This is a genomic window from Arthrobacter subterraneus (genome assembly GCF_900099735.1).
Classification (GTDB): domain Bacteria; phylum Actinomycetota; class Actinomycetes; order Actinomycetales; family Micrococcaceae; genus Arthrobacter_D; species Arthrobacter_D subterraneus.
In genome coordinates this window covers 1-44143 of the sequence record NZ_FNDT01000019.1, presented here as the reverse complement: position 1 = coordinate 44143, position 44143 = coordinate 1, and the positions used below count along the sequence as shown (strand labels likewise).

The following is a 44143-nucleotide window of genomic DNA, read 5'->3' as shown; positions in this document are numbered from 1 at the left end:
AATCACGGAAAGACGGGCTAGGAACGCTTTCGCAGGTCAAGCACAGAAAGACTCGGCAAACACGACCCGAAACTTAAGATAACCGCGGCCGCCGACCTGGATGGCAGGGAGGTCTCCGCAACTGATCAGTGCCCGGATCTGCGAATGGCTGGTTGCTAGTTCGGTGGCGACGTCCTTGATGGTCAGGAAGCGTGGCTGTTCCTGGCTGGCCATGCGGAGGGCACTCCTTCTTCTCGTCTGTTTGGTGGATGAGCTTATGGGTGGGGCCGGGTGCTGCACCACACAGCTCCCGGCCCCTGGGGGATTTCCTCTGCGAAAAGGAAAATCTATTCGGTTCGGTGTTTCTCTTCATCGAGGCTGCGCCTGCCGGTGCGCAGCGCACCCGGTGGGGCCGGGTCGAACGGTTTGCCGCCGTTGTGCTTGCGCTGTAGCCGGCGGACTTCCTTCAGCACCGCTTTTTCGATCAAGTCTGACACGGACGCATACCCTTCGGCGGCGCCTGTGGACAGGAACGCGGCCCGGACCCTGCCCGCGTCTTCCTGCGTGAAATACGGGGTGAAAGAGGCCGGTTTCCGCTTACTCATGCCCCTCTCCCCTTCCTTCCCTCATCCCTGCGCATCAGGTTACTCACCACTGCAGCGGCAGCGACACGGCCGGGGGGATTTATCGGCGAGTTTTCGTTGTGTCCTCCGGTGTGATCCGTTCGAGCAGGGCGTCGTGGGTTTGCTGCAGGGTCTCGGCGCGGGCCCGCGCGGCGGCGAGGTCGGCGGCGAGGGTGCCGGTTTCCGTCCGCGCGGCGGCGGCGGCCTCCTCTGCCTGTGCTGCGCGGGCTTCGGCCGCGGCCGCCCCTTCGGTGACGGCGGTGAGTTCGGCCTGCAGTGCCGAGGTTGCGGTGGCGTGTTCGGAGGAGATCCGATCCAGGTCCGCAACGAGTTCGGCCAGCTCGGTGTCCTTGTCCTGGCTTTCCTGCCTCCAGCGGGCTTCCACGGCGGCGTGCTGTTCCGCAGCCAGGGCCACCGCGTCGGCCCACACGGAGCCGGCGAGCCGTGCGGCCTGCTCCAGGAGCGGCTGCGGTGTGGCGGCGATGTGCGAGCCCGCGGCCGCTTTCTCCTCACGCCAGGCCTTCAAGTACCGGGTCGCGTCGGCGTTGCTGACTCCGGCGGCTTCCCGGACGCTGGAGACCGTCGGGTTGCGCTCGGCGCTGATCTTCTCCGCCGCGGCGTAGACGCGCTCCTTCGGCGAGGTCACCGACGCGGCAGCGGCTGTCTGGGGCGGTGGGGCGATGGAAGCGGGCGCGTTACCCATTCGGAACTCCTTCAGTAGTAGGAATAGTAGTAATACTATTCCTACTACGGCACTAGGAGCGCTTTTAGAAGGGCGGTTCGGCCGCTTCGGCTGCGCTGCCCCAGTCGCTGGTGCCGGCGTGTGCTGGCGATCCCCAGGGGTCGTTCTGCCCGCCTCGCTGCTGCTGGGCTCCCCTGCCCTGCTCGTCGCTGCTGGGGCGTTGGGTTCGGTTGATGATGGCGGAGGCGTAGCGGAGGCTGGGCCCGATCTCGTCGACGTCGAGTTCGGTGACGGTACGCTTTTCGCCTTCCTTGGTGTTCGTAGGAGCGGGACTTCAGCCGGCCCTGGGCGATGACGCGGGTTCCCTTGGTGAGGGACTCGGCGACGTTCTCAGCGGATTCACGCCACAGGCTGCAGCGCAGGAAGAGGGTCTCGCCGTCTTTCCATTCGTTGGTTTGCCGGTCGAAGGTCCGTGGTGTGGATGCGATGGTGAAGTTCGCGACCGCTGAACCGGAGGGGGTGAAGCGCAGCTCGGGGTCTGCGGTGAGGTTCCCGATGACGGTGATGGTGGTTTCGCCTGCCATGATGATCAACTTGCCTTTCGTGGTGGTTGTGGTGTTGTCGTTGAATAACCGGTGGATGCTCGGTCTAGCTGGTGTGGAGTTCGATGACGTGGCTGATCTTGGTGGGATTCAGTCCTGACCAGTGGTCTTCGCTGCCGTCCTTGTCGTACATGACGACGGGGGCCTGGGAGTAGCCGAGTTCTTCGGTGATGTACTCAAGGGCTGCCGGTGTGGTGGAGACGTCCACGATCTGGGGTGAGAGTCCGGCGTCCTGGAACTTCTCGATGGTCTTCCGGCAGGGGAAGCAGCCGGGCTTGGTGTAGATGGTGAGAGTCATAGTATTCAGTCCTTGGTTACGTATCGGTTTTAGTGAGAGTCAACTGCTGTACTACTGCTCCAATTCTAGCGTTTTTCATCTGAAAAAGGAGGGTCTCTCGGGCTTATTCGCGCTCTTCTTGGTTGGTGGTTTCGTTCCTCTCCCCCGACGCTTCTATGTCTGTCAAGCCGCTGGAAGCGGGTGCGGACGCGGACCAAGTTGCTTGCCGGTAAGTGGGGCGGCTTAGTTGACCGGCCAGCGTCCCCTCTCCCCGTTGTTTTGGCTGCTGGCGAGGCTTGAGATGCTTGCACTATGACCACCGATAACAAGGCCATGCTCGATCGCGTCATTACCGAGGTGTTCAATGAAGACTTCGTCACTATGCGCGTCAGCTCTGATGAAGCCCACGGGGAGCATAGCGTCCAGGTGAGCAGCCGTTTTCGCGAGGACCGCACCGCGATCATTCGAGCCGGACACGTTTGGATGGAGGCCTTCATTCCTGAACTGAATGTTCAAACGAGCATTCTGGTGGATGACGGCGAAGAAGACGACGATCCCGAGGACGTGATTGAGGCCTACAAAGAGGGAGAGTTGAGGAAGATTTGCCGCGTCATGCATGCCTACCTCGAAGGAGGAGGGCGTGTCAGCGAACGTCGCAGCCTCTTGGGCCGTGGCGTTATCCGCAAATTGCTCATCGAGTCAGACGGCTTCGAGTGGAGCTTAGGTCGGAACTCTTGGAGCGGGCCGAAGCCGGTATGACCCGCTGAGGGATCCCTCAACGCGCGGTTCTCGGCGGCAGCACCACGACCGATAGAGAAGTTGGAGATCCGTTGAGCTACGGTTCACCTGTGGATGATGAGAGCGAAGCGAAAGCTCGCGTGGTCTTCTGGGTGACCTTTTTGGGACCGGTCGCTTTTGGGGTTGTGGCCGGCCTGGTACGGCTTGTGTTGCCCGGCTTGTCTCCGGAGGGCGCCACTACTCCGGCAGCCGAACGTTTCTCATCCCCTGTTGTCGCCGGGATAATCGTGGCGATCATTCTGCAGATCGGTCGTTGGTGGCTGTACGGCAAAACCGGCGATCGGCAATTGGAGCGCGTAAGGACGCTGTGTGCTGTGACCTCTCTTGTTGTCGCTGCAGCCATAGGGTTCGCCGCTCTGGTCCAACCGCTGGCACTGGTGCTGTTCCTCCCTCTGGCTCTCTTCGCGATTGTTCTTTCGTTATGGCCGCGGAGGAAAGTCATACTCCCGGAGAACAAGAATCTCGGCATCTACTGCATCTGTATCCTGTGCCTCTTGGTTTCAGTCGCCTCCGTATCAATGTCACTGACAGCGACGTAGATCCAGATCGCTCTCGCGAGAATGAAGGTAAGTGGATCCTTTACCGGACACCACCTGAACCGTAAATCAAACCGAAGCCCGGCATGCTCAATCGGTGCTCCTATTCCGGGTAAGGGTCTACCCCGGCAACGTGGGATCGGGCCAGTTCCGCGGTGGCGTAAAGGGAGTTGAGTTGGCGGTAGAGAATTCGGGCGATGTAGCGCTTGAGGGATCTGCGGATTTCGCGGTAGCTACGACCTTCTTGGGTGCGTTTGGCGACGTAGTCCCGTGTTCTGGGGTCGTGGACCATCCGGGTCATGGTGATGGTGTGCAAGGCTCGGTTGAGGCGCCTATCACCACCCCGGTTGAGCCTGTGCCGGACAGTGTTACCGCTTGAAGCTGGCAAAGGGTTCACTCCTGCCAGTGAGGCGAAGGCAGCTTCGCTGCGAACCCTTCCTGGATGCGACCAAGCTGTCAGGACGGTGGCGACTGTGACAGCCCCCGCGCCGACCATCTCCAACAGCGGCGCAGCGGGGCTTTGCTGTATCAGCTCGGTCAAGCGCTTCTGGTTCGCAGTCAACTGAGCGGTTACTTCGAGAACGCGGCGTGCCAACCGAACTGCTTCCTCGCGCGCGATCGATAGTTCGATCTGCTCCTGTCGTTCCCGCCATCTGGTGATCGTGGTGTACTGGGCGGGAACCAGCGGTTTACGAGCGTCGATTCCCAGATCGTGTGCCCGGAGTAAAGCGATGAGTGCATTGACATTTACTGTGCGTTCGCGGGTTAACTGATCCCGGGCTGCGCTCAGGACCCTGAGTCCGGCACGGGTTCCTTCATCCCGACGCGGAGCTCGGAGGTGGGACTCCTCTAAGCCGATGACAGCGTTTCCGATGGCGGCCGCGTCCAGCGGGTCAGATTTGCCGATCGCCCGGCGCCCTCGGGCGTTCATCCGTGGAGCTTCGGCGACATCGTAGCCGGCATCGGCTACTGCCCTGGCCAGACATGCCCCATAAGAGCCGATACCCTCGACGGCCCATAGACAGGCCATATCGCCGTCTGTCCGTCGACCTACCCAGGCAAGTGCGCGGGAAATCCCTGCCGAGGTGGTCGGGAACTGCTCGCACGCGACCTGTCGCTTGGTACTGGCCTCGATGACGGCGTAAGTGTGTGTGCGGGCGTGACAATCCACGCCAATTACGAACGGGCGGGTCTGCGCAACGATAGTCAACGCGGCCACCCTCCTTCCTTTCGAACGGGCAAGACTGGTCGCCACGACCGGCACTGGACCTGGGAAGAGTCACTTCGAGGCAATACTGTGATGAGCCACAACCGCAGGGGCTGGGCAAGCTTCTAATCAAGCCACCGTCGTGGGACAGGTCAACGCCGGCCGCTCCACCCAGCGCGGACAAGTCGGGGGAAATGCACCCGCAAGGGGGCCATTTGTTTTTCGAGTCACGCGCCAGGCAGAACGACCGGCATCAACACTGCCAGCTAGTCCCAGACCAGCCACGGTAAGACTCACAGTTGTTTTTGCCTGCTGGCAAGCTTGCTTGCTTGTCCCCGACGCAGCAGTGCTCAGCCCGCAGGGCAGCACCCGTCACTGGAATGTGAGAGGAAATAAGCGACCCTGGGAGCGCCGAACACATTGCTGGGCGGTGCCGCCGGCCGCAGGCCGGTTGACGCTGCGGAGCGGGGACGCATAATCCGGAGGACAGCAGCAAAAACCGGTTTCAGAGTCTCAGCCCGAGCGCAGCGAGGCCCGCGTGTTCCAGCCTGGGATGGTTTGGTCGAGGGTTTCGCGTCTTATGGGTGTGAGTTTCCCGGCGCGGGCTTTGGCGCGTTGGGTTTGGATCCAGACATCGAGGGTGGCTTCCAGTGCTGTGGCGTCAGGTGTTTCGCGGTGTGGCATGCGCCCGGTGTCGGCGATGAATTCCAGTAGTTGTGCGTGGATGGTGCGCCAGTGGGTTTCGCGGTCACCGAGGGTGGCGCCTTGCCAGTTCCCGAGCCGGTCCAGCCGGGCGGTCTGATCTTCGGTGAGGCGCCCGTGAAGGTGGCGGGTGCGTTGCCAGCGCACCCACTTGTAGAGCCGGCGCTCGGCCATGTCTTCGGAGAGTTGCTGAGGGAATCGCCCGACCCGTTCCATGAGTTCCTGGAGCTCGGTGTACCGGTCGTCCCAGGACGGCCGCGCCGGTGACTGCTGCCAGTCCTTCGGTGGGAGGGCGGGCTGGTCGTGCAGGAGGAGCCGGCGGCCGGCCAGGGTGGGGTCGTGGCGTTCCCGGGTGCGGATGTGGAGGCGGACTTTCTCGTATTTGACGCGGCAGAGTCGGGAAATCTGCCGCAGGCTCAGCCCCCGCTGGTACATCAGGAGCCATTCCTCGCGGGAGGTTGCCGGCCCCCATTCCCCCTCACTGGTGGTGTCCTGCCCGGGCACGTCGTGGGTGAGGACTCCGGTCACAGGTGCCGGCGGAGGCGCGGGTCCGGGTTCGCCCAGGTGAAGTTCACCGGCCCGATGCCGGCACCGCGGGCGGGTGCGCTGTTGGTGAGGGCTTGTTCGGCGGGGCTGGGCTTTTCGTAGCGGATTGCCTGATTCGGATGGGCGTAGTCGGTGCCGGCCATATGGTGTCCCCCTGCATTGTGGTCTCTGGTGGGTTTACTGTATCGGGCGGGTTGTGGTGCCACGAGGTTGATGGTGGGGTGTGTGGGAAGTCGTGTTGGATGCGGCGGCCGGCGGAGCGAAGCGGAGGAGGCCGCCGCCGCGCACCTCGGAAACCAAGGATGGGGCAGGGAACCTGTGCGGCTCCCTGCCCCTCCTCGGCCAGTGGTTAGCGCTGGTAGGCGGTGTGCTGGTTCTTGACGCATGCGGGGAGGTTCCCGGTGTCGACCAGCTGGGTCAACAACTGGGCGAGCATGTTCTCCGGGTCGGCCTCGCGGGCTTTGGCCAGGTACTGGGAGGCGATCGAGGACCGTCCCTTGTACCAGTGGGTCCAGCCGAGCAGGGCGAAGAGGGGTGTGCGGGCTTCAGGCGGGGTGAACCGGAGCAGCTCGACGGCGAGGTCCTGGGTGGCGTCGACCCGGTTCCAGTCTGGCCGTCCGGGGTAGCGTCCGGTGACGACGTCGGCGAACACGTCCGGGTCATCGTCGGTGCTGATGGTGTCGGCGAAGATGCGGTCCCGTACGGCGGGGGTGTGCAGGGCTGCGACGAGTTGCAGGGCAGTGTCCTTGTCGGGTGTGGTGCCGAGGGTTTCCTGCCACAGTGCCCGGTTCTCGGTCATGACGGGTGCGGTCCAGTCGGCGGGGTCGGTGATGGTCCAGCCGGTGATGATCTCCCCGATGCGGTCAAGGTTCGCGTTGTCCCCGGTGTAGGCGGGGTCGATGACGGTACCGGCGGCGGGGTTGGATCCTTCGTAGATCAGGTGGGCGTTGAGCATGCTGTCGGTGACCTCATCCAGCGGGTTCGGGGTGCAGCAGTCCGCGTCGTCGCAAAAATAGGTGGTCCAGTGCTCGGAGGTGACGAGCCAGCTGTCGAGGATCCGGGTGCCCGCGAGGTCGAGGGCGATGTCGAGGGCCTGTGCGTGCTCGCTGTAGGGTTTGGTGCCGTCGATGGTCGCCCGGTCGGTGTAGGCGATGAACAGGACCCCGTCGGCGTCCTTGTCGTTGCCGAGGTAGTGCAGAACAGTGGACGCGTACTGCGCGGGGTGCACGTCATTACCGGGTGCGTCGAGGCGCAGGGTCGCGCCGATCTGCTTGCCGTGCATGGTCAGGAACACGAACGACTCACGCGGGGTGAAGCCGAGGGTGTGCAGGACGTAGGCCAGGATGTCGGCCGGGGACGATACGGAAAGCGGTGTCTTGCTCATGATCTGGTGCTCCTTTTCGCAGGTGGGTTCAGGGCCGTGTGGTGGTCCAGCAGTTGGCCTCTCCCCCGTCGTTGTTTTGCCTGCTGGCAAGCTTGCTTGCTTTGTGCCCGACGGAGCCGGGTCAACCCCGCCAGGGGCAAGGGAACGAAAAGTCCGGTAAGGAAATAAGCGACGCAGGAGCGCCGTCCGGGGTTTCCGGGCCCGCAGCAGCGCAGCTGTTGACCCGGTGGAGCGGGCACGCATAATCCGCAGGACAGCAGCAAAACCAAAAAGGATCGGGCCGGTGGCGACGAAGGAGCCGCCGGCCCATGACAGCCCGGAGCGCTAGCGGAGGTCCTTTTTCGTTGTCATGCATGCATGCATGCATGCATCGCTGCGATCAGGCTTGGCTGAGAGGGGTTGCTGGGCCGGTGAGGCCCAGCAACCTTGCCGATGTCAGCTGGCGTCTGCGTACTGGTCTTCCTCCGCGGTCAGTTCGCCCTCGGCCGCGTGGACGTCCTCGAAGGTCTCCCCTGGCCCCTCGGGTGCTTCGTGTGCGGCGACGGCTTCCGCGTCGCGGGCCAGGACGTGGTCGGTGATGATGCTTTCGACCTCACTGAGGGTGTACCCCCAGTCCTGGAGTTGAAACAGGTAGTAGGCGGCCTGTGTGCCGGGGTGCCGCCATGAGTCCCGACTGAGGTCGGATTCATGGGCCGCGAACATCATGGCCAGCACGGCAACGTTGGGGTTGGTGGTGGCCTTCTCGATGAGGTCCTTGTAAGAGCGGTAGCCGGGTTCTGGCATTCCGGCGAATCCTGCGGCCAGTTCCTGCTTCTGCGCGGTGGCTTTGGCGACGCTGTTGCCGTAGTTGCCCAGGGTGGTGGCTGTGAACCTTGCCCAGTCCTTGGGCGGGTTCTTGCGGCTGAGCAGGGTGGTCAGCCATTGGTGTCGAACCTCGGTGGCTGCGTCCCAGAGCTTGTTGTTCTTGATGACTCTGCGTCGTTCTTCTTTCTGGTCCTCGGTCATCGGCCCGGACTGGGTGCTGCTTGGACCGCCGTAGTACTCCTGCAGGGTGAACCCGTTGGCTTCCCAGTTGGCGATGACGGGCCGGACGCTGATGTCGTTGCGGTAGGTGACGGTGAGGACAACGGCGTTCGCGTCGTCGTCGGTGGCCGGTGTGCCGTCCGCTCGGCGTAGTGCGTGCGGGTATTGGTGTTCGGGCATCTGGTAGCCGGCGGCTTCCACTACCGTTTTGCCTGCCTTGACCTGCTCGGCGGTTGCTTCGGCCAGAAGTCGGGCGGTTTCGCGTTCATTGCGCAGGTACTGCACGGTGTGGTCGAACCGGTCGGGGTACTCGTTGAGGGCTTCCTGGAGGCAGGCCAGGGCATCGGCGTCGTCGCTGAATTCTTCCAGTGCCGCTGACTGATCCAGGGTCCACCCGTCGGCGAGGGCCTTCGTGGCAGTGTCGTTGGCCCGGACTTTCAGTGCGGTTTCCACGGTGGTTTTCTTCGCTCCGGTTTTCCGGGCGATCTGCGCTGCTGACACTCCAAGCAGGGAGAGCTGGTGGAACGCTTCGGCCCGGTCATGGTCTGTGAGTGCTTGCCGGTGGTCGTTCTCCACGACCTGCTTCGCGAGCCGGTCAGCCTCGGTGAGGCTGTCCACCACATAGACCGGAATGAGAGGCTGCGCGGTTTCCACGGCGGCGAGGGTGCGCCGCTGCCCGTACAGGACATGCACTCCCCCGTCCTCGGTGCGGTGCGCGACCACGGGCTGGATAACCCCGTGCTCTTTGATGGAGTCCAGGAACGCCTTGTCGAGCTGGACGTCGGCGCGGACATTCACGTCGATCGCCAGGGTGGCTGGGTCGATCATTTCTAGGACAGTCATGGTGGCGTGCTCCGTTCGCAGGTGGGGAGCTGGGCTGTGGTGGTCCAGCAGCTCGCCCCTCTCCCCCGTCGTTGTTTTGCCTGCTGGCGAGCTTGCTCGCTTGTTCCCGACGGAGCAGTGTCAACCCGTAGGGCGAGCTGGCTGGAAAACCTTGGAGGAAGTAAGCGACGTAGGAGCGCCGTAGAGGTTTTTGAGCCTGTGATGTCGGCGGAGCCGATTGATGCTGTGGAGCGGGGACGCACAATCCGGAGGACAGCAGCAAAACAAGAAGGCCGGGCGCGACGTAGGAGCGCACTTACATACCGAGCGCAGCGATGGACCGTTTGGGTGGCGCAATCGCTCGTTAAATGCAGTGGCCCGAACCTTCACCAGGTTCGGGCCACTGCATTCGCGGGGTTTAGCTGGCGGATCCCCACCGTCCGCGAATTGCTTGTTCGACGGCGTCTCTGATGGTGATGCCTTCGCGTGCGACGGCGTCTTCGAGGATGCCGAGGACTTCTTCTGAGAGGCGGGTGCTGAACGGGAAGGTTGCTTCTCGCTTGCGCTTTTTCTGCACAGGTGCTGGGGCCTCCTGGGCTTTCGGCTTCGCCGGCGTGGCTGGAGGTTGCGGGTAGTCGACGGGGTCTACTCGCTCATCGGGGGCCGGCCGCGGCTTCCTGGAGAGGGTTGCGGGGCGGTCCTGTAGGTTGTCGCTCATCGGATGACCTGTTCTGCGAGTTGGGTGTAGGCGGCGACTACCGGGGCGCCCTTTCTGTACTGGCCGTACCACTCGTGGGTGAGGCGCATTTCCTGAACGATGGTGCGGTGCGGAACGAGAGGGGTGAGCAGCAGCCCGGTGTCGCGGAGCTCGTCGATGCTGGTCACGGCGATTCGGCTCATGATTGTTTCCTGGACGGCTCCGACGACGATGCCCGCTTCTGTCAGGTTGTCGGGCGCTCCGATCCTCCGCCTGGAGAGTTTGAACTGCTCCACGCTGCGTCGTGCCCCGTCCACACCGTCCGCTCCGTCCACGGTGGGCGCCGCGGCGTACACGATGGTGTCGGCTGCGTTGAGTGCTGACAGGGTCAGCGGGCCGCCTTGGCGGTTTGGACAGTCGATGATGACCAGGTCTGCCTGAATACCTTCCAGGGACGTTTTGAGCCGCAGTTCGGCGTGGTCTGCCCGGTCTGCTTCCCTGTTGGAGACGTTGCGGGCTGATGGAACGCATCTCAGTGTTGGGAACCAGTCGGTGGGCACAGCGAGTTCTTCGGCCCAGCCGACGGGGTCTGGATCCCCCAGGATGGCGCCCACGTGCAGCCCGTCTTCTTTCGGCTGCGCGTCGAGCCATTTGCTTGAGGCTGCGCGGGGATCGAGGTCAATGAGGACGACTTCCCGGCCCTGGGCGGCTGTTACTGCCGCAAGGGACACCGCAGTGGTCGTCTTTGTCGCGCCTCCCGACTCGCTGTACACCATCAATGTTTGCATGCTTGCAAGCATACTTTCATACATTCAGTAATGCAATCATTCATGCATGAATGATTGCATTACTGAATGATCTTCAAGCGGCATGCCATAGGGAGGCTTGGACGTCGCCGGGGTCCATAGGCGGTAGCCAATACTCATCGACCTCGCTGTCGTAGATGTCGTGTTCATCTATGCGCGGTGTGAGATGCCGATCCAGCCATGCGTGCCAGGCTGCGCGTTCTTTGCGGTATTGGGTGATCTGTTCCTGGCGGTCTTCTGTGGCTCCCAGGCGGTCTGCCAGCTCCTGGAGCCCGGTCGTGGCTACGATTTCCCAGCGTCCGTGGTGCCGGCGGATCATGCGCAGGGTTTCCATGCGAGTTAGTGCGTCGGTGGTGGCGGTGCGCGAGATCCCGGTGGATTGGATGATTTCTGCAGTGGTGGGGGAGCGGCGGCCGCGTTCGATAGCTTCGTAGGTGAGGGCGGCGACATCGCCCAGAACGCGGAAGACTGGCCGAATTGCGTGGATCTTGCCCTGGCGCCATGTGAGGTCGCGGGCGAGCTGCTCGAAGCGTTGCGGCAGTTGGACCAGGTAGGTGTCAGCATTGCGGCCGCGGCCTCGTTGGATGCGGGTCAGGATGCCTTCCGAGGCTTGTTCGAGCACGGGCAGGAGTCGGGCAATCGTGGCGTGGTCCTTGCCGAGTGCAACGGCGAAGGTGCGGCATCCGACGTCGAGGAGATTGTTCTGGGTGGTCCTCATGTAGGCAAGCACAGCGCGCAGCAGCAAACGGAGGCTAAGGCCGGCCCGGCCGTAGGTTTTGCAGCGATGGTCAAGAACCGCGTACACGACGTTTTCGATGTCGTTGACGAGTTGATGGATCGCGTGAGTGCTGGGGTTTGCAGAGCCCCCCGTGAGTTCAGTGGGGCTTGTGTCGTTAATACGGGCATAGGTTCTCCCACCCTTCTGGGAGGTGGGTTTCGCGGTGGTCCAGGCTTGGGCTTTCGCCCATTCAATGGGCAGAAGCCGCTCGGTTTTGTCTCCGTAAAGGGCTGCGAGGCCGGCGTACTGGCCAGTGAGGCCGGCGCGTACCTGCTCAACGGTCCATTTGCAGGCAGCGAAGTGGTTCAGGACCGCCATGCGGGCCTCCGAGTCGCTGGCATACCGGGTGGTGTCGTAGAGCCCTGTGCGGGCTACTGCACGCAGTGGGGAGTCAGTACGTACCGGCTGGCCGTCAGAGGGTGGCGCCTGCTGGAGTGTTGAGGCCGCTTGTACGCGTGCCTTCGTGCGCTGCTTCGCCTGTTGTAGTCGGAGCAGCTCAGGGGCAAGGTCAGCGCGTAGTCGAGCGAGTCTAGTTGCGGGATTGCGTCGGGTCAGGACGGCGTGTGCGTCGGACAGGGGAGTGATGAGCATCTGGTGTCCACCGCGCTTGTGAAGCGAGCCTGGAACACGGATACACCCGTCGGTCACGTTTTGATGTGGCCCGGGGTCAAGGCTCGGCGCGCGAAACATGAGGGCTTCCACTAGTTCGCGGGCTTCAGCGGCGGTGATCGGTTCCTGCAGCGGCACGTACACATGCCGTCCGCCGCTGGGGGAGCGGTCCTCGACGTAGGAAAGACCTGCCTCGGTGAGCATTCGGGTGAGGCGCGCTGCGTCATCGTCGACGACGGCCTTGCGGGCTTTGGAGGTGTCCAGGTCGAGGCAAAGGGTTCGTACAGACCCGTCGACGTCGTGGATGAGAACAGCCGCAGGCGCTGCCGGCAGTGTCCTTGTGATGCGCAATGGTGTGCGCGGCCGCGGATATTGGAAGCGGTCGCCAATCCAACGACCAGTCCGATATACGGGTTGTCCTGCGATGAGGGGTGCTAACACCCACGCATCCTGGGGGGACAGCTCACGGCGTGGCGCAAGCGAATCCGTTGAGCCCAAAGGCATCCGGTGTACACTCTCTACTAGGTTACGGAACCCAAAAATGGGTGTCGTGATTGGAGCCTTTCACCGGGAAACTTGGCGGAGACGCGGTGAGAAGCTGGATAACTTGATACGGAGGCCCGCTTTCTAGCGGGCCTTCTGCTTTAACTAGCCTTTGCGATAGGCAAAGCCTCCGGAAGTTGGTCGCGGTCGACCCAACCGGGAAGACCATCAGATTCGAATTCAAGGTGCGCTAACACCATCTCTAAGCCCTCTGAGGCGCTAATTCCCATGCGGCGAGAGAACTCAGTCAGGATTTTCTTGGACTCTGGGGGAATGGTGTAGTTGACCTGCACGTTTCCGATGCCTGTCCCGCGTGCGCGGCGGAGAGTCTGTCCCATACGGGCAAACCTATCCCTAGGGATAGGTTTAACTTCCGTAACAGCGCGCGTGTCGCGGGAAATACCTCTCATCGGTTTCAAAGGCCCTTTGCGACTGCGGCTGCGGCCGCGAGCCAGGCTCGCTGTGTGGCGGGCTTGAGCGCGTTGTGGCGGATGCGCCCGGCTTTGAGGGCCGGGTCGTAGGGAACGGTTACGACGGCTCGGACGAGTGGTTCGAAGCCGGCTGCGATTCGGCGGGCTTCGTCTCCGTCTTCGGGTTTCCATTGGGAGATAATCACGACAGCGTCCTCAGCGAGCTTTGCTGAGTGTTCGTCCCTGGCTGTGAGGGTCTGCAGGGTGAGCTTGGCTGCTTCTGCTCGGTCTTCCATGGTGGTCGTGGGGATGACGAGCTGGTTGGTGTGGGCGATCATGGCACGCCAGTTCGCGGCCCGGGCGGTGTTACCAGAGTCCATGATGATCATCCGGTAGTACTTCGCGGCCACGGAATGTACTGCGTCGACTTCATCGGCGGAGATTTCGTGGTCACCTTCGTCATTCTCATCTGAGCGCAGCACGTCGTACTTGTCCTCGGTTTGGTGGTGCACGTAGTGCGCCAGCAGTGCGTTGTGCGCCAGTGGGGAAAGCAGTTGTTCCTTGTCGCGCAGCAGGTCCAGCACGCTGGAGGTGTGTGGGCCCTGCTCGGTGCGCCAGCCCAGGGTGCCCTGGTTCTCATTGTTGTCCCAGGCGAGGACTCCGCCGCCGCCGTAGCGAGCGAACACGGCGGAGAGGGCGGCAACGGTGGGGGTCTTGTTTGCGCCTCCCTTCCGGTTCACAACGGCGATGGTGCGTGGGCCCGGCCAGTGCTGGCTTACCGAATGGATATCGGCGCGCTCGGCCAATTCTGCCTCGGAGGGGTCCATGCGAAGGCCGATACGGGTCATGAGGCCCCGGAAGCCCTGTGTGGCCGGCTGTACGACGGGGTCGCTGATCAGGAAGGAAGTTTCCTTCAGGCTTCGCCGTGTCGGAGCCTCGGCGCTGGGAGCCGCTGGCGGCTGTGCGGATCGTTCTGCTGCTTGTACAACCGACTGCGTTTCGGCGGGCGCTGCCGCGGGTACGGAATCCATAGGCAGTTCAGCCTGGGTAGCCGGTTCCTGCGCGTCAGTTGGCTGTGGTGCTGCTGGTGGGGGAGTGAGGTCTGAGCCTCTGACTGTTTCGCCGCCCGCTCCGGCGTCGGAGTCCGCCGAGGATGGGGGAGTTGCAGTCCGCCGTCTGCGACCCTTGGTTTCGGCGGCAACTTCCTCGATGTTGCCGTCGGGGTGCACGATCAGTTCACCGTCACCTTCGGGCCCTTCGGTGTAGACGCGCACCGGCCTCGCCAAGACGCTTGCTTGTGCGGTGATAAGGGTCATCGCTTCCCGGCGCAGTGCCGTCTCGTCTGGGGCATCGATCGGCCGGGAGTTTCCGGCGATGACGACTTCTCCGGTGCCGTTGGCGCGGACAACCGCACGTATGTGGGGAAAGGCCGACACTTCGGTCTGGCTGCTGGTGGTCATGCTTGGGTTTCCTTTACGTCAGAGGCGGATCGGTAAAGAGCTCGTTCGGGGTTAGCTGGCGCCCTCGGGCGGGTAGAGGCGGTTGACCTTCCATGGTTCGTCCTGCCCTTGGCGAAGCAGTTGCACCTGATAGTCACCGACATCGGTGGGAACGGTGGCTGTGGCACCGAACCCGTTGGCACGGTCGATCTCAAGGGAGGCTGGGCCAGTAACTTCGGTAGCCGGCACATTCGCGGGGTCCACCGCCGAATAGTCGGCGGTGGCTTTTGGTGTGAGCCAGCGGGCGAACTCGTTGGCCCATTGCTTTTCCTCGACGTTTGGCCGGGCGAAGTCACGCATCGCGTTGACCGCCACGTCCTTCGCCGCTTCCTCGTCGCCGGGAAGCCACTCCGGATTTGCAGGCACGCTGGTCTCCGGCGCCTGCGGCCCGCCCCCCGCACTGTGGGAGGGCGTGTAGGTGCTCGTGGGCGTCGGTTCGGCGGTAGGTGAGTCGTCGCTGGTGGATCCCGTCCTGTCAGCGTTGAAGCATGCGGTGCAGACCATGAGAGTAGCGGCGATCAGGCCAGCTGTGCTTGCGCGGAAATATAGCTTTCCGTGTTTCCGTGCGGTGAGAGATGGTTTCACTGGCGTTCTCCTTAGTCCTTGCCCGGGAAGTAGAGGTAGGCGCTGACCTCGTCGGGTTGAATGTTGCGGATGCCGTACTGGTGATCGTTGGGTGGTGCTTGGCCGTTGTATTCCTCGATGGTTACTGTCCCGTCGTCGTTCACAGAGGAGACGATGGCTACGTGCCCCACGGCACCGGCCCCGCCGACGTTGGCCGCGTAATAGGCAACCGCTCCAACTGCTGGTTCCTGGCCAACGTCCCAGCCCTGCCGGTACCAGGCGTTGATCCACTCTTCGGCGTTGCCCAGCTGCAGGTCGGAGTTATGGAACTTCCACGGGTCGCTAGTGGCCCCGGCCATGGCGTTGAGTCTCCAGAGCGCGAAGTCGGTACATTCCCTGTTGTACATGCCCAGTGGCGATACCGCGCCGGCAGGACAGGTGCCGCCGATAGGGCAATAAGGGGAATTGGGCCAGGGCAGGTCATCGCCTTCACCGTTGAGCTGGGGATTCCCGGAGAGGCAAGTCTCCAGCCCCTCGACGTTGGCTACCGCGGCGACAACGTCTACGGCGTCAGCCCAGTACTGCTCGTAGTGGAACGGGTCTGCGTTGCGCTGGGCCTTGTGCGCGGCTTCGGTGGGGGAAAGAGATTCCCAGCCTTCGACGCCCTGGAGTGCCTTGAAGAAATTCGTGGCACTGGTGGTTGGGTCCATGCGGTCTTCGTATGAGCCCCAGGCCCCGTTGTCGCGCTGCTGAAAGAGGCCCCGGGAGTCCGGCCCTGCTTTGTCCCCGCGGTCCAGGACGCGCAGGCTTGATTCCCCTATGGCGGTCATAACGCCGATGGTCTGGCCCTTGACGCTCAGCTGCATGGCTTTGCCGGCGTTGACGATCAGTGCTGCATTCACCAGCTGCTCGCCGGAGTAGCCGGCAACGCTGTCGGTGGGTAGGTTCTCGGGATCAACGTCAGAGGTGTCCACGGGGGTGCAATCGCTCGCCGAGGCCGACTGCTCACTGCCACTGATAAGCACGATCAGCAGAATCAGCCCTAAAAACAACGCCGGAACCAAAGCCAGCGCCGTGTACATGAGACCTTTTGACTTCAACCTGTTCCCCCTGGAATAACCGCTATTCGGTGTGTGTGTCCGGGTCCGGCGGGGCCGGGATGTTCCGAGACTGACGCAGGTGTTCCAACACCTCATCGCGGTAGATGATCCATGCGCCTCCCACTTTGTAAGCGGGGATCACGCCGTTACGTACCCATTGATAGGCGGTGGGACGCTTCACCCCGAGGATCTCCGCTAGATGCTCAAGGGTGAGATGTTCGGGGTACTCCGCGAACCGTTCTTCCAAAACTCCCACTAGCTGGTCGCCTTCCATAGATGCCATAGTACATAAAAAACCGCTAAATACAGATACATGTAGCTATATAGCGATAAACCAACTAACCTGATGGTGCGGACGGCACCAATTGGTCACTAACGACTTATAAGATCATGTCCGATTTGGAAGGGGGGATATATGAATCAGTCTCAGAACGCCTGGATAGCAGCTGCTGCACCAGCAGTTGCTCAGGTTGCGGCGGAACCTGTCGTTCTTCCTCAGCCTCCGCTGACAGGTGCGGCCCTGCCTCAAAAAGGCATTCCTGAACCTGAAGCAGCTGACCGACTTCCTCGCCGGTATGTCACTGGTTCCGCTGCTCTTTGGATCGTCGGCGTACATGGTGGAGCGGGAGAAAGCGCGGTAGCGCGTTTGATCGACGGGTCCCGCCCTACACAGCACGCCTGGCCGGTCATCGAGAACTCGGGAATGCCTCCCCGTGTTCTGCTGGTCTGTCGATCCAACATGAACGGTTTGGAGTCAGCGCGACGGGCGCTCATCGAGTGGACTTCGCCCCAGCCTCCGCACGTGGAGCTCATGGGATTGGCCGTGCTGGCCGACGCTCCTGGGAAACTCCCTAAGCCGCTGCGTGATCTCGCGACCATCGTGGGTGGAGGAGCACCACGACTTTGGCACTTGCCGTGGGTGGAAGCGTGGCGAACAGGTGATGCGGAAGCTGATCAGTTACCGCGCGACACCCGCAAATTCATTACCGACATCAATTCGCTGTTGTCCTGAAACACAGGCAACCGCGTCGCCTCTAATTGAAAGGTCTCCCAATGATTCACTCAGCTCTCAGCGCGCAGTCCGCCGCAGCCACTGTGCTCGCTCAAGTACCCAACCCTGGCGGCGGCGAAGCCCCTCCAGGCTCCGAAGGACTGCTCACCATCCTGGAATGGGCCGCATGGATCGCCCTCGCCTTGGGTGTCCTCGGCGTCATCATCGCCGGCATCACCATGATGATCCAAACCCGCCGCGGCGAAGGCGGCGAAGGACTCGCCCGCCTCGGTTGGGTCCTCGCCGGCTGCGTCATCGTCGCAGGAGCATCCGGACTCGTCACCGCGTTCGTCTAAACCGGCCAGGAGGTCACCCATGAGTGAAACAACCCCCGACAAGACCGAACGCAACCCCTTCACCCGGCCCGGATTCATCCTGTCCGCAGCCCTCGTTGTGGCGCTAATCGCCGCGGTGGCCGTCATTGCATTCCTGCCTCGTGGGGACGATGAAGCGGACACAGGAGAAACAGCACCTACAAGTGCCGCCTCGGAGACACCAACCGTCGATGCGACCGGGAAAGAAAGTGTCTGTGGCCTCCCTGGGAGCGATGATTCTGCGCTCGGTGTGGCTCCAGACAGTGAGTGGGAATTAGTCGGAACTACTGTCGTTCCGACGGCTCCGGCGACGATTGGTCCGGGCGTGGTTAGTGAAGACGGATTCCGTTCATGTTTTGCACAGACACCGGCTGGAGCGCTCTTCGCGGCAGCCAATTTAGTGGGATTGGGTTCTGTGCAAGACGTTGAAATGCAACGCAAACTCACGGAACAGCTCGTTGTACCCAGCGCGGGCCAGCAAGCTGCGCTTGAGGATCTCGCTGAGCGCGATCCATCATCACGTTCCAGTACATCCGTCCAAATCTCCGGATTTCGGCTTCTGTCATACACAGATGAATCAGCAAATGTCGACATCGCCTTCACGACCCAGAACGGGGCCGTAGGCCACGCATCCATCCCGCTTCGCTGGACGGATGGAGATTGGAAGACCGAAATCGCCGACAACGGCCAGCTGCTTAATGAGCCAACGCAGCTCAACGACCTCAGCGACTACATTCCTTGGAGCGGGGTCTAGCCTATGGATGAGGAAGAAGACTGCGGTTTCCTCGAGTTCGGCTGCGCAGCGGAAGAATGGGTTGGCACTGCAGTTGGCGATGCGATTGAGAATCTGGCCCGCGCTGTTGCTGAGTCCTTGAGCCAGGTCGTGATCACGCTTTCCACCTTCTGGGTCGATATGCCGACGAGCAACCTGACCACGAACGATGGTGTGACGGGCTCGCCCACCGTTTCTTTCTTGCAGGACGGCCTCTGGTACTGGACCGCTGCGCTGGCAGTCCTGGCCGTCATCGTCGGTGGTAGCCGATTGATGTGGGAGCAGCGCGGTGCACCGATCCGTGAACTGGTCCGTTCCCTGCTAACTCTGACACTGGTCTCGGGCATGGGTCTGGCTGTGATTGCTTTCCTGATCGTGGCCTCTGACGGCTTTTCATCGTGGATCATCGACCAGGCCACCGACGGGACCGGATTCGCCCCGGCTATCCAGACTATGATGCTGATGGGTGAGGGCGACATAGCCGTTTTCATGGTGATCATCCTTGGCTTGATCGGAATCATCGCATCAGTGCTTCAAATCGTTCTGATGGTGGTCCGAAGCGGGATGCTCGTCATCCTGGCGGGGATTCTTCCGACTACGGCGGCATTCACCAACACCGAAATGGGTCGCCAGTGGTTCCAAAAAACCACTGGCTGGACGCTGGCTTTCATCCTCTACAAACCCGCTGCGGCCATCGTGTATGCAGTTGCGTTCCGGTTAGTGGATGGTGAACTTTCAGGCGCGAACGTCCTGTTGAACACGATCACCGGTATCGCGCTCATGGTGGTGGCACTTGTTGCCCTGCCGGCGTTGCTGCGGTTCGTCACTCCGATGGTGGGTGCAGTTGCCGGTGGAGGTGGCGGAATGGCTGCAGGAGCAGTGGGAGCGGCCGCTGCGGCCTTGCCTTCGGGCGCTCGATCCCTGGGTGCAGCTGGACGGGGGGCCGGCAAAGCATCACCCACGCCAGCTAGCCGTAGCAACTCCGACGGATCGAGTTCCAACGGCGGGGGAAGCAGCCCTCAGACTTCCGGTTCACCATCGGGAAGCTCAATTACAGGCAGTAGCCCGGGCGGCGCGAAACCGACCCCAGGTGCAACAGGCAAAAGTGCTGGCCCGTCCGGAGCGAGTACCGGCGTTCCTGCGATGGCCGGTGTGGGATCAGGGGGAACTGCGACCGGTGCCGCAGCGACACGAGCTGGCGCAGCGGCGGGTCCGGCAGGTATGGCCGCAGGCGCGGTGGTAACCGGCGCCTCGAAGGGCGCACAAGCGGTACAGAAAGTCTCAGACGAAGCAGCAGGGGAGGATCCAAGTGGCAGCAACAGTCAGTGACTACAAAGAACCGACGTACGGCAACTGGCGGGTTCCCCGCTCAGCCGGGTTGGGGAACTTCGGCGCAATCGGCACCGGAATCATCCTCGTCGGACTAACTCTGGGCATCCTCTCATTCGCGATTTGGAACCTCTTCGTCGGCCTGGCCGTAATGGGAGTTTTCGGGATACTCCTGCTGCTGCTCACCATCAAGGACAAGCACGGGCAAACAGTCATCGACCGGGTCGGCATCCGCACCGTGTTCGCCCGCTCCCGGCGGAAGGGAACAAACCTGTACCGTTCCGGGCCCTTGGGGGTCACGGACTGGGGGATGTTCCAGCTTCCCGGTATCGCATCAAAGTCCCGCCTGTACGAGTTCAAGGACTCCTACAACCGTCCCTTCGCGATGTTGCACATGCCCACAACCGGGCACTTCACGGTGATCTTCTCCACTGAGCCGGACGGCGCGTCCCTGGTCGATCCGGAACAGGTCGATGCGTGGGTTGCGAACTGGGGCGGCTGGCTCGCCGCCCTCGGAGACGAGGCCGGCATCGAAGCAGCGTCAGTGACAGTGGAAACGGCCCCGGACTCGGGGTACCGGCTACGCAACGAGGTCGGGCTCAACATCGACGAGAACGCCCCCGATATCGCCAAGCAAATGCTCTACGAGGTCATCTCCTCCTATCCGGAGGGTTCGGCCACGGTGCGGGCATGGATCACGTTGACCTTCAACGCGACCATGCGAGCCGGCTCTCGCAAGCGCGAACCCGAAGAGGTCGCACGCGACCTCGCCTCACGCCTCCCCGGCTTGTCCCAGCGGTTGCAGGCAACCGGCGCCGGAATTGCCCGCCCCATGCCCGCGCAGGAACTCTGCGAGGTCGTCCGGGTGGCCTATGATCCGCCAGCCGCTCTGGTCATCGACGAGGCTCATGCAGCCGGTCACCCAGTAGAACTGAAATGGTCCGACGTCGGCCCGTCCGGGGCACAGGCGAACTGGGAGAACTACCGGCATGAGGGCGCGTTCTCCGCGTCATGGACAATGACCGGCGCTCCGCGAGGGTCCGTGCACGCCAACGTGCTCTCAAAGCTCCTGGCCCCGCACGGCGACGTCGACCGCAAGCGGGTCACCCTGCTCTACCGCCCGATGGATTCTGCCCGGGCCGTCCAGCTGGTCGAACGGGATCAAAACAACGCCAACGTCCGTATCACCTCGGGCAACCGTCCCTCGGCCCGCGCCTTGGTCGATGCCCGTTCAGCGGCACAGACCGCAGCTGAAGAGGCACAAGGTGCCGGGCTGGTGAACTTCGGTTTGGTCGTCACGGCCACGGTCAACGGATTGGACCGGCTGCCCGATGCGGTGGCCGCCATCGAGCAGACCTCCGGTGCTGCTCGACTGTTGCTGCGCCGGACGTACGGGTCGCAGGACACCGCATTCGCCGCATCCCTTCCGATCGGGCTGGTACTGCCCAAACACGTAATGCTCCCCTCCGAGATCCGGGAGGCACTGTAAATGGCGCGCATGTTGCTTCAAAAGAACCCGAGCCAGGCGGAGCCGGCTGAGCCGAAGCGGAAAAAGCCGAAGAAGGTTCCGCTGATCCGCGAGAAAGTGCCCGGCGCCCGGGGTTGGCGTGGGCGCGGGGGCGGCGCGGCCGCGCTGATTCCCACGGTGCGCGAGTACCGGGGAACCACAGTCCAGGTGTGTGGATTGTGGCCGTTTTCGTCCGGTACGTCCTCACCGATGATCGGAGTGCCGATCGGCCGGCATGAGGAAACCCAGGCCACCGTTTGCTGCGACCCGATCAGCTGGTTCCAGCGTGCACAGCTCATCTCGAACCCGTCGGCGTTCGTTCTCGGAAAACCTGGACTCGGTAAGTCCACATTGGTACGCCGGATGATGCTGGGCCTGGCCGGGCAGGGCACGAATCCACTGGTGCTCGGGGACCTAAAGGGTGAACACGTTGACCTGGTCGCCGCGGCCGGCGGGCAGGTCATCCCGCTCGGCCGCGGGCGCGGCTACCTGAACATTCTCGACCCAGGCCAAGCCATCGAAGTCGCACAGCTCCTCGAGGACAAAGGCCAACCCGACGCCGCGGCGCGGGTGCGAGCCGACGCCCACGGGCGGCGCCTGAATATGGTCGTCGCGCTGATCACGATCAGCCGGAACCAGCCCCCCACGGATCAGGAACAGACCATCCTGGACCGAGCGCTGCGATGGCTCGATGAACATTTCGAGGGCATCCCCGTCCTCGGGGATCTACTCAAAGTCATCCAGAACGGTCCAGACGAATTGCAGCAGGTCGCCCTCAACCGTGGCGACTGGGCGCTGTACCAGCAGGAAACCAGAGCCTTGGAGGCTACGCTGCTGGGCTTGACCGGCGGCGGGAAGCTGGGAGAGATTTTCTCCCGACACACCACCAACCCAATGCGACGCGATCGCGCCGTGGTGTTCGACGTCTCCAGCATCGACGAGACCGAAACCGACCTGCAGGCGGCCGTGCTGCTGGCGTGCTGGTCCTACGGATTCGGCACCGTCAACGTAGCTCACGCCCTGGCTGATGCCGGGATCGAACCTCGCCGGCATTACTTCGTGGTTTTGGATGAGCTGTGGCGCGCCTTGCGCGCCGGTAAGGGCATGGTGGACCGTGTTGACGCACTTACGCGCCTGAACCGCTCCGTGGGCGTGGGTCAGGTGATGATCTCCCACACCATGAGTGACCTGCTCGCGCTGCCAGCTGCAGAGGACCGTATGAAGGCTCAAGGCTTCGTTGAGCGCTCCGGCATGGTGATCTGCGGTGGCCTGCCGGCCTCCGAGATGCTGCTGCTCACCAAAGCTGTTCCGCTCTCACGGCAGGAACAGCAGAAACTCGTCTCCTGGCAGGACCCGCCAGCCTGGGATTCACGAGGCGTAGACGTGGATCCGCCCGGGCGCGGGAAATTCCTCATCAAGGTCGGTGGACGACCCGGCATCCCGGTCCACATCGGCCTAACCAAGGTCGAAGCGAAACTCAACGACACCAATAAGCGCTGGCACGACACAACGGACGCTCCGCTGCTCGCGGACATGGCAATGCCAGCAGCGACGGCCGGAGAACCGGCATGAGCGCCCCGAACCGCAAGGGCGGTGCCGGAGACTTCACTGAAGGGATCGTTCTCTTCTCGATCCTCGGGCTGATCGTCGCTGTGGTCGGCGGTGCATGGGTGGCCGCGCACTGGGGCTCCTCACTGGCTGGGATCGCCGTTCCACCGGATCATCCGGTGGAACTCGTTTCCGGTGTGATCACTCAAGACATCCCGTGGCCGGTCGAGTCCACGGTCATCGCTTGCGGTCTCGGTGCCGCCGTCCTCCTCCTGGCCATCGGGATCGTGATTCTCGTCGTCCGTTCCGGAGGCAAGAAGAAACGAGTTGATCGCGCCGCAACCCATATGGCCAAAGGTAAAGCCCTGCTACCGCTGACCCGCAAAGGTGCGTTGAAAAGCGCCCAACGTCTCGGTGTGCCGGAATCTCCGGGCGTACCGATCGGTAAAGCGGTGATTTCCGGGCAGGACCTCTTCGGTAGCTGGGAGGATATGCACGTCGATATCTGGGGCCCACGAACGGGTAAAACCACCTCACGCGCCATTCCAGCGATCGTGGCCGCCCCCGGGGCGGTCGTGGTGACCTCGAATAAGCGCGACGTGGCCGACGCTACCCGTGAAGTCCGGGCAGAACATGGCGAAGTGTGGGTTTTCGATCCTCAAGGCGTCGCCGGGGAGGAACCCACCTGGTGGTGGAACCCGCTCTCCTACGTCACTGACGAGAACAAAGCAGGGAACCTCGCAGAGCACTTCGCAACGGGCACCCGTGAACCGGGCAGCCGAATCGATCCCTTCTTCGACGGCTTCGGTCAGCAGCTGCTCACAGCATTACTGCTGGCAGCCTCCTGCGATGATCGGCCGATCACTCAGATTCACGCCTGGTTGACCGACCCGAACGAGGACGAGGCAGTCGGAATCCTCCGCCAGCACGGCTACACCATGAACGCTGATGCGCTCTCCAGCATCATGAACTACGCCGACAAGCAGCGCGACGGTATCTACGGCACCGCTTTGGGGTACGTGAGCTGCCTGACCAACCAAACGGTGGCGCCCTGGGTGAACCCGCAGGGCGGTTCGAACTGTCGGCGGGAGTTCCACCCGGAAGAGTTCGTACGCGGCAAGAACACGCTCTACAACCTTTCCAAGGAAGGAACCGGCACTGCCGGCCCTCTGGTGACGGCGTTGACCGTAGCCACAGTTGAAGCTGCTGAGGCCTACGCCGTGGTCTCTCGCGGGGGCAGGCTACCCACCCCCATGGTCGGAGTCCTGGATGAAGCAGCCAACGTCTGCCGGTGGAAGGAACTTCCCAACCAGTACAGCCACTACGGTTCTCGCGGGATCGTGCTCATGACGATCCTGCAGTCCTACGCGCAGGGTGTTTCGGTGTGGGGGAAGGAAGGGATGCGTAAGCTCTGGTCAGCGTCCAACATCAAGGTGTACGGCGGTGGTGTGGCCGAACCGGAATTCATGACCGAACTGTCCCAATTCATCGGCGATTACCAGTACACCGGCCGCACCATCAGCCGGGGAAAGAACGGCAGGAGCACCAGTGTTGATCCGAACCGGAAAGAACGCATCCTCGAACCAGACGACCTCGTATCGCTAGAACGCGGCCGAGCGATCGTGTTCGCCTCCGGAATCCGTCCGGTCCTCATCAAAACAACGCCTTGGATGACTGGTCCCGACGCCGAGAAGATCAAAGCCTCTATCGCCGCCCATGATCCAGGCTCCCGGCAGGAGGTTCAGGAGGTGAGCAATAATGCTTGAGGGACTCGGGAACTGGGACGATGCGGAGGACGACGTCGACGCTTCTGAAGATGCCGACACTCCTCACGGTGCAGCCGAAGAGCCCTCCCTCGTCTTCGCCACAGTCGACCAGTTTGTACAAGAGCACCTAGCGCATACTTACCGGCGCACCCTCAACGTGCAGGGAGGCCACACCTGGTGCCCCGAATGGTGGAGACACGGCGAAGCAATCAGTCGCCTGGAAGCGCTGTGGAGGGCGTGGGAAGACCTACGCCGCGACGGTCAGACCGGCATGAGCTCATGGTGGCGGGACCACGCCGACCACCACATGCCAATCCTCCTCTCGACCGACGGCCCATTTAAAGGCTGCACACCCGAAAAGGGCCACAATCCCCGGCTAGCACCACTACCCTGCACACCTCCCCCCGAAGGCTTATTTGTCCCTCAGTAAACCGGCGCCCATGGGATCCCTCAGCGCGCAGCTCCTGTTGGCGTGCCGACAGCGCATCACCGGGTTCATTTGATCCTCCCAGCGCTGGTAATGCCGTGCGCTGGGAGGATCGGACGGGTCGATTGGTGTTATCCAGCGATGAGTTCCATGACGGTGCCTTGGTGTAGTGCCTTGTATATGTCGTCGCGGATCAGGTTGGCTTCAGCATCGGTAAGAGTCCGTTCTAGTGGCCGAAGGGTGATGCGGATGAGGGCATTGGCTTGATCCTCCATCATTTGCAATCTCCTTCGTGCTGGTTCTGGTAGATCCTCGTAGGCGGTCAGCGCAAGCAGTTCAACGGATTCAAGGTCGTCTCCTCGTTCTCCTAGAGCTGCTCTGACCTGGTCGCCAAGGATCTCGTCATCGATACTGTCTGGAACAAGGATGGAAATGTCCCTGCGGATAGGAGGCAGGAGAGATACCGGCTGCCACGGGGTCAGGTCGCGCATCTGGTTACTGATGCGCTCTTCTTGGGCGCGGAGGAGGCGGATATCCGGGATACCTTTGCGCAGCATGAGTGCCCTATCCAGGCCCATGCCCAGCGCCAGGCCCGACCATTCGGCGGGATCCAGGCCGGCGTTCTCGAAGAGGTGCGTTGCAATCATTCCGCACTCGGCGAGTTCCAGCCATTCCCCGTCGACCAGCACGTCAACCTGCAAACCATCTGATGTGTATGGGTGGACCGCCGGGACCGCCCGCCACTTGGCACCGGGTAGAACCGCCTCAACAAGCACCGTGATCATTTCCTGCATATCCGCGGGAGTCAGGATCGGGGAGGAACAGATCCGCCACAGATCGACTTGGTGCGGCGCACCAACATGAGTACGGTCGATCGCGTCCCGCCTGTATACGAGCCCGGGCAGCACCGCGAGCTCATCGACTTCAGTATCCGGAGACAGGCTGCGTAGGAGTGATGGGATCCCAGCCGATGTGTGGCTCCGGAGCATGACTGTGGGGCTCACATAGCGTGAATATCGTTGATCACGGGTCACGGCAGAAGGATCGAACCCGAGGCTGTCGTAGTTGTCGGTGACAGGTACGAGCGGGCTGTGCCTGACCGTTCTAGCCGGGATGCCCCATACCTGGGAGAGCGCCTCGGTCACGTGGCCGAGCAGGTCCTGCATCGCATGCTGGCCGTGTTCAGGATTGGAAAGGTCTCTAAGTGAGAGAGCGTCGTGAATTTCTGCAGCGGAAAGATAAGTGATCACTGGTGGGTCCTTCGGTTGTTGATCGGTGAGGAAACCCCCGACCCGATCCACCGCTAGGACCTAGGCGCGCGCCTCTGAGCCCTCGCGACCGGTATCCGGCCGAGGGCTGATAAATCGCACGACTGAGCGCATGAAGCCATACTAGCCAGCTTCTACCCGAATCTGTAAGGGTAGGGGCTCCGCGGCGCTAGGAGCGCGCGCGGCGCTTCGATCAACGTGAGGACAACCAAAGATGATCGGCCTCCGGCCCTGATTGAAGTAGAAGATTGTCGCTCTTGAAGCTGGCGCAGCGCGTGGACGCGCATGTCGTCCCAACATTCCGCCTCCTGCCATTCGAACTCGCCGATTTCCTTGCGCCAGTTGTCCGCTTGGAGGTCGAAACCAGATGACCTGCTCGTCCTCAACGAAAATGTGGGTGGCCGCCGATAGTCTCGCTGGGGAGTCCTGATGCGACCATCGATGGTTGCAGCTCACAATATGGGGAGGCCGAAATTGGCTGAGAAGAAGACTATTTTCGTGGCGTTTGCTATTGAGGACCAGCGCCAGCGAGATCTATTGAAGGGGCAGTCTCTGCATCCTAGGGCCCCGTACGAATTCATCGATATGTCGGTGAAGGAGCCGTACGATACCGGTTGGAAGGACAAAGTTCGTACGCGTATCCGTCGTTCTCACGGAGTGATCGCGTTGGTGAGCAAGAACTCGCTGACCTCATCCGGGCAGAAGTGGGAAATTCAGTGCGCCAAGGACGAGGGCAAGCCGCTCTTGGGCGTTTGGGCCTACTCGGCAGATCGCACGGTGTTGGCTGGGGTGCGTACGGTTACCTGGACCGACGCAAACATCGCCAGCTTCATTGACTCCCTCTAAGGGTGCGGCAGCATGCGTAAGGCGCTAATTGTCGGAATCGACTACTACGACCACATCGGATCGCTCTATGGCGCGGTGAACGACGCGCACTCCGTTAAGAACGTGCTCGAGCGGCATGCAGACGGCACGCTCAACTTCCAGCAGCCGAAACTTATGACGAGCACCGGCCCGGGGGCCACAGTGACCCGCACCGAGCTGCGGGAAGCTGTTGAAGAGCTCTTCAGGGACGATGCCGAAATCTCCCTGTTCTACTTCTCAGGGCACGGTTATATTGACGGGGCCGGCGGATATCTCTGCGCTAGTGACTGTGCTGACGGGCACGATGGACTCTCGCTGTTTGACGTGATGACCTTCGCGAACAGCTCGCCAGCAAAGAACAAGGTAATCATCCTCGATAGTTGTCACAGCGGCATTGCAGGCGGCAATGCCGCTGTGGCTCAGATCGCCGAGATAAAGGAGGGTGTGACAATCCTGACGGCGTCGACGGCCGAGCAGTACGCCATAGAAACTGGCGGCTCTGGCGTGTTCACGAGCCTGCTAGTGGATGCGCTGAGTGGAGCCGCAGCCAACCTTGTAGGCGACGTAACACCTGGTAGCGTCTACGCGCACATAGACCAATCTCTTGGGAATTGGGCGCAGCGACCAGTGTTCAAGACGAATGTGAAGAAGTTTGTATCGCTCCGGGAGACCAAGGCGCCAGTTGAGCTGGTCCAGCTGCAGAAGCTCACGGTTCTGTTCGACGAGCCGACCATGCAGCTTCAGCTCGACCCCAGCTACGAGCCGGAGCGAACCAACGATAATGACCTTTCCGTTCCGCCGCCGGATCCAGCTAAAAATGCCGACTTCGCTGTGCTCCAAGCACTGGTCAAAGTGAACCTCGTCCGGCCCGTTGACGCGCCCCATATGTGGCACGCTGCCATGGAGTCGAAGGCATGCGAACTGACGGTGCTCGGCCAACACTATTGGAAACTCGTAAAGGAAGGCCTGATTTGATGCCGGTGCCGGACAGAATTCGTGCGGTGCTGGAGAGTGCACACACAGTAGAACAACTGGCTGCCGTCGAGCACGAAAGGTGGGCACACTGGCAGCAGTACGTCCACGACCAGTGTGAGCGCCAGGAGGACGGATCCCTCGTGATTCCCGCTGATCTGGCCGCGCGATGGCAGGTTCAGATCGAGACAAAGTACGCCGAACTATCCGAGCGAGAGAAGGAAAGCGACCGCGAGCAGGTGCGCAGGTATTTACCTGTCGTTCTGAACGCGCTCATGATCTAGGGGTGCCCGCCTCAGACCGCGTGTCTGGTCTTCGCCAAAATGAGGGGAGGTGCTGCCGTGTTGTCTGCGGGAGCACCTCCGCAGACAACGTGATTGCTCAGCACGATTGCGTCCTGGCAGCCCCGAGCAGCCATGCGGGAACTTGGCACCGGCGCATGAACGGCCCAATCTTCCTCAACCGGGTTTGAGACCCACCGCTTCGGCCATCTCATCGCCATGCTCGCTAGCCGAAGGCTCACCGCGACGTTTCTTGCATACTCCTCAAAATCGATTCGAGTTCGTTCAATTCGTAGACGCAGAACCGGTAATCGAATTGCGACGATGGGACGCTTCTGCGGAGAGACTGAAGGGTATCCAGGATGGTGGCTCTCTGGTTGGGCGTCGTTGGTGCTCCATGAGCGCCGGAACAAAAGTCTGCGAACTCGACCACAGAAAATGCATAGTCGGTGTCCCCGTCAGTCAGAGACAACTCGCTCACAAGCCGAGGATTCATGAATTTCGGATGAATGACGGACGATACGAGCGCGTTCAGATGGAAGTAGAAGAGCATGACGGCATCCGATTCGCGGTCCCGCCGCCTGCTGAAGAATCCCATGTGACATTCCAACACGAGAGCCTCGGCTCGGTCCGTCTTCCCCGTAAGCCGAACCTTCAGCGCAACAACTTTCGAAGCGTGCTCATATGGACAGTAATGCGTCATTCCGAGGGGATGCTATGAACGCAAGAACCGCACGCAATCCTGCACTTTGAACCTGCCCCTGCGCGCATCCCTACTTCTCTGCACTGCGAGCTCAATGGACCAGTACTGCGGTCAGCGGGAGCGTTCGGAATGTACTTTCTGTTGCCGCCCGGTCCCTGCGCCTCGTTTAGCCGCCTTCTTGACCCTGCTAGGTTCCGCTGCGACTGCCGCTGAGGGCGGTGTGGCCTGGTCCCGGTCAGCCAGGATCCTCGCGCGGATGGTCTCACCGTCCGCTACACCGTCTAGTGATGCGGCGAAGGACTGCCGGCGCTCCTCGCTGTCGTACAGCGGTTCCGCGTCGCTGGCCGCCCGGTTCTCCGTCTCGACTTTCGATGCTCGGTCTCGATCTTCCCGACCAGCTGCCTCGAGTATTGTTGCGGCTTCGGCCCCGTCTCGCTCTCCTGCACTGCGTTGCCGGTCGGCCTCTGCCCGGTCTCGTTCCGCCTGTGCCAGTGCTTCACTGACTGCTCGATCGTCAGCACCAGGATTATCGACGTCCACGCCGTAGCGGTCCTGCACTTCACGTCGGATGCGCTCGGCTGCTTCCTGGGCGGTGGGATCGAATTGCTTCCAGGCAGTGGCCGTCTCGTGGACACGCTCAATATCCTGCGGACGCGCCTGGTCCCACCAGCGGTTGTCGGTCGTCGGTGCGAGCTGGGCTCGTGCCGCTTCGCGCTGGGCATCATACCGAGCCTGAAGTTCTCGGGCACGCTGCTCGTCGGATGCTTGCTGTTCTCGCAGCGACTGCTCACGCATGCGAGCGAGCTGTTCTCCCAGCCTGGCTGCGACGGCTATGCCGGTGCGCGAAAGTCCTTCAACGGCTTCGTCCACTCCGTCTGTTTCACTCATAACCTCATCCCTTCATCTGGTTAGCGTTCGGTGCCGCGGTCGGTCGTCTGTTGTGTCGTGGTCGGTTTCCGGGCCGGCTCGATTTTGGGAGGAAGAACTGACCCGCCAGTGCGTGGCGCGCCGTGGTCACGTCCGGCCAGAGCCAGTGCTGCGGCAGTTTCCTCGTCCACAGCCGGGCTCTGTACGTTCGTCGTGGGCTTCTGGTTGAGGAGACCTGCCACGGTCGCCAGACGCTCTCTCACGACGGTGTTGATCTGCTGTGCCGCACGGACGTCCCCGGCCGCCTTATGCATGTCGTGGATTGACTTCGCGAGGTTCGCCAGCTGCACCAGCATCAATGCCTGCGCCGCGCCTTGGTTTTTGCTTGTTGCCGTTAGCAGGATCTTCGCCGCGCCCATGGCTGACGGGCCCATAGCGCGCTGTGGCTGGACCGGGTACCGGCGCAGCTGGGCTGTCTTTGAGAGACGATCCGCCGTCGCCGCCAGCGGCCCCGGGGCGGCTTCGACACTGTTCGACCACGCCGCGAACGCACCTGATGTCTCGCGGGCAACGTGAGCCCAGGTCGCATGGTCATCGATGGGCACTGAGGCCAGTGACTTGTTCAGTTCGGAGAGCTCATCACTGTACCGCTGCCACATCTGTGGGTCAGGATCGCTTAACTCACGGCCCGCATTGACCACACGCCGGCCACGGTGAGCCGCTGCCCATTCCTGGACCGCTTCGGTAGCTGCTTGTGGGCTGTCTTCCCAGCGACTGCGCAGCTTCGGCAACGTCAGATCGCTGGCTAGGCGGGTGCCGCTGTACCAGACCGGGCGTTGTCCGTTCACCGGTCTCTCTGCAACCCGGTAACCGGTGATGACATCATCGCGGCCGGCAGCGAACCGCGGCCGAATCAGGGCACCGGTCCGGCGCATTCTGCGGACGAACTCGGCTTCGTCCTTTGACGCTGTCGCGCAGCTGCGGACCTTCCTCGCCAACGAGTGGCGTTCCGGTTCTGGGAACCCCCGGCGGGCCGATGCTTCCCGCTCGCCTGGTTTGATTCCCTTGGAGGCGTACACGTTGGAGAGCTCTTCCAACCCGTACTTCTTCTCCAAGCCCCGGCAGGCCTGTTGGGACTTTCGGAAGTCGTTATGGGGGCTCCACTTCGTGCCGTCCTCACGCACCATGGACGCAGCTATATGGATGTGATCATTGCCTGCTTTGCTGTGGCCATGGCGCACAGCGACCCACGACGCTGGAGCCTTCCCGCTCGCCTCGGTGAATCCCATTTCGTCCATGAAGTCGTGGGCGATCTCCGCCCACCGCTCGTCGGACAGATCGCCTTCTTCAGCTCTGAGGCTGAGCGAGCAGTGCCAGACGTGGCCACCGGGAACTTCGACGCCGAGAACGCGTTTCGCCTGATCCAGCTCCCGGCCGATCGCAACGGCCGCATCGCGGTTCAGTTCGGTGTCGTCATGCCACGCCATGATCGGTGCCGACCCTGCAACGAGGTGCGGCTCCGTATGTTCATTCGCCCGTCCTGGTCCAGCCAGGTAGACCATCAGGCCGGTCATGCGTTCGCCGCGTGAAACGTTGGGAATCATCTATCGGCCCAACTCGTCGACGACCTCGTACATTCGGTCGGCAAGTCGTCGTACAGCGGCGACAGCTACTGCGGCGTCCTGGGGAAACTCATCCCCTGCGTTGGCGTGCCGGGCGATCTGGTTCACGTTGTTAGAGACTGACGCAAGCAACCGGCGCGCCTGCATCAGATCAACCGCCAACGCACGTCGTTCCGCCAACGAATCTGAATTCTCCGCGTACAACGCAGCACTCACCAGAATCTCCGAGGCGGTACGGTTCGTCTGCTCCTCCAAGACGAGGAGTCGCGCCCGCTCCATCTCGGACATCGAAACGCGCACATACTGTGTCTGACCGGGAATGTTCGCGCGCCGACGACGCCCAAAACGACGGGAAGGACCCTTCTCATCCGTCACGTCTCCCTCGCCTTTCCCCATGCCCAGCGCAGCGCCCCCGAAACGTCGGGGCTTCACACTAGTGTGACCGATCCGAGACGCCCTGTCGAGGATTCTCCTACATTTATGGCACATAAATGTATAGCTTGCTCCGCCGGAGGCAACGTCCTTAGTTCCTGCGCTCTGGTGCGGGGTCGAGATTCGAGCCCCTGGAGAGACGCTTCGCGTCCGGTGTTTGATGGACGGCTGCGCCGTTCCGTTTCGGCTGTTGACGGTACTGTCCGCCCTTCTCTTGACAAGTCTCCGCCGGCGGCTTTCGCGGCATATCCTCACTCGCTTCGCTCCCTCCGGTATTCCACGATCCCCCGACTCCAACATGCCAATTCACTTCGCGGCCAAGTGATGACGGCGTTGCCGAAAGGAACGGTGGCAGGGACAAAGAAAGGGACGTGCCTCAATGATTCTCGTGACAGCGCTCTACGTGGAGCGGAAGTATGGCGTACCAGTGGCCGAACTGGCGCGATGGAGGCGGCTCGGGATCGGTCCCATTTACTACCGCCCCTCGACCCGACTGATCCGCTACGACATCGGCGATGTCGACGACTGGTTCCACGATCCGAGGAACGCGCATCTGCACGATTTCCCTGTCCATCTGGGTAGTGCAATGTGTGCCAGCTAGGAGCAGCTATGCCGTTCGAGGGTGGCTCCTACTACTGTTGAAACATGGCAACCATTGATCTTGAAGCGACCAAGTCCCAGGCACGTGAAATTCTCAACTCGCGCATCGACGTAGTGTCCGAACTCGTGATTGCCCGACAACGAGTAAACGAGCTACGTGAACAGTTGGCCGAGGCCGAACGTGAAGACAAGAAGGCTTACGTGCGCGCCACCAAGGAAGGCTGGAGTGAGGACGAACTAAAAAAGCTCGGACTCGACAACAGTGCCCCAGCAAAGCGCCGTAGTCGACGCTCCAGTCAGTCCGCACCTACGTCGTCGGAGAATTCGCAGGCGTCGTCAAACGAGTCCAACTAGCGGGTTCACACCCGCCGGCGTCACCCCGCTGCTGGATGCCAACGGTTCGCCCTCATCCGAAGTCGCGACCTGAGGGCGAACGGCCGGTCAGTGCTCCTTGTCCGTGTCACAGCTTTTGCGCTCCTGCGGAATGTGCCTGCGCGGCGGCTGAGGTGACCCCGGTTGAGGACCTGAAGAAGGAGTGCGACGTCCTGCCGCTTTGGGAAACTCCGTTCGCATTCTCCTGCGAATGGCTTGCAGCTCGGGATCGATCGTCGGCTGGGGATTCTCCTCACCGTTCATTGTCCTAGTGATGCGTTCGACTTCCCACTTCGCCACCTCCAAAGCTTCACCGTGCTTGAACGGTTGGCGCAGGGCAGAGGCGGCTTCCCGGTACTCCTGGCGGGCTTCCTCGATGCGCTGCTCCTGCTTCTTAACCTCGTCGGGGAGGCGCTTCACCTGGTTCTCCACACGCTGAATCACCCCGACCGTCGGAGCCAGTGAATCGATGCGCGAAAGGTCTACCGCAACCCCGGGGGCACCATCAATCTGCAGCTCCACTCGGGACGCCCCCATATCGACCATGTTCACCTGGCCCTGCACGAACCTGATGTCGTGCCCGCCGATGGAACCGATGACGCCGAGGTCTCTGGACCCGCTGATGGGCGGTCGGACCGCTGCGTGGGTGCTCGCCCATTCACGCAGCGCTTCAGCGGCGTCGGTGCGCTTGTCATAGGCGCGCCCGTTGATGGTCATACGGAATGCAGCGTCACCGAAGTTGGGGATCGTGCGTGCAGCAGCGTCACGCAGTGCGGGTAGCTCGGCCACCAATGATTCGCCGCGCTTCTGTGCGCTGGCCTTGCGGTGTGTAAGGGCCGCCTGGTTCCGGTGCCACGCGGTCTCCAGACGGCTCAGACGAGACAGCTCCTGATCCGCTTTGGACTTCTCCAGGATTAGTGGGTTACCACTGGAAATCGCCTTGACCTCCGCGAAGGACAACGTGTTCTCGCCAACGTCTTCGATCTCCCGGACATCCAGTCGGCCACGCATGATCTGGTCAATGAATTTGCTCTTGCGTTCCAGCGTCTGCCACATGTAAGTGTCGAACGATCCCTTGGTGACGACCTGAGAGATCGCGACCTCCGGGTTCTGGTTGCCCTGCCGGATGATCCGGCCATGCCGCTGGGACACATCGGCTGGCCGCCACGGCGCATCCAGGTCTACCAGGTGCACGGCGCGGGCCTGAATGTTGGTACCTACACCCATCTTCTGGGTTGAACCGATCAGTACGGCGACGTCACCGGTACGGCAGGCCGCGAAGAGCCGGCCCTTCTCGGCGTCATTTTTCGCCTCATGCATGAACCGGATCTTCTGCCGCGGAACACCGCGTTGTACGAGGTCTTCGCGCAGCTGCTCGTACACGTTCCACGTATCCGATGGTGTGCCCAGGTCGCAGAACACGATCTGCAGGGCGCCCGGTGTCGGATGCGGGTCTCCCGTCTTCGGATCGTTGAAGGTGAGATCCTTCGTGTCCTCGTACACGCGGGCGATCAGGTCAGCGGTGGCACTGATCTTCGTTTCACTAACGAGGGACCCAAGCTCCGGGTCGACAAGTCGCATGTCCAGTGCGGCCTTCCGACCGTCGCTGGAAATCTTCAACATGTTGTCCTCGGTTGGGTCGACCAGGCGCTGTTGGATCCGCTCAGCCCGTTCACCGATGTCGGCGATGTACTCCTGCAGCTCCGCGGATGGTTCGACGGTGACCATGCGTGGCAGGCGCTGCCCGTCTTCGCGTTGCGCGAGGTCAGGCACTGGAAGTTGCAGGTCCTCGGCGGTTTTCACGTCCGCGAAGGTGTGGAACATCTTCAGCAGCTCGGGTACGTTCTGGAACTTCGCGAAGCGTTCCTTCATTTTGAAGGTGTCCCCGCCGGCGACGGTCATCTCCATTTCGGTGACTACCTGACCGAACGTCGCTGCCCAGGTGTCGAAGTCGTTGATGCCGGCCTTTTCCAGCAGGTCTGGGCGCAGGTAGCGCTGCATCACGTACATCTCGGTCACGCTGTTGGCGATCGGCGTGGCCGTCGCGCCGGTGATGACCCGGTCCCCATGGGTTTCCCTCAGGTACTCAACCTTGGCGTGGAGATCGGAGGCACGTTTGGATCCGTCAATGGCTGCATCGCGAATGTTGGACGCTGTAGCGAGGTTCTTGAAGTCGTGCAGCTCATCCACGATGAGGTAGTCGATGCCGGTCTGTTCGAACGTGATGCCAGGATCGGTTTCACGGTCCATCTTCGCTTTCCGCTTCTCAGCGGCGGCTTGCAAGCTCGCTTCTATGCGTTTAACGGTCAGGCTCGGCCGGCCCTGCTCCGCGGCACGTTCGCTGGCGGCGCGCAGCTCGGCCCGCATCCTCTCCTCCTGACGCGCCACATACCGGTCCTCTGCTTCGGGGGACAGTGACACTCGCTCGAAGGCGGTGCGGGTCATGATGATCGCATCCCAGTCGTTCGCGGCCGCACGAGCGACGAAGTGGCGGCGCTTATCCCCTGCCAGATCCGCCGACGACGCAGCGAGGATCTGCGCCTGCGGGTAAATCTGCAGCCACTCGCGGGCGAACTGATCGAGCATGTGATTCGGAACCACCACCGCGGGCTTGCGGGCCATACCGAGCCGGCGCAGCTCCATCGAACCCATCACCATTTCGGCGGTCTTGCCGGCACCAACCTCGTGGAAGAGACCCACGGACGGTTCGGAGATCATCCGTGCCACGGCGGCGCGTTGGTGCGGACGTGGAGTCCAGTCTTTGACCAGCCCGGGGAACGTGAGGCGCTCCCCTTCCACCGTGTAATCGCGCAGCACCAGGGAGTTGAACCGGCGGTTGTACTCATCCGTCAGGGCGACGGCGCGTTCCGGGTCCTCCCATACCCACTCGCTGAAGCGGTCCTGCATCAGCTCCGCTTTTTCCTGCGCCGCCGTTGTCTCGGTCGGGTTGATGATCCGCCGGGAGCTTTCGGGGTTGTCGGGGTCGGGGTCGGTGACCTGGACCCGCTTCTGCTCCAGCAGGTTCTTGAAGATTTCACCGGCCGACATGCGCCCGGTCCCCCAGTCGTTACGGGCCATGAAGCTGTGCCGGTTCGCCTGCACGTCCCAGTTGGCACCGCTGACCCTGTCCACGCGGGCCTGCTGGTCGCGGAGGATGCTCCGCAGGAACTCCTCATGGATCTCGGGGGAAATCCAGATCGACCCGATGCGGGCCTCGATTTCATGCGCGCCCAACGGCAGTGGCAGGACGGCCTGCAAATCAGCGATGTTCCGTTCAAACCGGGGGTCTTCGGCTGCCGCTTCCTGCGCCGCGTCGATCTTCTCGCGAATGTTCCCGCTCAGATACTCGGCGCGTGTTTCCAGCGCCCCGTCCCCGCCCGGCACTTCATACACAAGGTCTCCGAGCGCGTCCCTCGCGGCGTCTTCCTCGATGCCCAGCAAAAGTGCCACCTGGGACAGGTCGACTTCCCCCGTGGTGTCGAGGGTGACAGCCAGGGCTTCGGCAGGCGTGTCCACGCCGCGCACCGGCTGGCGGGGCTGCACCTGACGTTCGCGCTGCAGGGCTGCCGGAGATGCTGTCTGGCTGGCCTCGTCGAAGTTCTCCAGCGCAGGGACCAGCGGCCCGAACGGGTCATTGCGCAGCAGTGCCACCGCTTTCGGTGTCACCCGGGCCATGATGTCTTCGCCGGCGTCGTTGGTCCGCCCGGTCCGCCGCTCCGTGAACCGGTTGATGGGACCGTAGGTATCCGAATAGGTGCGGTAGGTATTGCGCAGCTGTTCGCGTGCGGCGTCCAGTTCGGCGGTGTCTTCGACGTTGCCCGCCTCGAGGGAGAGCACTGACCGGGCAAGGTCCCGCAAGCTAAGCAGTGAGCGCAGCTCTGCCTGCTGTGTCCTGGGAACACTGAGCGGAGCCAGCGCGCCGTCGAGGCCGACCTGGGCGAACGTCCCGTCTGCCTCCGCGGTGATGTGCCCGACCTGCAACTCGCTGCCGGCCGGCACGATCGCGGCTGATTCAATGACCTGGCCGGGCTGACGCTCGGCCACTCCCCTGCCAACGTCGACGGCGGCGCGGGCAATGTCCTGCAACTGTTGGTGCAACTGTTCTGGCACCGATCGCAGGTCCTCGTTGCGGACGGTGAGAGTCGCCGAGCCGTACATGCCATTACCCACGACCGGCTCACCCAGCACGCGTCCTGGATTGTCAATGAAGTAGGCGTTCATACGGGCCAGGTCCTGACCAGCACCATCTTCAACGGGGAGGGCGCGCGATTCCAGCCACTGCGGGTTGAGCGGCTCCTCACCTGGAAGACGCTTGCGGAAGATCAGCACGTCGGTGAGGGCATCGGTGCCGGCAGCGCGGCGGTGCGCCCCGGTGGGGAGCCGGACGGCTCCGAGCAGGTCCGCCGTTTCGTAGATTTCGCGGCGGGCAGCAGGATTCTGCGCATCGAGGGTGAACGCTGAGGAAATGACACCGACGACGCCTCCCGGACGTGTGAGGTCCAGTGACTTGATGATGAAGTGGTTGTGCATCGAGTGGTTACCCGCGTTATGGCGCGGGTCGTGCAGCCTGGTCTTGGCGAACGGCACATTACCCACGGCAGCGTCGAAGTAACCGGCCGGCAGGCGGGTATCAGCGAAAGACTCGGCCCGGATGTCCGCGTCCGGGTACAGGGCCTGGGAGATGCCGGCCGTGATCGGATCCAGCTCCACACCGGTCATGGCAGCATTCTCGGGCGCCAGGCCAATGAAGGTTCCAGCACCGGATCCCGGTTCCAGGACCCGTCCCCCGTCGAAGCCGAGAGTGTCCAGAGTCCGCCAAATTTCGGCAGCAAGGGCAGGGTCCGTGTAGTGGGCGTTGATGACGGTGCGGTTCGCCGCCCGGTACTCGTCCTCGGTCAGCAGCTCGCGTAACTCGGCGCGGTCGGCTTCGTACTCACTTCGGCTTTCATCGAATACCTCCGCAACACCGGATGCACCCCAGCTTCCCCACCGGGCCAACACCTTTCGCTCAGCGGCTTTCGCGATCCGGTCCTGTTCCAGCAGCTCACGCAGTACGCGCAGCGCAGCAACATTCGCTTGGAAGCGGGCCCTGGCGCCAGAGGGGGCTAGATCATCCTGCCGTGCAGGAATGAACCGGGAAACACGTTCCGGACGAGCAGTGTCATCTAGCTGTTGTCCACCTTCTTCTGGTACTCCGCTTCCTCGATCGCTGTCCCCTCCGCCAACTCTCGGCGCAGTTGTTCCACCGTCTGCAGGTACTCGTGGGTCGCTGACATCCCCGTTTCCTCGTCCGTCTCGTCGCCCTCGGTCTCCATCACGTCCGGGGTCAACATCTCGGCCCTGACGATCTCCTCGGCCTGCATCCTCGACGCGTTCAGCCGGCCCACCTTCTCCAGGTAGCTCTCGCCCTTCGGATCCGGGCCCGCCAGCTCGTACTGCAGCTCCCCCACCCTCTGCATCGCTTCCTCGCCCAGGCTCCGGAAGAACTCCTCCGGGTCCGGGATCAGTGCGTACTGCGACGGCGCGGTCATCTTCCACGTCTCCTGCGCGAACTTGCCGTACTTGTTCATCACGAACCTCCTCTGGTGGGGCGAAAAGAAATGCATCGAGACTTGCCTGACCATCAATCTGGTTGCGCTTGCGCGATCGCGCCATCGGACGTCCCCCTGGTGCCGGTGAAAACTCTTCTCCCACCGTACCCAGCATCCAGCGGCAGATCAGACACCTCTGCTCCCGTCGACAGTCTCAAGGGCCCGTCGCCTAGTCACGCGCACCAGGAGCGGCTTCTAGAACCTGCCGGAGCTCGTCAACGGAGAGGTGCCACCGTGAACCGCTCCTCACGGTCAGGCTCCATATCGGCTTGAAGACGCGGAGCATCGCCCGATAGGTCGGAACCATCTGTGTGTGGGAATTTCCTCCCCCATGGCCTTCGAAAACATTGGCCTGCTCCTCCCACCGATCATTCCGCACGAGGTACTTCGCGTAGGAAAGCAGACGATTCTCAAGAGAATGATTACCATCGAAGCCGCGGAAGCTTCCGTAGCGTTCATCTACACCAAGCTGAGTCCAACCGTCCTTGCCCAGCGCGCTCACGCTCGAGCCAATAACGCGGAACATATCGAAGATGTCCCACACCAGTTCACACTCCGATTGAGACATTGGCGGGTTTATACCTGCGAACTCTTCGGAGTATTCCCCGGTAAATCCGTGCTCAAGTAGCTCCACACCCCTAGCCTCCTCCGCGGCGTCGTAGTACTCAGCGCTGAGGTCTCCCTTCGCTGCCAGGATGGCTCGGTGCAGCTGCACGAGAAGCCGGCGTTGGAACGGTGAGAGATCGATGTCCCCCTCCCTGCTCCCCGGTCGTCCGCTTTCCAACTGATCTGTTTGTTCGAACCGTATGTGGTTCTCCAACGCGTCCCGGATGTAGTTGCTCATCGTGACGCCGCGTAGCTCTGCTTCCTCTGCGATGCGGTCACGAAGTTCGTCGTCAAGCCGAATGGTCACTGTTGCCACTTGGTCCTCTTTCCTATCTGGAACGCATGACTGTCATGCGTATACGACAGTATGACATTAACGTAGGACATACACTAGGAAAGGTAGCGACCACGTGAGTCGCGGGCCCTCACAGCAGGTACCGTTTGCAGTGTTCGTTCGAACTAATAGGTGAGGGGCCGAGCTTGAGCAAAACTGTTGAAGAAATCTGCCAAGATCTAGAGGCATTTTTCCCGGAAGGCCCTCCTGCCGACGAACGGATTCGGTCTCAAGGATTCGACTACCTCACTCGCCACTGGACCGATCGATGGCCAGTAGCTCTACCAATCCCCACGGCCCTCAAAGGTCCGGAGAGGCAGCATGTCAGCCGCTCGGACCTCTTCGCCCTGGCCAATGAGGTGTCATCCGCTGAGTCGATACTCAACCTGTACGTGGCAGTTTGCGCCTGGGGAACAGGAACCAAAGCACAAAGGGTTGCCAGAGTGACTAAGCCCCTCCATGAGGAGGGTGCACTCGACGCACTCCAGCGCTCACTCCATAAGGCTCGAACACTCGACCCAGTTAAGGCGTACCACCACCTCAACTCGCCCAGCGAGGACCGCATCAAGGGCTTCGGGCCGGCCTTCTTCACGAAATGGCTCTACTTCGCCGCATACGACGATCCCAACCGAGAAGGACTGCGCGCACCGCTCATTTTTGACGACCGAGTGTCCAACGCACTGGGATGGGCAAGTACGACCAATCGACGGCCATTCACCGCCTACGCGAGATACCTCGATGTAGCTGCCGAGGTCAACGCTCGCTGGTGCCCAACCAGCCCTCGCCATGTCGTTGAGTACGCATTGTTCAAGCTGGGTGCTAATTAGCCGAGTTCAGCCCTTAGGCAGACCGACGGTTTTTATATTCGCTCATCCGGATCACATCTGCGTCTGGCGAATCAACACCGCCCATTCCAGAACTTGGCTGGTCGAAGGCAGGATTTGCGTTGAGGGGTGAAGCTGTCGACCGGGTGACGGTGTCGGTCGCATCCTCGGGCTTGTCACCCCGGTGGCGCTGGCCCCCATTCTGAGTCTCCTCCGGCCGGAACAAGCGCTGCGCGAGTCGTTTGCCCTTAGGCAGCATCTTGGTCTCCATCAACTCCGTTGCCTTCGGCAGAACTGTGTCCCGTACAAAAGGCTTTACCCATTTCTTGATGGCCAACCTCAGCGCATCCTCCGCAAGTTTTTGGAGATCCTGGCGTCGACGCTCTGCATCCTCTTCTTCCCGTCTGCGTCGGGCGTCGTTTCTACGACGCTCCTGCGCGTCGAACTCGCTCTCGAAATCAGACCCATTGGCGACCTCCACAAGCTGCGGGTTGTCGTATTGGGCTATGAGGGTACCGTCAGCGTTACGAGCTCCACCAGAGCTATAAGAGTCCGGGGAGATGGGCTTTCCCTGTTTGTCGTACTTCGCAATGGTGACCAGCAAATGCTGGACCTCCGAATCATCAGGTTGCATCTCGCTCCTATCGCCTCGCGATGAGCCTATACCTGCGAACCTTTTTAGTGGAGCACTAATGGGCCCCAATGCGTCCTCTTCCGCACCGCTCAACCTCTAGTCCGCGTGAATACCATAGGCGCCACAGGGTTCCTTGGCATGCTCAGCCCATAACGTATCCCCACCGGTCCCGTCGTACTCCTTAATCGCTTCGACTAGGGCAGCACACAGCGCCGGTGAGTCCTCAAAACTACTTCCGAAGTACTCATTCCATGTGGTTTCAGTTTCCTCAAAAAGCCCCGCATCGATCTGGTATCGCACATGCTCAAAGTGATCCAGAAGGCGATACGAAATGGCACGGACTCGAGATGCTTCGTCCCCACTCGAGGGAGGAGGCGTACCCTCTTCAAAATAAGTCAGGTATTCCGGTCGCTCGACGAAAATTTCGTCGATTTCTTGCTGCTGGCTATAAACCGCCGCGGCAGCGCTGCTATCCAAGCCAGAGTTCAATGAGGAAAGTTGAGTGATGGCAGCACCCAACGTTACGGCGATGGTTACGGCAAGTAGGCCCATCTCCACGCTCCACCTGCAGAACGCCGCATGCTCCTTTATTTCCTGGTCTGACGCCATGACTAGAGTTTAGGGCTGGCGGGAAGCCTCTGGTGTGTTGAAACCCTAGGGTTGCAACACACTAGGACGAGACAGGCCCGCACCCCCGCCACTGCTACTCCCTCCATGTCTTGCTACCCTGTTTCATAACTAGGGATGTCATTTCGCGACTGAGAAGTAGGTTGCGAGACAATTTGGGACCAATCCACATAGAGGAGCCGCATGGGCAAGCTCATCGGGTACGCGCGGGTATCAACTCGCGTCCAGGACACCGACCGGCAGGTCGTCGACCTTCTTGCCGCCGGCGTCCGCCGCGATGATCTGTACATCGACCACGGCGTTAGCGGTGCTCATGCACGGCGACCCCAGTTCGACAAAGCCCTCGACGCGCTGCATGAAGGTGACACCCTGATCGTCACCACCCTCGATCGCCTCGGCCGCTCCACTTCCAACATGCTCGCCTTGGCCGATGAACTTCGAGCTCAGAAGGTGAACCTGCGCGTCCTGAACCTTGGCGGCGGAAACGTCGACACCGGCACACCCATGGGATCGATGGTCTTCACCGTCATGGCTGCCCTCGCGCAGATGGAACTCGAGATCAAACGCGAACGCGTCAACGACTCCAACACCAAACGCCGCACCGCCGGCCTGGACCTGGGAGGCCGACGCCCGATCTTCAGCGATAGCCAGATTGCCAATGCCCGCCGCCTCATCGAGCAAGGCCAACCCGCCTCCCACGTCGCCCGCGACCTCGGCATGTCCAGAGCTACCCTGTACCGCCGTATCGCCAACCTCGACGCACAACAATGGGTCGCAACCTATCCCGGATCCACGAATGATTGAAGACACCGGCGGAACACCTGGCAGCGATGAAGGCATGCAAACTCACGAAGTAGAGTTTTCTCGTCTGACTTTGGATCGCGGTGTCGCCGTGGGCCGACGGTGGAAGCGTGCCGCCCATCAGGTGGGAGGACTACAGTGGTCCATCAACGGTGAACCTTTGGCGCTCATCCTGCAGGAGGCTAGGTCGTCACTGCCGAAGGAAGGGCGCCGCCTCACAGCTGACCTCTATTACTCAGTACTGCAGCGAAGCAAAGATGACTATGGGGACGCCGGTCGCGACGCATTACGGTTTCTGCTTGGTGAGGATGAGTGGGAGGAATTTCCCGGCCGCACTCCGCTCCTTATCGGGGAGTGCCTGCATGTCGAATGCGCCGTGATCAGTGCCGTTATCGATCGTCAGGACGAAACTGTGACCTGGAGGCGATTCCAGGCCCACCAACCCGGTCCGGACGTGGAGGGATACCTGTTTCCTTCCACCCTCACCTATACCTTCGACCGCGAGCAGCACGACACTGTTCTACGCCGGGCCAAAACCCTGGTTTAGGTCAACGGCCAGGTCCAACGAGAGATTAAGGTCAGGCTTTCCTGGGGACGAGAGCTTGATGTGCCTGATACCCAGCCGCACAGCCGGAGCAGCGGCCCAAGCTGTGGAGCCGGCTAACCGGCACACGCCGGCGCCTGCTCTAGTCTTGTCGGGAACAGCATCGCCCCGATCCGTGGAACGTTCGAAGGAGCCCTGAGGGATGGACCTTGAAGACTTCGTGAAGAAGGCCAAGTTGTGGAACCGTGATCCTGGTCCTCAAATGGCCCTACTGAATCGAAAGCTGCGGGCGGAGAAGCCGGAAACCATTGTTGACCTCTACGAGCAGATGCAACGGTGCAGCTCAGATGTCTACGACCGTTGGTACCCGAGGCCGGAACCAAGAGCACGCTTCGAAGAACATCTACATGCCGCACGGGCGACGAACGCCAAGCGGATCGGACACGATCCTGCCGCATCTACAGGACCCGTAGCTCAGACTGAGACTTTTACCTATGAAATATGGCTTCGTAACTGGTCCCACTACCAAGTGATGACCGGAAACTATCCTCCGGCTGATGATCACTTCGAGGATCCAAGCCGACCCAGCATCTTCAACTACTTCGAAGGGTTCATCGGCAACGGATTCCCTCCAGCCTTCAAAGAAGCTTATGAAGGAATCTCAAGTACCCCCTGGCCTCACCCGACAGATTGAGAGGCGCTGCACAGGAGTGGCACGTACTGCGCGCGCTACCAGCAGCCCGGAAAGGAGCCCGTAGGTGGGCACCCATAGCCCCACAAGAAATCCCCTGCCCCAGTGAGGGAGATTCAAACCACATGCTGCGGTTGACACTGACTAAGCCCTGAGCGACGCGCACAACTATAGGTTGGGCACAACGTAGTGGTGCCGACCGAGGCGCCACTCAAGGCCGTCTACCTTGATCCTCAAAACTGCGTTCGTTCCCCGGCGAAACAGCCGTCGCCGCTTTTCGATCTCGCCTTCCCCTTGAAGGTAGGCACGCATGACGAGGCAGAGCCTTCGGAGCTCTGCCGCCTTCTCCTCCTCCACGTCGTCGTAGTCGAACATGTTTGCCTGGACGTTCAGCTCGGGAATGAAGATGTCCGACCACTCATAACTGGCCCGGATGACCGCGGTGCGACCCTCAACGAGATTGCTTCTCACTTCAACACCGTGCAGACCGGGATGGTCGCTATAGCCGAAGCCCGTCACCGCGAAGCTCTCGTCGAAAACTTCCGCGACGACTCGGTGGAGCATTGCCCTGATATCGATGGTCATACGAAACAGTCTCTCGGTGAGGAG

General features: G+C 61.8%; 46 protein-coding genes and 1 pseudogene. 20 read left to right on the top strand and 27 right to left on the bottom strand.

The window, feature by feature from the left end:
• Positions 1–36 precede the first annotated feature (36 nt).
• The 5 genes and pseudogenes from BLS52_RS18365 to BLS52_RS15320 form a co-directional block, all read right to left on the bottom strand.
• Positions 37–213 carry a helix-turn-helix transcriptional regulator gene (locus BLS52_RS18365; RefSeq protein WP_139186286.1) on the bottom strand — a complete coding sequence of 59 codons (177 nt, stop codon included), beginning with the start codon at positions 211–213 and terminating at the stop codon, positions 37–39.
• Positions 214–326: 113 nt separating this feature from the next.
• A complete protein-coding gene (locus BLS52_RS15335) occupies positions 327–584 on the bottom strand; it encodes a ParB family protein (protein WP_090587869.1) in 258 nt (85 codons plus the stop codon).
• A gap of 79 nt (positions 585–663) precedes the next feature.
• Positions 664–1305 (bottom strand): DNA-binding protein, encoded by a 642-nt coding sequence (locus tag BLS52_RS15330; RefSeq protein ID WP_090587867.1) that lies wholly within the window; start codon positions 1303–1305, stop codon positions 664–666.
• Between the two features lie 64 nt (positions 1306–1369).
• Positions 1370–1868, bottom strand: a pseudogene (locus BLS52_RS15325) (single-stranded DNA-binding protein).
• A gap of 64 nt (positions 1869–1932) precedes the next feature.
• Complete coding sequence (locus tag BLS52_RS15320) at positions 1933–2184, bottom strand: glutaredoxin family protein (RefSeq protein WP_090587866.1); 252 nt, start codon at positions 2182–2184, stop codon at positions 1933–1935.
• Between the two features lie 291 nt (positions 2185–2475).
• On the opposite strand from BLS52_RS15320, the gene BLS52_RS15315 reads away from it, so the two are divergent.
• Positions 2476–2922, top strand: coding sequence for a hypothetical protein (locus BLS52_RS15315; RefSeq protein ID WP_090587864.1), 447 nt, complete (start codon positions 2476–2478; stop codon positions 2920–2922).
• An 89-nt stretch (positions 2923–3011) separates the two neighbouring features.
• Positions 3012–3500, top strand: coding sequence for a hypothetical protein (locus BLS52_RS15310; RefSeq protein WP_090587863.1), 489 nt, complete (start codon positions 3012–3014; stop codon positions 3498–3500).
• A 100-nt stretch (positions 3501–3600) separates the two neighbouring features.
• Here BLS52_RS15310 and BLS52_RS15305 read toward each other — a convergent pair whose 3' ends face one another.
• From BLS52_RS15305 to BLS52_RS15255, 12 genes are all read right to left on the bottom strand, one after another.
• Positions 3601–4707 (bottom strand): IS110 family RNA-guided transposase, encoded by a 1107-nt coding sequence (locus BLS52_RS15305; protein WP_139186287.1) that lies wholly within the window; start codon positions 4705–4707, stop codon positions 3601–3603.
• A 510-nt stretch (positions 4708–5217) separates the two neighbouring features.
• Positions 5218–5934: a helicase associated domain-containing protein gene (locus tag BLS52_RS15300; protein WP_090587860.1), complete on the bottom strand. Its 717-nt coding sequence runs from the start codon at positions 5932–5934 to the stop codon at positions 5218–5220.
• Positions 5931–6095: a hypothetical protein gene (locus BLS52_RS18565; RefSeq protein ID WP_175460194.1), complete on the bottom strand. Its 165-nt coding sequence runs from the start codon at positions 6093–6095 to the stop codon at positions 5931–5933. The genes BLS52_RS15300 and BLS52_RS18565 overlap by 4 nt, the downstream gene beginning before the upstream one ends.
• A gap of 206 nt (positions 6096–6301) precedes the next feature.
• Entirely contained in the window at positions 6302–7336 is a 1035-nt protein-coding gene (locus BLS52_RS15295; RefSeq protein WP_175460193.1) for a DUF4192 domain-containing protein, read from the bottom strand.
• A gap of 435 nt (positions 7337–7771) precedes the next feature.
• Entirely contained in the window at positions 7772–9202 is a 1431-nt protein-coding gene (locus tag BLS52_RS15290; protein ID WP_090587857.1) for a ParB/RepB/Spo0J family partition protein, read from the bottom strand.
• A 397-nt stretch (positions 9203–9599) separates the two neighbouring features.
• Positions 9600–9899, bottom strand: a complete 300-nt coding sequence (locus tag BLS52_RS18360; protein ID WP_139186285.1) for a hypothetical protein — start codon at positions 9897–9899, stop codon at positions 9600–9602.
• Positions 9896–10666 (bottom strand): ParA family protein, encoded by a 771-nt coding sequence (locus BLS52_RS15285; RefSeq protein WP_090587878.1) that lies wholly within the window; start codon positions 10664–10666, stop codon positions 9896–9898. Before BLS52_RS15285 ends, BLS52_RS18360 begins: the two co-directional genes overlap by 4 nt.
• A 73-nt stretch (positions 10667–10739) precedes the next feature.
• Positions 10740–12422, bottom strand: coding sequence for a hypothetical protein (locus BLS52_RS15280; protein ID WP_245702896.1), 1683 nt, complete (start codon positions 12420–12422; stop codon positions 10740–10742).
• Between the two features lie 607 nt (positions 12423–13029).
• Positions 13030–14484 (bottom strand): MinD/ParA family ATP-binding protein, encoded by a 1455-nt coding sequence (locus BLS52_RS15270; RefSeq protein WP_090587852.1) that lies wholly within the window; start codon positions 14482–14484, stop codon positions 13030–13032.
• Positions 14485–14535: 51 nt separating this feature from the next.
• The gene (locus tag BLS52_RS15265; protein WP_245702895.1) at positions 14536–15108 is read right to left on the bottom strand and encodes a hypothetical protein; all 573 of its coding nucleotides are present in this window, start codon (positions 15106–15108) and stop codon (positions 14536–14538) included.
• Between the two features lie 11 nt (positions 15109–15119).
• Positions 15120–16169, bottom strand: a complete 1050-nt coding sequence (locus BLS52_RS15260; protein WP_090587851.1) for a CHAP domain-containing protein — start codon at positions 16167–16169, stop codon at positions 15120–15122.
• Positions 16170–16209: 40 nt separating this feature from the next.
• Positions 16210–16461 carry a helix-turn-helix domain-containing protein gene (locus tag BLS52_RS15255; protein WP_245702894.1) on the bottom strand — a complete coding sequence of 84 codons (252 nt, stop codon included), beginning with the start codon at positions 16459–16461 and terminating at the stop codon, positions 16210–16212.
• Between the two features lie 238 nt (positions 16462–16699).
• On the opposite strand from BLS52_RS15255, the gene BLS52_RS19015 reads away from it, so the two are divergent.
• The 9 genes from BLS52_RS19015 to BLS52_RS15215 are packed head-to-tail and all read left to right on the top strand — an operon-like array spanning position 16700 to position 24904.
• Complete coding sequence (locus BLS52_RS19015) at positions 16700–16828, top strand: hypothetical protein (protein WP_281241729.1); 129 nt, start codon at positions 16700–16702, stop codon at positions 16826–16828.
• A 5-nt stretch (positions 16829–16833) separates the two neighbouring features.
• On the top strand, positions 16834–17199 hold the full coding sequence (locus BLS52_RS19060; protein WP_342707464.1) for a hypothetical protein: 366 nt from the start codon (positions 16834–16836) through the stop codon (positions 17197–17199).
• A 41-nt stretch (positions 17200–17240) separates the two neighbouring features.
• On the top strand, positions 17241–17534 hold the full coding sequence (locus BLS52_RS15245) for a hypothetical protein (protein ID WP_090587846.1): 294 nt from the start codon (positions 17241–17243) through the stop codon (positions 17532–17534).
• 19 nt (positions 17535–17553) lie between these two features.
• Positions 17554–18306 carry a DUF8175 domain-containg protein gene (locus tag BLS52_RS15240; protein WP_090587844.1) on the top strand — a complete coding sequence of 251 codons (753 nt, stop codon included), beginning with the start codon at positions 17554–17556 and terminating at the stop codon, positions 18304–18306.
• A 3-nt stretch (positions 18307–18309) separates the two neighbouring features.
• On the top strand, positions 18310–19653 hold the full coding sequence (locus tag BLS52_RS15235; RefSeq protein WP_245702892.1) for a TrbL/VirB6 family protein: 1344 nt from the start codon (positions 18310–18312) through the stop codon (positions 19651–19653).
• Positions 19634–21142, top strand: coding sequence for an SCO6880 family protein (locus BLS52_RS15230; RefSeq protein ID WP_090587842.1), 1509 nt, complete (start codon positions 19634–19636; stop codon positions 21140–21142). The genes BLS52_RS15235 and BLS52_RS15230 overlap by 20 nt, the downstream gene beginning before the upstream one ends.
• Complete coding sequence (locus BLS52_RS15225) at positions 21143–22732, top strand: helicase HerA domain-containing protein (protein ID WP_090587841.1); 1590 nt, start codon at positions 21143–21145, stop codon at positions 22730–22732. It begins immediately after the preceding gene.
• Positions 22729–24474, top strand: coding sequence for a type IV secretory system conjugative DNA transfer family protein (locus BLS52_RS15220; RefSeq protein WP_090587839.1), 1746 nt, complete (start codon positions 22729–22731; stop codon positions 24472–24474). The genes BLS52_RS15225 and BLS52_RS15220 overlap by 4 nt, the downstream gene beginning before the upstream one ends.
• Positions 24467–24904 (top strand): DUF4913 domain-containing protein, encoded by a 438-nt coding sequence (locus tag BLS52_RS15215; protein WP_090587838.1) that lies wholly within the window; start codon positions 24467–24469, stop codon positions 24902–24904. Before BLS52_RS15220 ends, BLS52_RS15215 begins: the two co-directional genes overlap by 8 nt.
• Positions 24905–25032: 128 nt before the next feature.
• Here the strand turns inward: BLS52_RS15215 and srmL are convergent, their stop codons facing one another.
• On the bottom strand, positions 25033–26151 hold the full coding sequence (gene srmL, locus BLS52_RS15210; RefSeq protein ID WP_090587836.1) for a PheS-related mystery ligase SrmL: 1119 nt from the start codon (positions 26149–26151) through the stop codon (positions 25033–25035).
• A gap of 492 nt (positions 26152–26643) precedes the next feature.
• On the opposite strand from srmL, the gene BLS52_RS15205 reads away from it, so the two are divergent.
• From BLS52_RS15205 to BLS52_RS15195, 3 genes are read left to right on the top strand one after another with little or no spacing between them, the layout of a single operon-like run.
• Complete coding sequence (locus BLS52_RS15205; protein WP_090587873.1) at positions 26644–27015, top strand: TIR domain-containing protein; 372 nt, start codon at positions 26644–26646, stop codon at positions 27013–27015.
• A 12-nt stretch (positions 27016–27027) separates the two neighbouring features.
• A complete protein-coding gene (locus BLS52_RS15200; RefSeq protein WP_090587834.1) occupies positions 27028–28008 on the top strand; it encodes a caspase family protein in 981 nt (326 codons plus the stop codon).
• Between the two features lie 26 nt (positions 28009–28034).
• Complete coding sequence (locus BLS52_RS15195; RefSeq protein ID WP_245702891.1) at positions 28035–28289, top strand: hypothetical protein; 255 nt, start codon at positions 28035–28037, stop codon at positions 28287–28289.
• An 811-nt stretch (positions 28290–29100) separates the two neighbouring features.
• Here the strand turns inward: BLS52_RS15195 and BLS52_RS15185 are convergent.
• From BLS52_RS15185 to mobC, 3 genes are read right to left on the bottom strand one after another with little or no spacing between them, the layout of a single operon-like run.
• Positions 29101–29877, bottom strand: a complete 777-nt coding sequence (locus BLS52_RS15185; protein WP_175460192.1) for a hypothetical protein — start codon at positions 29875–29877, stop codon at positions 29101–29103.
• Positions 29878–29897: 20 nt separating this feature from the next.
• On the bottom strand, positions 29898–31460 hold the full coding sequence (locus BLS52_RS15180) for a relaxase/mobilization nuclease domain-containing protein (RefSeq protein ID WP_090587829.1): 1563 nt from the start codon (positions 31458–31460) through the stop codon (positions 29898–29900).
• On the bottom strand, positions 31461–31853 hold the full coding sequence (gene mobC, locus BLS52_RS15175; RefSeq protein WP_245702890.1) for a plasmid mobilization relaxosome protein MobC: 393 nt from the start codon (positions 31851–31853) through the stop codon (positions 31461–31463). It abuts the gene before it with no gap.
• Between the two features lie 436 nt (positions 31854–32289).
• Between mobC and BLS52_RS15170 the strand changes: the two genes are divergently transcribed.
• Together BLS52_RS15170 and BLS52_RS15165 are read left to right on the top strand one after the other, a co-directional pair.
• Positions 32290–32511 carry a hypothetical protein gene (locus BLS52_RS15170; protein ID WP_090587826.1) on the top strand — a complete coding sequence of 74 codons (222 nt, stop codon included), beginning with the start codon at positions 32290–32292 and terminating at the stop codon, positions 32509–32511.
• 44 nt (positions 32512–32555) lie between these two features.
• A complete protein-coding gene (locus tag BLS52_RS15165) occupies positions 32556–32864 on the top strand; it encodes a hypothetical protein (RefSeq protein WP_090587825.1) in 309 nt (102 codons plus the stop codon).
• A gap of 87 nt (positions 32865–32951) precedes the next feature.
• Here BLS52_RS15165 and BLS52_RS15160 read toward each other — a convergent pair whose 3' ends face one another.
• The 3 genes from BLS52_RS15160 to BLS52_RS15150 form a co-directional block, all read right to left on the bottom strand.
• Positions 32952–37883, bottom strand: a complete 4932-nt coding sequence (locus tag BLS52_RS15160) for a helicase-related protein (RefSeq protein ID WP_139186284.1) — start codon at positions 37881–37883, stop codon at positions 32952–32954.
• Positions 37884–38047: 164 nt separating this feature from the next.
• On the bottom strand, positions 38048–38452 hold the full coding sequence (locus BLS52_RS15155; RefSeq protein WP_090587871.1) for a TnpV protein: 405 nt from the start codon (positions 38450–38452) through the stop codon (positions 38048–38050).
• A gap of 190 nt (positions 38453–38642) precedes the next feature.
• Positions 38643–39395 carry a YfbU family protein gene (locus tag BLS52_RS15150; protein ID WP_090587823.1) on the bottom strand — a complete coding sequence of 251 codons (753 nt, stop codon included), beginning with the start codon at positions 39393–39395 and terminating at the stop codon, positions 38643–38645.
• Between the two features lie 125 nt (positions 39396–39520).
• Here BLS52_RS15150 and BLS52_RS19055 point away from each other — a divergent pair, with 125 nt between their 5' ends.
• Positions 39521–40240: an 8-oxoguanine DNA glycosylase OGG fold protein gene (locus tag BLS52_RS19055; RefSeq protein ID WP_342707463.1), complete on the top strand. Its 720-nt coding sequence runs from the start codon at positions 39521–39523 to the stop codon at positions 40238–40240.
• A 13-nt stretch (positions 40241–40253) separates the two neighbouring features.
• Here BLS52_RS19055 and BLS52_RS15140 read toward each other — a convergent pair whose 3' ends face one another.
• Positions 40254–40871, bottom strand: coding sequence for a hypothetical protein (locus BLS52_RS15140; protein WP_090587820.1), 618 nt, complete (start codon positions 40869–40871; stop codon positions 40254–40256).
• A 96-nt stretch (positions 40872–40967) separates the two neighbouring features.
• The gene (locus BLS52_RS15135) at positions 40968–41480 is read right to left on the bottom strand and encodes a hypothetical protein (protein ID WP_090587818.1); all 513 of its coding nucleotides are present in this window, start codon (positions 41478–41480) and stop codon (positions 40968–40970) included.
• 201 nt (positions 41481–41681) lie between these two features.
• On the opposite strand from BLS52_RS15135, the gene BLS52_RS15130 reads away from it, so the two are divergent.
• From BLS52_RS15130 to BLS52_RS15120, 3 genes are all read left to right on the top strand, one after another.
• A complete protein-coding gene (locus BLS52_RS15130) occupies positions 41682–42302 on the top strand; it encodes a recombinase family protein (RefSeq protein WP_090587817.1) in 621 nt (206 codons plus the stop codon).
• The gene (locus tag BLS52_RS15125) at positions 42295–42846 is read left to right on the top strand and encodes a hypothetical protein (protein ID WP_139186283.1); all 552 of its coding nucleotides are present in this window, start codon (positions 42295–42297) and stop codon (positions 42844–42846) included. The genes BLS52_RS15130 and BLS52_RS15125 overlap by 8 nt, the downstream gene beginning before the upstream one ends.
• A gap of 199 nt (positions 42847–43045) precedes the next feature.
• A complete protein-coding gene (locus tag BLS52_RS15120) occupies positions 43046–43537 on the top strand; it encodes a hypothetical protein (protein WP_090587813.1) in 492 nt (163 codons plus the stop codon).
• 165 nt (positions 43538–43702) lie between these two features.
• Here BLS52_RS15120 and BLS52_RS15115 read toward each other — a convergent pair.
• The coding region (locus tag BLS52_RS15115) for a hypothetical protein (protein WP_217636771.1) at positions 43703–44143 on the bottom strand (441 nt) is incomplete at its 5' end.

Bases quoted from the DNA above. Each gene is read 5' to 3' on its own strand.
- BLS52_RS18365 (WP_139186286.1), bottom strand. From the start codon at position 213: ATGGCCAGCCAGGAACAGCCACGCTTCCTGACCATCAAGGACGTCGCC.
- BLS52_RS15335 (WP_090587869.1), bottom strand. From the start codon at position 584: ATGAGTAAGCGGAAACCGGCCTCTTTCACCCCGTATTTCACGCAGGAA.
- BLS52_RS15330 (WP_090587867.1), bottom strand. From the start codon at position 1,305: ATGGGTAACGCGCCCGCTTCCATCGCCCCACCGCCCCAGACAGCCGCT.
- BLS52_RS15320 (WP_090587866.1), bottom strand. From the start codon at position 2,184: ATGACTCTCACCATCTACACCAAGCCCGGCTGCTTCCCCTGCCGGAAG.
- BLS52_RS15315 (WP_090587864.1), top strand. From the start codon at position 2,476: ATGACCACCGATAACAAGGCCATGCTCGATCGCGTCATTACCGAGGTG.
- BLS52_RS18565 (WP_175460194.1), bottom strand. From the start codon at position 6,095: ATGGCCGGCACCGACTACGCCCATCCGAATCAGGCAATCCGCTACGAA.
- BLS52_RS15295 (WP_175460193.1), bottom strand. From the start codon at position 7,336: ATGAGCAAGACACCGCTTTCCGTATCGTCCCCGGCCGACATCCTGGCC.
- BLS52_RS15290 (WP_090587857.1), bottom strand. From the start codon at position 9,202: ATGACTGTCCTAGAAATGATCGACCCAGCCACCCTGGCGATCGACGTG.
- BLS52_RS18360 (WP_139186285.1), bottom strand. From the start codon at position 9,899: ATGAGCGACAACCTACAGGACCGCCCCGCAACCCTCTCCAGGAAGCCG.
- BLS52_RS15285 (WP_090587878.1), bottom strand. From the start codon at position 10,666: ATGCAAACATTGATGGTGTACAGCGAGTCGGGAGGCGCGACAAAGACG.
- BLS52_RS15270 (WP_090587852.1), bottom strand. From the start codon at position 14,484: ATGACCACCAGCAGCCAGACCGAAGTGTCGGCCTTTCCCCACATACGT.
- BLS52_RS15260 (WP_090587851.1), bottom strand. From the start codon at position 16,169: ATGTACACGGCGCTGGCTTTGGTTCCGGCGTTGTTTTTAGGGCTGATT.
- BLS52_RS15255 (WP_245702894.1), bottom strand. From the start codon at position 16,461: ATGGAAGGCGACCAGCTAGTGGGAGTTTTGGAAGAACGGTTCGCGGAG.
- BLS52_RS15245 (WP_090587846.1), top strand. From the start codon at position 17,241: ATGATTCACTCAGCTCTCAGCGCGCAGTCCGCCGCAGCCACTGTGCTC.
- BLS52_RS15240 (WP_090587844.1), top strand. From the start codon at position 17,554: ATGAGTGAAACAACCCCCGACAAGACCGAACGCAACCCCTTCACCCGG.
- BLS52_RS15235 (WP_245702892.1), top strand. From the start codon at position 18,310: ATGGATGAGGAAGAAGACTGCGGTTTCCTCGAGTTCGGCTGCGCAGCG.
- BLS52_RS15225 (WP_090587841.1), top strand. From the start codon at position 21,143: ATGGCGCGCATGTTGCTTCAAAAGAACCCGAGCCAGGCGGAGCCGGCT.
- BLS52_RS15220 (WP_090587839.1), top strand. From the start codon at position 22,729: ATGAGCGCCCCGAACCGCAAGGGCGGTGCCGGAGACTTCACTGAAGGG.
- BLS52_RS15215 (WP_090587838.1), top strand. From the start codon at position 24,467: ATGCTTGAGGGACTCGGGAACTGGGACGATGCGGAGGACGACGTCGAC.
- BLS52_RS15200 (WP_090587834.1), top strand. From the start codon at position 27,028: ATGCGTAAGGCGCTAATTGTCGGAATCGACTACTACGACCACATCGGA.
- BLS52_RS15185 (WP_175460192.1), bottom strand. From the start codon at position 29,877: ATGAGTGAAACAGACGGAGTGGACGAAGCCGTTGAAGGACTTTCGCGC.
- BLS52_RS15180 (WP_090587829.1), bottom strand. From the start codon at position 31,460: ATGATTCCCAACGTTTCACGCGGCGAACGCATGACCGGCCTGATGGTC.
- BLS52_RS15170 (WP_090587826.1), top strand. From the start codon at position 32,290: ATGATTCTCGTGACAGCGCTCTACGTGGAGCGGAAGTATGGCGTACCA.
- BLS52_RS15165 (WP_090587825.1), top strand. From the start codon at position 32,556: ATGGCAACCATTGATCTTGAAGCGACCAAGTCCCAGGCACGTGAAATT.
- BLS52_RS15155 (WP_090587871.1), bottom strand. From the start codon at position 38,452: ATGAACAAGTACGGCAAGTTCGCGCAGGAGACGTGGAAGATGACCGCG.
- BLS52_RS15140 (WP_090587820.1), bottom strand. From the start codon at position 40,871: ATGCAACCTGATGATTCGGAGGTCCAGCATTTGCTGGTCACCATTGCG.
- BLS52_RS15135 (WP_090587818.1), bottom strand. From the start codon at position 41,480: ATGGCGTCAGACCAGGAAATAAAGGAGCATGCGGCGTTCTGCAGGTGG.
- BLS52_RS15130 (WP_090587817.1), top strand. From the start codon at position 41,682: ATGGGCAAGCTCATCGGGTACGCGCGGGTATCAACTCGCGTCCAGGAC.
- BLS52_RS15125 (WP_139186283.1), top strand. From the start codon at position 42,295: ATGATTGAAGACACCGGCGGAACACCTGGCAGCGATGAAGGCATGCAA.
- BLS52_RS15120 (WP_090587813.1), top strand. From the start codon at position 43,046: ATGGACCTTGAAGACTTCGTGAAGAAGGCCAAGTTGTGGAACCGTGAT.